General features: G+C 73.3%; 19 protein-coding genes (1 of these 19 running past the window's edge). 12 read left to right on the top strand and 7 right to left on the bottom strand.

The genetic code is table 11. The features are described 5' to 3' along the window. Window positions 1-375, top strand: partial view of a hypothetical protein gene (locus ACIP8W_RS13950; RefSeq protein WP_402203074.1) — the 3' end only. The gene continues 738 nt to the left of window position 1, outside the view; only the last 375 of its 1113 coding nucleotides appear in the window; the start codon falls outside the window, past its left edge; the stop codon is at window positions 373-375. Window position 376: 1 nt separating this feature from the next. On the opposite strand, the gene ACIP8W_RS13945 is transcribed toward ACIP8W_RS13950, so the two are convergent. Beyond that, window positions 377-3178, bottom strand: a complete 2802-nt coding sequence (locus ACIP8W_RS13945; RefSeq protein ID WP_402151525.1) for a BTAD domain-containing putative transcriptional regulator — start codon at window positions 3176-3178, stop codon at window positions 377-379. A gap of 1031 nt (window positions 3179-4209) precedes the next feature. Here ACIP8W_RS13945 and ACIP8W_RS13940 point away from each other — a divergent pair. Further along, a complete protein-coding gene (locus tag ACIP8W_RS13940) occupies window positions 4210-5055 on the top strand; it encodes a BTAD domain-containing putative transcriptional regulator (protein WP_401957458.1) in 846 nt (281 codons plus the stop codon). Between the two features lie 219 nt (window positions 5056-5274). Here the strand turns inward: ACIP8W_RS13940 and ACIP8W_RS13935 are convergent, their stop codons facing one another. Then, window positions 5275-6582, bottom strand: a complete 1308-nt coding sequence (locus ACIP8W_RS13935) for a LuxR C-terminal-related transcriptional regulator (protein ID WP_401957457.1) — start codon at window positions 6580-6582, stop codon at window positions 5275-5277. 429 nt (window positions 6583-7011) lie between these two features. On the opposite strand from ACIP8W_RS13935, the gene ACIP8W_RS13930 reads away from it, so the two are divergent. The 3 genes from ACIP8W_RS13930 to ACIP8W_RS13920 all read left to right on the top strand — a co-directional run bounded on the left by ACIP8W_RS13930 (window position 7012) and on the right by ACIP8W_RS13920 (window position 34454). After that, the gene (locus tag ACIP8W_RS13930; RefSeq protein WP_402151528.1) at window positions 7012-9477 is read left to right on the top strand and encodes a thioester reductase domain-containing protein; all 2466 of its coding nucleotides are present in this window, start codon (window positions 7012-7014) and stop codon (window positions 9475-9477) included. Continuing rightward, window positions 9474-10547 carry an alpha/beta hydrolase gene (locus ACIP8W_RS13925; protein WP_401957454.1) on the top strand — a complete coding sequence of 358 codons (1074 nt, stop codon included), beginning with the start codon at window positions 9474-9476 and terminating at the stop codon, window positions 10545-10547. Before ACIP8W_RS13930 ends, ACIP8W_RS13925 begins: the two co-directional genes overlap by 4 nt. Window positions 10548-10667: 120 nt before the next feature. Continuing rightward, on the top strand, window positions 10668-34454 hold the full coding sequence (locus ACIP8W_RS13920; protein ID WP_402203071.1) for an SDR family NAD(P)-dependent oxidoreductase: 23787 nt from the start codon (window positions 10668-10670) through the stop codon (window positions 34452-34454). Between the two features lie 164 nt (window positions 34455-34618). Here ACIP8W_RS13920 and ACIP8W_RS13915 read toward each other — a convergent pair whose 3' ends face one another. Continuing rightward, window positions 34619-35233, bottom strand: coding sequence for a TetR/AcrR family transcriptional regulator (locus tag ACIP8W_RS13915; protein WP_402203069.1), 615 nt, complete (start codon window positions 35231-35233; stop codon window positions 34619-34621). A gap of 151 nt (window positions 35234-35384) precedes the next feature. Between ACIP8W_RS13915 and ACIP8W_RS13910 the strand changes: the two genes are divergently transcribed. The 7 genes from ACIP8W_RS13910 to ACIP8W_RS13880 all read left to right on the top strand — a co-directional run bounded on the left by ACIP8W_RS13910 (window position 35385) and on the right by ACIP8W_RS13880 (window position 43156). Continuing rightward, a complete protein-coding gene (locus ACIP8W_RS13910; protein WP_401957448.1) occupies window positions 35385-36848 on the top strand; it encodes an MFS transporter in 1464 nt (487 codons plus the stop codon). A gap of 82 nt (window positions 36849-36930) precedes the next feature. Then, a complete protein-coding gene (locus ACIP8W_RS13905; protein ID WP_401957446.1) occupies window positions 36931-39171 on the top strand; it encodes a glycoside hydrolase family 3 C-terminal domain-containing protein in 2241 nt (746 codons plus the stop codon). An 88-nt stretch (window positions 39172-39259) separates the two neighbouring features. Beyond that, window positions 39260-40150: an alpha/beta hydrolase fold domain-containing protein gene (locus tag ACIP8W_RS13900; RefSeq protein WP_402154041.1), complete on the top strand. Its 891-nt coding sequence runs from the start codon at window positions 39260-39262 to the stop codon at window positions 40148-40150. A gap of 52 nt (window positions 40151-40202) precedes the next feature. Continuing rightward, a complete protein-coding gene (locus ACIP8W_RS13895; RefSeq protein WP_401957441.1) occupies window positions 40203-41411 on the top strand; it encodes a family 1 glycosylhydrolase in 1209 nt (402 codons plus the stop codon). Beyond that, window positions 41408-42373: an alpha/beta hydrolase gene (locus tag ACIP8W_RS13890; RefSeq protein WP_402203067.1), complete on the top strand. Its 966-nt coding sequence runs from the start codon at window positions 41408-41410 to the stop codon at window positions 42371-42373. Before ACIP8W_RS13895 ends, ACIP8W_RS13890 begins: the two co-directional genes overlap by 4 nt. A gap of 271 nt (window positions 42374-42644) precedes the next feature. After that, a complete protein-coding gene (locus ACIP8W_RS13885; RefSeq protein WP_402203183.1) occupies window positions 42645-42854 on the top strand; it encodes a hypothetical protein in 210 nt (69 codons plus the stop codon). 80 nt (window positions 42855-42934) lie between these two features. Further along, entirely contained in the window at window positions 42935-43156 is a 222-nt protein-coding gene (locus ACIP8W_RS13880) for a hypothetical protein (RefSeq protein WP_401957437.1), read from the top strand. 159 nt (window positions 43157-43315) lie between these two features. Here the strand turns inward: ACIP8W_RS13880 and ACIP8W_RS13875 are convergent, their stop codons facing one another. The 4 genes from ACIP8W_RS13875 to ACIP8W_RS13860 form a co-directional block, all read right to left on the bottom strand. Further along, window positions 43316-44554 (bottom strand): cytochrome P450, encoded by a 1239-nt coding sequence (locus ACIP8W_RS13875; RefSeq protein ID WP_401957434.1) that lies wholly within the window; start codon window positions 44552-44554, stop codon window positions 43316-43318. A gap of 2 nt (window positions 44555-44556) precedes the next feature. Next, window positions 44557-45876 (bottom strand): cytochrome P450, encoded by a 1320-nt coding sequence (locus ACIP8W_RS13870; protein WP_401957432.1) that lies wholly within the window; start codon window positions 45874-45876, stop codon window positions 44557-44559. A gap of 86 nt (window positions 45877-45962) precedes the next feature. Next, complete coding sequence (locus ACIP8W_RS13865) at window positions 45963-52235, bottom strand: type I polyketide synthase (RefSeq protein WP_402203065.1); 6273 nt, start codon at window positions 52233-52235, stop codon at window positions 45963-45965. A 15-nt stretch (window positions 52236-52250) separates the two neighbouring features. Beyond that, window positions 52251-57671: SDR family NAD(P)-dependent oxidoreductase (locus ACIP8W_RS13860; RefSeq protein ID WP_402203063.1), on the bottom strand; the 5421-nt coding region annotated here is incomplete at its 5' end.

The following is a 57671-nucleotide window of genomic DNA, read 5'->3' as shown; positions in this document are numbered from 1 at the left end:
ACGAGCTGCTGGGGACCCGGGCCACCGACGGCGCGGAGCTGCTCGGCCACGACGGACCGCGCCGGCATCTCGCGGAGGCACTGGCCTCGCTCAACGCCGGTGCGGGCGCCGCCCCGCGCGTCGAGCGGCTGGTGCTGGTGCTGGTGCTGGTGCTGGTGCTGGTGCTGGTGCTGGTGCTGGTGGGACGGTGGTGCCGCTGGAGGCGTGGACGCGCCGTACATCCGCCCCGAGCCGCCGAGCATCGACGACGGCGAGATCACCGACAAGGGGTACCTCAACCAGCGGAAGGTGACCGAGCGGCGCGAGGACCTGGTCGACCTGCTCTACACCGCCGGTCCGGCCCCGGGGCGGGTGGTCACCGCCCGGGGCCGGTGAGTCACCGGCCCAGTCGCTCCACGACGGAGCGCAGGCGCAGCAGTTCCGGCGCCGCCGGTGGGCGCGGCACACCGGGAGACGGGCAGCCCCCCGACCGCTCCGCCAGTGCGGCGTGTTTGGCGGCCCGCAGGTCCTGCGGGATCTGCGCGTACGCCACCTCCCGGAGCAGCGGCTGCCGGAAGCCGAACACGGTGGTGCCGTCGTCGGTGGCCACCGACGCGAGGACGCCGCGCCGGGTGAGTTCGGCGAGCGCGCCCGCCACCTCGCCGTCCCGCTGCCGCCGCAGCGCGGCGAGGGTGTCCGGCCGGATGCCCTCGCCGATCACGGCGGCGTCCTGGACGACGGCCCTGAGGTCGGCCGGCAACTCGTCCAGCCCCGCCTGTAACACCTGCTGGACCACCTGCGGAATCAGGGCCGCTCCGCCCCCGGCCGGGGGCGCGGCCGACGGGGTCCGGCGCAGCGCGAGCCGGACGAACTCCGCCGCGAACAGCGGGTTTCCGTCGGCCAGCGCGGTCACGGTCCCGATGAGTTCGACGATCAGGCCGGGTGCCACGACGGCCGGTCGGGGCCGGTCGGGGGAGGCGCTCGCCGCGATGATCGTCCGCGTCTGCTGGGCCACGGCACCGTCGGACAGGCGCGGCAGCGTCACGGTCACCATCCGGCCGGACGCCACGCCCCAGGCGGGACGGGACCGGAACAGTTCGGGACGGGTCGCGGCGACCACCTTCAGCCGGGACCGGCAGGCCGGGTCGACCAGCAGGTCGACGATCCGCAGCACGGCCTCGTCCGCCGCGTGCAGGTCGTCGATGACCACGGTCACGGGCCGCTCGGCGGCCAGCCGCTCCAGCAGGGTGAGCCATGCCGCCACCACCTCTTCCGCCATGACCGCCCGCTCGTGGTCCGGCACGTGCCCGACGGCGACCAACAGGGGTTCGAACACCCGGTACGCCTCGTCGGTGTCGGTGGTCACCCGCTCCACCGTCGTCCACAGCTTCGCCCGTGCGGTCTCGGGTGAGTCGTCGGTCCCGATACCGCAGCTCGCGCAGAGTTCGGCGGCGACGATGCCGAGCGGACTGTCGTCGACCGTGCAGGGGAAGATGTGGGCCAGCAGTGGCCGAGAGGCTGTGTCGCGCCGGGCGGCCAGCCGCTCGAACTCGACGAGCATCGAGCTCTTCCCCATGCCCGCGTCACCCACCACGAGCGCGACCCGGGGCCCCGTCCGGTCCGCGTCGAGCAGGGTCGCGAGGGCCCGCACCCCGTCCGCGCGGTCGAGCAGGGGAGGCGTGTCGTCCCGTACTCCGACGCACCGCAGTCCCCGTACCGTCCAGGTGGCCGAGACACGGGCCCGTTCGTAGTCGATCCGGTTGTCGGTCCGCTCGCGGGTGTCCTTGCCGACCCAGATCTCGTCGAGCGGTACGAGCGGCAGCAGGGACTGGGTGTGGTCCAGCGCCGCGCTGGTCACCGACGGTGTGCCCCGGTCGTCGGGAACGTACTGGACCAGGGCGTCTCCGGTGTCGACCATCGCCCTGATACGGAGCCGCTGTTCGCGGTGCCATCGCCACCGGATGCGGTGGCGGACGGCGAGCGCCATCAGCACCGCCCGCATCGGCTCGTTCCCCCGGCTGCCCCGGGCGCCGAAGACGACGAGCCAGACGGAACCGATCCGGGCCGTGACCGTGCCGCCGAACCGGTCCGCCTCGTCCCGGACGACTTCGTGCAGGGCCGCCATCACCAGGTCGATCCGCTCGGGGTCGCCGAAGTCCGGGCCCGTGGGGACGAACGCGTTGATCAGCGCGACGCTGACCTCCCGGCGTTCCCGTACAAGAGCGCCGGGGCCGCCGGGCACCGGCGGCGGGGTGTCGTCGGGTCCTGCCGGGGGGCGTGCCGGGGGCCCCGCGGACAGGTGGACGGTGCCCGGCAGCGGTGTGATGTCCAGGGCGGGGTCGTTGTCGAGGATCGCCTGCCTCAACTCCTGGAGCCTGCGGCCCGGTTCCAGTCCGAGTTCCTCCGCCAGCTCCGTGCGGATCGCGGTGTAGACGTCGAGTGCCTCGGAGTGCCGTCCGCTGCGGTGGAGTGTGAGCATGAGCTGCCCGATGAACCGTTCCCGCCGTGGCTCGGCTCTGGTGATCGTCTGGAGCTCGGGAAGCACTCCGTCGTGCCGTCCCAGGGCCAGTTCCGCGTCGAAGTACTCCTCCAGGACGTCGAGTCGGGCCGTCTCCGTCGCCTCCAGCTGCGGCCAGGTGACGCCCTCCTCGGCCAGGTCGGCCAGCATGGAGCCGCGCCACAGGGCGAGCGCCTCGCGCCAGTACAGGGACGCCGTCGCCACCTCGCCCTCCCGCATCCGGGCCCGCCCCTGCGCGGCCAGTTCGTGGAATCGGTGCAGGTCGAGCGCTTTCGGGTTCACCTCCAGCAGATAGCCGGGAGGGCGGGACCGGAGCGATACGGTATCGGCCGGGGCCCCTTCCGCATGGGCGTCCAGGAGGTTCCGCAGCCGCCACACCGCGTTCTGGACCATCTTGCGCGCCGAGGTCGGCGCGGGGCCCTGCCACAGCGCCGCCATCAGTTCGCTGGTGGCCGTCGCCTGGTTCGGGCGCAGCAGCAGATAGCCCAGGACGGCACGCTGCTTGGCCCCGCTGAGCTCCAGCCGCGTACCGCCCCGCAGCACCTCCAGCGGTCCGAGCACGTTGAACCGCAGGTTCCCCCGGTACGTTTCGGCGGTCGTCCCGGTGCTCCGGTTTCCGGCGTCGGGGCGGACGAACCGGTGTCGGGCGACCGCGGAGGTGGTCTCGGTCTGCATGGTCATGGAATATGCCTCCGGCAATTTCACGGCGGAGATCTCCGCGAGTGGGGTGAGAGGGAGAACACAGGGAGTGACGAATCGGCGGCACCGCGGTGTCACCGACGGACCGCCGTGCGGCGTGTACGGCGCCCGAACCGGCGCCATGGCCTCGCGGCGCCGGGAGGCACGGCAAGGCGCGGGTCTCGCACACTGATATACGGATGGGTTATCGCGCCGAGGCCGAGCGGCTTCCGGGCAGCGCGGACATACACGCCGGACCACATCCGCCGGCACCCACGACAATCGGCCGCGCGTCCGGCTGAAAACGTCGGCGGTATTCGTTGTCGCTCTTCCGGCCGCTCCTGGCGCGGCAGCCCGCCCCGCCAGCGCGCGGAAAGATCTCGGCGGAGCCGGTCAGGCACCCGCCGAGCTATCGAAAGCCGACTGTTCGCACCGCGGGCCGCGCTCGCCGCCGAAGATCGGGTTTCACACACGGTGGATCAGTTCTCGCGGGATACTCGTGAGATACCTGTGGGATCTTCCGGTCCGGATTCATGAACCTTTCCCCCTCGCCGTGCGGCGTGTCTGCGCATGCGACGGCGGCCCCCTTGCCATTGCGCCCGCAGAAACACGAGTAACACGGACGATCAGACATCACCGACTCACCCCACGGCAAGAGCCACCTCTTCAGCAAGGTGCGTTCGGGCACAGATCGGAGACTTTCGGGAAAGATTAAGCGGGACAAAAAGAATAATGCGTCCATTAATCCGCTTCCCGCCCTAAAGGGCGGTTTCTCCGCCGTCGCCCCGGACCGCCCGCCCGCCGGCGACAGCGGTTGCCGGGCCCGCCCGGGACGAGCAATGCGTACGTCACAACGCGCCCGGCGGAAAGTGACTCCGGCCACAACAACGCGTGGAGCGCCGTGTGGCCGGGCAGCAAACCCGGCCAACGGCTCCCCATTGATGGCAAAACGCTTCTCCGTCGAATCCTTCCGTCCCTTAAAATTCCGACGACCTCCCCACAGGCGTCAGATTTCAAGACGGGAAGTATCCGCAGTGGAATTCAATATCCTGGGCCCTCTGGAAGTACTGCACGACGGAGAGCGGCTGCCGCTCGGGGGCGTTCGCCAACGCGCCGTTCTGGGCTTTCTGCTGCTGCACGCGAACGCTCCGGTCACCGCACGACGGCTCAGCGAGGCCCTGTGGGAGGAAAACGAACCGGCCACCGCGCGGAAAATACTGCAGAACGCCGTTTACGGACTGCGTCGAGCGCTGCCGTCCGAAGGCGGTCCGGCGAGCGCGCCGCCGTACTCCCTGCCGGCCCACCAGCAGGGCTACGTTTTACACGTACCGGAAAATCACATCGATCTTTCGCGTTACGCGCACCTCGCCGAGCGCGGGCGGGACCGGCTCTCGGCCGGAGCCTGGGAACAGGCGTCCCGGCTCCTGGGGGACGCGCTCGGCCTGTGGCGGGGCCAGGCGCTGGCCGATCTGGTCGAAGCGGGTGTCACCTGGCCGGAGTTGACCGCGCTGGAGGACGACCGGTGGGAGGTGCTCTCGGACCGGATCACCGCCGATCTGATGCTGGGCCGGCACGCGGAGGTGATGGCGGAGCTGAACGTCGCGACGGCGGCGGAACCCGCCAGGGAACGGCTGTGCGCACAGCTGATGTTCGCCCTATACCAGAGCGACCGGCAGGCCGACGCGCTGGAGCTGTACCAACGCACCCGGCTCGCGCTCGCCCACGAGTTCGGCGCCCCACCCGGCCCGGAGCTGAGGGATCTCGAACAAGCCGTTCTCACCCAGTCCCCCGAGCTGAGTTCGCCCACCGCGGCGGCCCGGCGGTTCGGCCGGCCGGGGCGGTGCTTTCCGGACGCCGTGTCGGGAGGCCGGGCACGGTAGCCCGCCGGACGAAGCGGCGCGGTGGCTGCCGCGCCACCGGAGCACCACGGGCGCCATCGCCCTATGAACAATGTCTCATTCCCCGCGCCCGGCCCGGACGGCTCCCCCGGGAAACACACACCCGGGGAACAGCGGTTTCATTGGAAACTGACAGGAACCTCATCGGAATGCCCCCCGCGCAACCGGCAACAAACCCGCACGACCGGGCCACGAGGCCGTTCACGCGCTCCGCTTGTTCCATATACAGGCCAGCTCCACCCGCGAGGATACATCCAGCTTGCGGAACACCTTCCGGAGGTGGAAGGCCACGGTGTGACGTGAGAGCGAGAGCATTCTCGCCACCTGGATATTAGTCATCCCCTGGGAGACCAGTTTGGCGACCGAATATTCGGTCCCGGTCAGCTGGGTGAAGACAACCTGCGGCTTCTCTTTCCTCGGTTGATGAATACTGAATCCGCCGATTTCCCTGATTTTCGACTTCACCCGGAGACAGTCGTAGGAGGAGCCCGAGTTCATATAGTGGATACTCGCCTCGTCCAGCGCCCTGGCGGCGAATTTACGCCCGGCTCCGGCAGCCATCAGGGTGCCGACGTCCTCCAGCGCGGAGGCCTTCGCCCAGGGGTCGACATGGGCGTCGGCGGCGCGCCGGAGGCCATCGGGGTCACGCTCGACGAGGGCGCGCGCGTGCAGCACCGGCGCGGTGACCGTCGGGAAGCGGGGGTTGGCCTCCGCGAGCCCTTCGGCCGTCCGTAACGCCCGCGCGGCCAGCCCGGGTTCCTTCGCCTGGAGGGCGAACCTGACTATCCAGGGCGCGGCGCCGGGCTGGGCGAGCAGCAGCTCGCGGCCGGCCGGTCCCGGCTCGGCGAGTTCGGTGATCATCCGCAGCGCGGCCGGCAGGTTGTCCTTCGCCCGGTACGCGAGCGCCGCCACCCAGGCGGACTGGCCCGGTGTGTTCTGCGGGTGGCCGAGCAGCGCGTCCTCACCGATCCGGGTGACGTACGTCATCGCCATGGCGAGGTCGACCTTGCGCAGCGCGGCACCGGCCAGCAGGGTGTGGCCCAGCGGATGCCAGGTCCGCGTCCCGCACCGCTCGGCGGCGTTCAGCCCTTCGAGGGTCAGAGCGATGGCGCACTCGACGTCTCCGCTGGTGAACGCCAGATACGCCTGGAGCAGTTGCACCGCGTACCGGTGCCGCCGGGAACAGTCGGGGTCGGCGCCCCCGGGGTGGGAACCCTCGGGGCCGGGGGTCTCGGACGATTCCCCCTGGAGCAGTTTCCGGGCCCGGGGGAAATCCCGCAGCATGATGGCGAGTTCGGCGCTCCAGGCCAACGAGTTGGAGGGGCAGCGGCCCCGCCGCGCCGCCACCGTCTTCTCGGCTTCCGCCGCCCCGGCCAGCGCCTTCCCGATATGCCCCTCCAGCCAGTCCGTACGCGATCCGGCAATGATCCGACAGACTTCGCACCGAGATTCGCCACACCCATCCGCGAGGTCGTCTAATGACCTGTAGAAAGTATAGGAGAAAGGCATTTTCTTTTCCCGCTTCCGAGGTCAACGTGGGGGGATCGAACAGCAGGGAAAGGGTCCTTCGGAATCGACGCTGATGCCCGTGGAACCTGCCCGCGCTCCCGTCTACCTCCGGGAGAATACATTGATCTGCACACCTCCTTCATGAACGTCAGGATCGACGACTCCGAGTGGCGATAGGACGGGATCCCGGGGGGCGGCCATCCGACTGGGATTACATAGAACGCCTTCGACCTTAATGTCGGATTCCTATCCTGAATCGGGAACAACCCGGCCAATCCCGTTGAAGATAGCCATTCCCGGCCGCGGGAAACCACAGCTCGACTACCAACTTGTGTGGCTGGTTCATACAGCGCTCCCGTGGCGAGACTGACCGTTATTGATCACCGGCCATGCGGCGGGCGAAGGAACGAAGAGCATCGAGGACTCACCATGAGCGATCACGTGGGTGAGGTCGGCGAGAACCGGGGCACGCGCAGCCCGGACGCGGACCGCCGCCAGGAAGCGCAACTGATAGAAGGCGGCCGCCGAGGACGGGACGCGGTCGCGGAGCTGTTGGCCCGTGCCCGGCGCTCGGCAACCGGCGGGAAGCCGGACCGGAGCCTCGGGGGTACGCCGGACGGCCGGCCCTCCGTCGGCAAGACCACCGGTGGAACGGGCGACGCGCCCGCCGACGGCCCCTGGGACGTCGACCGGCTCGCCTCCGCCATCGCCGCCAGGGCGGCCGGTCTCATCGGCGGCGGCACCGTCGACCCGGAGACGGACCTCTTCGACGCGGGCGCCACCTCGGTCACCGCCGTGGAACTGGTCGCCACCCTCGTCCGCGAACTGAACGTCCGGCTCAGCCTGGACGATGTCTTCGCCGACGCCCGGCCCCGCCGCCTCGCCCAACGCTGGCTCGCCGAACCCGGCACCCAAGCGCCCCCGGCCGACGCCGCCGCGCCGCCCGGTCCCCGGCAGCCGGTGGCGATACGGACCGGGGCCCGGACACCGGCGCGGATCATCCTGCCGCGCCCGGCGGAGATCGCCTTGCCGGTGCACCGACTCACCCCGGCCACCGGCCCCGTCTGCACCGACGAGGACCTGAGCCAGATCCTGGCCGACCTGGGCCGCGTCGACACACTGCCCTTCGTCGGCGCGCCCGAACCGGTCGTGCCCCGCCGGATCCTGCTGACCGGCGCCACCGGCTTCCTGGGCAGCCACATCCTCTTCGACCTGCTGCGCCGGAGCGACGCCCAGGTGGTCTGTCTGGTGCGGGCCGCCGACGAACAGCTGGCCGAGAAGCGGCTCGCCGAAGCGCTCGCCGGCTACCACCTGCCCTGGTCGGCGGAGCTGCGGCGCCGGGTGACCCTGCTGCCCGGCGATGTCCGGCAGCCCCGGCTGGGGCTGACCGAGGACCGCTGGCTGGCGCTGGCGCACGAGATCGACTCGATCGTCAGCGTGGCGGCGGCGGTGGACTTCCTGCGCGGCTACCAGTCGCTGCGCCAGTCCAATGTGCTGGGCCCGCTGATACTCGCCGAACTGGCCACCACCGGGCCGGTGAAGCCGCTGCACCAGATCTCCTCGACGGCCGTCTTCAACGAGCCGGGCATCGCCGCCATCGGCGACGACACGCCGCTCGCGCACATCGACAAACTGCCCACCGGCTACGAACAGTCCAAGTGGGCCGCCGAGGTGGCCCTGCGCCGGGCCCGTGAACACGGTCTGACGGTGACCCTGTTGCGCCCCGGCGCCATCGGCGGCCACACCCAGACCGGCGCCTACAACCCGCAGGACCTGCTCACCGGCTTCCTGTCGGCGATCACCCGCTACCGGATCGTGCCGGCGCTGCGCGCCTTCAACATCGCGCCGGTGGACTGGGTGAGCCGGGTGGCGGCCTCGGTGGTCTGCGAACCGGACGGCTGGGGGAAGACGTACAACCTCACCGGGAAGCCCAACAGCCTGGAGGACCTGATCCGGGACACGCAGCTCAGCGGCATGAATCTGCGGATCGTCGACTGGGACGAGTGGCGTGAGCGGTTCTTCGCCCGTGTCGAGGAGCAGCCGGTGCCCGCGCTCGATCCGCTGGTGCGGGTGCTGAGCAGTTCCACCGGGGTGCGGCTCTGCGAGGCCAACCTCTTCAACCCGCCCGCCACCGCCGAGCGCACCGACGCCTTCGTGGAGCGGTACAAGCTGCCCGAGGCCGAGCGGTACGACAGCCAGGCCCAGCTCAAGTCGTACGAGCGGATGGCGGAGGACGGTCTGGCCGCGCTGCCGCACCGGGACGACTCGCCGTACCTGTGGTTCCCGGAGACCATGCGGGGCCGGCTCGGCCCGGTCGGCGAACCGGCCGACACCGCCTGCACGCTGAAGATGCAGTTGTCCATCGCGAGCATGTACCAGTTGGTGAAGGAGCGCCGCATCGACATTCTCGAGGGCGAGGTGCGCTGCGAGCGGCTGCACGCCGAGCCGCTGACGGTGCTGGGGGGTGATATCTGGGTCCGTCCGCACCACGGCATTCCGCGCGCCCACGGCATCCGCCATCCGCTGCTGCGGTACCGGGTGAGACTGCGCGACGCCGACGGCGGCCTGTGGTGGCTGGAGGGCCAGAAGACGGCCCGCGCCCGGCGCGACCTGATGAAGCAGGCCCGGACGCTCGCCGTGGAGCTGGGCCGGGAGGGCGAGCCGGCGAGCCTCTCCGGTGTGGTGGTGGTCCCGTCCGACAGCTACGTACGGGAACAGATCGACGGAATCAAGGTCAAGGCGGACCTGACCTCGCAGGAACGGCGGCTGGCCAAGGTCACCTGGATGGCCTGGTTCGGCTGGCAGATCGGCCAGGGGCTGATGGAGCCGATGATGCGGGCCGGGGCGGAACTGCTGGATCTGCGGCGCACGCGCCTGGAGGAACGTAAGCGATGAAACTGATACCCCTCTGTGCTCAGCCGGACAAGGCCACCATCGAGCACATTCCGATCCGGGTCTCGGACGGTACCCGGCTCGCCCTGACCCGGGTCCACCGGGGCGACGGAGACCGCCCGGCGGTGCTGCTGCTGCACGGTCACACCGCCTCCGCCGACATGTTCACACAGCCGGAGATCCGCAATCTGGTGGACGTGCTGCTCGACGCCGGCTACGAACCCTGGATGCTGGACTGGCGGGGCAGCCGCCGGCTTCCGTACAACGAGGACGGCAGCCGCTACACGTACGACGATGTGTCGCTGTACGACATCCCGGAGGCCGTCGCCCATATCCGCGAGCGGATCGGCGACCGGTCGCTCCAGGTGGTGGCCCACTGCATCGGGGCGATGACCCTCTCCATGAGCATGGCGGCCGGTCTGGTGCCGGGGCTCGCCGGGGTGGTCGCGCAGGGTGTCTTCCTCACCCCGAAGGTGTACGGCAAGGCCCGGCTGCGGATGCATGTGGGCACCGAGATCCTGCGCAACCGCAGGTTCCAGGCAGTGGACATCCGCAAGGCCGGCTTCTGGTCCAAGCACACCCCGGCCTTCGCGCTGGCCTCGATCGGCGCGGACTGCAAGGACCCGACCTGCCAGATCCTGCACAACTCGGCCTGGGGGATGGGTGCTTCGCTCTTCGTCCACGAGAACCTGCGCCCGGAGACCCATGACCGGCTCGCGGACCTCTTCGGCTCCGTGCCGCTGTGCAGCCTGCCCCATCTGCGGCAGAACGAACTGGCCCACTCCGTGACCCGCTGGAACAACAACGACAGCCGTTACGGCGCCCTGCCGGAGAACGCGCTGGACCACGCGGACCGTATCGACTGCCCGGTGCTGCTGATGTCGGGCAGCCTGAACAAGCTGTGGGCGGACTCCAACAAGGTGTGTTACGAGGTCCTCGGGGAGCGGTTCCCGCAGCTGGACGTGCGGTACACCGAGATCCCCGGCTTCGGGCACGTGGACCCGTTCATCGGGCGCAGCGCCGCCATCGACGTGTTCGGGCACATCGTCGAATTCCTCGACGAGAACAGGTAGTTCAGGCGCGGCCCGGCCGGGGAACACACCCCGGCCGGGCCGGCCGACCAAGCGACGGACAACAACACCATCACCCCCGGTGGTGTGTTTTTTGCATGGAAACCCGAGGTCACACTGCATATGGACGACTCGATGAACCCCGCCTCCGCCCCGTCCGCCACGGACTCTCCGATCGCCGTCGTCGGCATGTCCTGCCGACTGCCCGGAGCGGACAGCCCCGCCGCCTACTGGCGGCTGCTCAGCGAGGGCCGGGACGCGGTGACCGAGGCGCCGCCCGGACGCTGGCCGGACGGGGCGGCGGGCGGTCCCCGGCGGGGCGGGTTCATCGAGGACGTGGACGCCTTCGACGCGGCCTTCTTCGACATCGGCCCCTACGAGGCCGACGCGATGGACCCGCAGCAGCGACTGGTGCTGGAGCTGGCCTGGCAGGCGCTGGAGAACGCGCGGATCGTGCCCGCCGGGCTGCGCTCCACCGCCACCGGGGTCTTCATCGGGGCCATCGCCGACGACTACGCCACCCTCCAGGACCGGCTGGGCCCCGAGGCCGCCGGTTCGTACGGGCTCACCGGCACCCAGCGCGGCATCATCGCCAACCGGGTCTCCTATCTGCTCGGGCTGCGCGGCCCCAGCCTCACCGTCGACACCGGGCAGTCGTCCTCGCTGGTGGCCGTGCACGCCGCCTGCGAGAGCCTGCGCCGGGGCGAGACCCGGGTCGCGCTGGCGGGCGGTGTCAATCTGAACCTCCTGGCGGAGACCACGGACACCATCGACCGGTTCGGCGCGCTCTCCCCCGACGGCCGGTGCTACACCTTCGACAGCCGGGCCAACGGGTACGTACGCGGCGAGGGCGGCGCGGTCGTCGTCCTCAAGCCGCTGGCCGCCGCGCTCGCCGACGGCGACCCCGTGTACAGCGTCATCCTGGGCGGCGCCGTCAACAACGACGGCGGCGGGGACAGTCTGACCATGCCCAGCGAGCGGGCCCAGAGCGAGGTGGTCCGGCTCGCCGCCCGCCGCGCCGGGGTCGCCCCGGACGCCGTCCAGTACGTGGAGCTGCACGGCACCGGCACCCCCGTCGGCGACCCCGTCGAGGCGGCGGCGCTCGGAACCGCGCTGGGCGCGGGCCGGGAGGGCGACAGCCGGCTGCTCGTCGGCTCCGCCAAGACCAACATCGGCCATCTGGAGGGCGCGGCCGGTATCGCCGGTCTGCTCAAGGTCGTCCTGAGCATCACCCACCGCCGGCTCCCGGCCAGCCTCCACTTCGCCGCCGCCAACCCGGCGATCCCGCTGGACGGACTCGGTCTGCGCGTCGCCGACAGCGCCCGGGACTGGCCGTCCGCCGACCGGCGGCTGATCGCCGGTGTCAGCGCCTTCGGCATGGGCGGCACCAACTGCCATCTGCTGATCGCCGAACCGCCCGCCCCCGCGGACAGCCCGGAAGGTACCGACAGTTCGGACGGTACGGAAGGTTCGGACGGTACGGACACCACCGGCATGGCCCACGCCGTGACCGCCGCCGGCGCGCCCTGGCTGCTGAGCGGCCGTTCGGCCGGCGCGCTGCGCGGGCAGGCCGGGGCGCTGGCCCGGCGGCTCGGTTCCGGTGGCGAGGACGGGCTCGGCGCGGCGGAGGCGGCCGACACGGCGCTCTCGCTGGTGCGGACCCGTGCCGAGTTCGACCACCGGGCGGCGGTGCTGGGCGACGGCCCCGCCGCCCGGCTGGCCGCGCTGCGGGCGCTGGCCGCCGGTGAGCCCGACGAGGCGGTGGTGACGGGTACCGCGACACCGGGCCGTACCGCCTTCGTCTTCCCCGGGCAGGGCTCCGAGTGGCCCGCCATGGCCCGCGAACTGCTGGACGTATCACCGGAGTTCGCGGCCCGGATGGCGCAGTGCGCGAAGGCGCTGGCGCCGTTCACCGACTTCGCGCTGCTCGATGTGGTGCGGGGGCTGCCCGGCGCTCCCGCGCTGGAGCGGCTCGATGTCGTACAGCCCACGCTGTGGGCGGTCATGGTCTCGCTGGCCGAGGTGTGGCGCGCGTACGGTGTGGAACCGGACATGGTGATCGGGCACTCGCAGGGCGAGATCGCCGCCGCGACGGTGATCGGGGCACTCTCGACCGAGGACGCCGCCCGGGTGGTGGCGCTGCGCGCCCGTGCCGTGGCGCGGCTGGCCGGGCGGGGCGGCGGGATGATGTCGGTGGCGGCGCCCCGTGCCGTACTCGACGGGGTCCTCTCCGAGCACGCCCCCGAGGTGTCGGTGGCGGTGATCGGCGGCGAGCGGTCGACGGTGGTCTCCGGACCCGCCGAGGCACTGGTGACGGTACGGAACGTCCTGGAGGAGGCAGGTCACCGGGCCAAGATCCTCCCCATCGACTACGCCTCGCACTCGGCGGCCGTGACGGAGCTGCGCGAGGAGATCCTGCGGGAGCTGGCCCCGGTCCGTCCGGTCTCCGTCGCCGTCCCGTTCCTCTCCACCGTCACCGGTGAACCGCTGGACACCGCCGGTCTGGACGCCGAGTACTGGTACCGCAACCTCCGTCAGCCGGTGGAGTTCACCCGCGCCGTCGAGGCGGGGCTCTCTCTCGCCTGCGGTCTCTTCGTCGAGTGCAGCCCGCATCCGGTGCTGTTGGCCGGGGTGGAGGAGACCGCCGAGCGGGCGGGGCTCGCCGACGCGGTCGTGGGCACGCTGCGGCGCGGCGACGGGGGTGCGGAGCGGGTACGGCGGATGCTCGCCGAGGCGTACGTCAGGGGGGCCGCCGTCGACCGGCGGGCGCTCTGTGCCACGCCCGGCGCCCGCCTCACCGACCTGCCGACGTACGCCTTCCAGCGCGAGCGGCACTGGCTCTCCGGCGCCGGACTGCCCTCGGCGGACGGCCGGGAGGGGTACGCCCCGGCCCCGGCCGGCGGCACGGCACAGGCGGCCCCGGCGCGCTCCGCGCGGGAGCTGCTGCGCATCGTCACCGACAGCACCGCCGCCCTGGTCGGCGGGGACGCGGGCGCCCTGGATCCGGCCGACAGCTTCAAGGACCTGGGCCTGGACTCGCTGGGCACGGTCGAGCTGCGGCGCCGGCTCGGCGCGGCGACCGGGCTCCAGCTGCCCACCTCGCTGCTGTACGACTTCCCGACGCCGCGGCGGCTGACGGACCATCTGCACGACCGGCTCAAGGCGGCGGCCACCGCCCCGGCTCCGACCGCCCCCGTCCCGGCCCGGCGTACCGCGGGCTTCGAAAACGATCCCGTGGTGATCGTCGGAATGGGCTGCCGCTACCCGGGCGGGGTGGCCTCCGCCGAGGAGCTGTGGCGGCTGGTCGCCGACGAGGTGGACGCCATCACCCCGTTCCCCACCAACCGGGGCTGGGACCTGGACGCCCTCACGGGCGAGGGTTCCGGCACCAGTTACGTCCTGAGCGGCGGCTTCCTGCACGACGCCGACCAGTTCGACGCCGGGTTCTTCGGGATCAGCCCGCGCGAGGCGCTGGCCATGGACCCGCAGCAGCGGCTGCTGCTGGAGACCACCTGGGAGACCATCGAGCGGGCCGGTCTCGACCCGGCGGGGCTGCGCGGCTCCGACACGGGGGTCTTCGTCGGGGTGATGGCCGGTGACTACGGCCCCCGCTGGGACCAGCCGACCGACGGCACCGACGGCCATCTGATCACCGGCACCCATATGAGTGTCGCCTCCGGCCGGATCTCGTACACCCTCGGCTTCAACGGCCCGGCGATCTCGGTGGACACCGCCTGTTCCTCCTCGCTGGTCGCCCTGCATCTGGCCGCCCAGGCGCTGAGCCGGGGCGAGTGCTCGCTGGCGCTGGCGGGCGGGGTGACGCTGATGTCCCGGCCGGGCACCTTCGTGGAGTTCAGCCGGCAGAACGGGCTGGCCGCCGACGGCCGCTGCAAGCCGTTCTCGGCCGCCGCCAACGGCACCGCGTTCGCCGAGGGCGTCGGCATGCTGCTGCTGGAGCGGCTCTCCGACGCCCGGCGGGGCGGCCACCGCGTGCTCGCGGTTGTCCGCGGCTCCGCCGTCAACCAGGACGGCGCCTCCAACGGGCTCACCGCGCCCAACGGCCCCGCGCAGGAGCGGGTCATCCGGCAGGCCCTCGCGGTCTCCGGGCTCACGGCCGACAGTGTGGACGCCATCGAGGCGCACGGCACCGGCACCGCGCTCGGCGACCCGCTGGAGGCGGAGGCGCTGCTCGCCACCTACGGCCAGGACCGGCCCGCCGAACGGCCGCTGTGGATCGGTTCGGTGAAGTCCAACATCGGCCACACCCAGGCCGCCGCGGGGGTCGCCGGGGTCATCAAGATGGTGACGGCGATGGAGCGCGGGACGCTGCCCGCGATCCTGCACATGGACGAGCCCTCGCCCCGGGTGGACTGGGCGAGCGGCGCGGTGCGCGCGCTCGCCGAGGCGCGACCCTGGCCCGAGGTGGACCGGCCGCGCCGGGCCGCCGTCTCCTCCTTCGGCATCAGCGGCACCAACGCGCACGTCATCCTCGAACAGCCACCGGCCGCCCCGGCGCCGGCCCCCCTCCCCGAGCCCCCTGCCGACTCCCCCGCGAAGCCGCCGCGCCCCTTCGCCTGGGCGCTGAGCGCACACGGCGAGACCTCCCTCAAGGGCCAGGCCGGGCGCCTTCTCGACCTGGTCGGCGCCGACCCCGGGGCGCGCCCCGCCGATGTGGCGTACTCGCTGGCCCGGACCCGCTCCCGCTTCCCGTACGGCGCGGTGGTGCTGGGCAGGACCAGGGACGAGCTGCTGGCCGGGCTGACCGAGCTGCGCGACCGGGGCCAGGAGGCCCGGGTGGTCTCGGGGAAGGCCCGTCCGGTCACCCAGACCGCGTTCCTCTTCACCGGCCAGGGCGGCCAGCGGGCCGGTATGGGCCGTGAGCTGTACGGTGCCTTCCCGGTCTTCGCCGCCGCCTTCGACGAGGTGTGCGCCGCGCTCGACGTGCACCTGGACCGGCCGCTGCGCGAGGTCATGTGGGCCGAGGACGGCGACGACGCCGCGCGGCTCGACGAGACCCGCTACACCCAGCCCGCCCTGTTCGCCTATCAGGTCGCCGCGTTCGCCCTGCTGGAGTCGCTGGGCGTACGCCCCGACGAGCTGGCCGGTCACTCGGTGGGCGAGATCGCCGCCGCCCATGTCGCCGGGGTCTGGGACCTGCCGGACGCGGCGCGCATGGTCACCGCCCGGGGGCGGCTGATGCAGGCGCTGCCGGCCCGGGGCGCGATGGTGGCGGTCGCCGCCTCCCCGGCGGAGGTGGCGCCCACGCTGGCCGGTCTTGAGGAGCTGGCCGGGGTGGCCGCCGTCAACGGACCGCAGAGCGTGGTGATCTCGGGTGACGAGGACACCTGTCTGCGGGTCGCCGAGCACTGGGCGTCGCGGGGCCGCCGCACCCGGCGGCTGACGGTCAGCCACGCCTTCCACTCGCCGCTGATGGAGCCGATGGTGGCGGAGTTCGCCGCCGAGCTGGCCGGGCTCACCTTCCACCAGCCCCGGATCGGCCATGTCACCGCTCTGACCGGCACCGACGTGACCACCGGCTGGGCCGACCCGGAGTACTGGCTGGAACAGATCCGCCGCCCGGTGATGTTCCACCCGGCGATCGGCGAGCTGGAGTCCCGGCGGATCACCGCCTATCTGGAGGTCGGCCCGCGCGCGGTGCTGGCCGCGATGGCGCGGGACTGTCTCACCGACGACGCCACCGTCGCCGCCCTGCACACCCGGGACCGCGACGAGGCCGACGCCCTGCTGGCGGGCCTCGCCGAGTGCTCCGTGGCGGGCGTCCCGGTGGACTGGGCCGCGGCGGCGGACGACGGCACGGCGATCCCGCTGCCCACATACGCCTTCGACCGGCAGCGCAGCTGGCTGACCGGCCGGACCACCGCCGATGTGGCCTCCGCCGGGCTGCGGTCCGCAGGCCATCCGATGCTGCGGGCGCACCTGGACGTGGCCGACGGCGACGGGGCGGTGGCGACCGGACGGCTGTCGGTGGCCGAGGTCCGCTGGCTCGGCGACCACCGGATGGGCGGGGCGCTGATCGTGCCCGGCACCGCCCTGCTCGACCTGGTGACGGATGTGGCCGACCAGGTCGGCTGCGGCCGGGTCGACGAGCTGATGTTCGAGTCCCCGGTGGTCCTGCCCGAACAGGGCGACCTCCAGCTCCAGGTGGTGGTGAGCGGCACCGAACCCGCCCGTACGGTACGGGTGTTCTCCCGCCGGGACGGCGCCGCCGAGTGGGTCAGGAACGCCTCCGGCACCGTCTCCGCCGCCACGGGGACGCCCGCCGGCATCCAGGAATGGGCGGTCTCCTGGCCGCCCGCCGACGCCGTACCCGTCGACTTCTCCACCGCGTACGACCAGCTCGCCGAGATCGGCTACGCGTACGGCCCCGCCTTCCGCGCGGTGCGCGGGGTGTGGCGCCGGGACGAGGTGCTGTACGCGGAGATCGCGCTCCCCGAGGGGGTCACCACCGAGGGGTACGGGCTGCACCCGGTACTGCTCGACGCGGCGCTGCACCCGTACGTCCTGGGCACGGGCCCGGACCGGCTGCGGCTGCCGTTCGCCTTCCAGGACGTGACGCTGACCGCGACCGGCGCCACCGCGCTCCGGGTGCGGCTGACCCCCGACGGGGCCGACAGCCTCGCCATCGAGGCGGCGGACGCCACCGGCGCGCCGGTGCTCTCGGTGGGCGGGCTCCGGGTCCGGGCGGTCCCCGCGGCCTTCCTGGCGGGCCCGGCCGCGACCGACAGCCATCTGTACCGGATGGGCTGGGAGGAGCTGCCGGCCGCGACGGCCGACACCGCCACCTGGGCCACGGTCGGCGCGCCGCTGCCCGGCCTCACCCACCACGCGGATCTCGACGAGGTGGACGGCGCACCCGGCGCGGTGATCCTGCGCTGCCCGGCCGGACCGGTCGCCGAGGTCGTCGAGAAGGCGTTGTCCGCCGTCCAGCGGTGGCTGGCCGGGGAGGCGTTCGACGGCGCCCGGCTGACGCTGGTCACCTCCGGGGCGGTCACGGCGGGCCCCGCCGAGTCCGCCGACCCGGCCCAGGCCGCCGTCTGGGGCCTGGTCCGCACCGCCCAGGCCGAACACCCCGACCGGTTCCAGCTGGTCGACATCGACGGCACCGCCCGCTCGGTGGACGCCCTGCCGGGAGCGGTGGCGACCGGCGAGCCGCAGATCGCGGTACGCGAGGGCACGCTCCGGGTCCCCCGGCTGGCCCGCGCGGCCGGTGACGGCTCGCTCACCCCGCCGAAGACCCCCGGCTGGCGGCTGGAGTCCACCGGCGGCGGCTCGCTGGACGGCCTCGCGCTGGTCCCGTACGAGGAGGGGCTGCGCCCGCTGGAAGCGCACGAGGTCCGGCTCTCGGTCCGCGCGACCGGCGTCAACTTCCGGGACGTGGTGGTCGCCCTCGGCATGGTCGACAGCCGTACCGGCCTCGGCTGGGAGGCGTCCGGCGTGGTCCTGGAGGTGGGCCCGGAGGTCGTCGGGCTCGCCCCCGGCGACCGGGTGATGGGCCTGGTCTACGGCTCGTACGGGCCGCTGGCCGTCGCCGACGGGCGGCTGCTGGCCCCGGTCCCCGAGGGCTGGTCGTTCGCGCGGGCGGCCTCGGTGCCGCTGGTGTATCTGACCGCGTACTACGGGCTGGTGGAGCTGGGCGGGCTGCGGGCCGGTGAGTCCGTACTGATCCACGCCGCGACCGGCGGCGTCGGCATGGCCGCCGTACAACTCGCCCAGCATCTGGGCGCCGAGGTGTACGGAACGGCAAGCCCCGCCAAGTGGGACACCCTGCGCGCACAGGGCCTCGACGAGGCACACATCGCCTCCTCCCGCGACCTCGACTTCGAACACCGCTTCATGGACGCCACCGGCGGCCGGGGCGTGGACGTCGTCCTCGACTCCCTCGCGGGCGAGTTCGTCGACGCCTCCCTGCGCACCCTCACCACCGGCGGCCGGTTCATCGAGATGGGCAAGACCGACATCCGCGACCCCGAGGAGGTGGCCGCCCGGTATCCCGGGGTGGCGTACCACTTCTTCGATCTGCCGGAGCTGGCTCCCGAGCTGCTCGGGACGATGCTGGCAAAGGTGCTGCGGCTCTTCGGGGAGGGCGTGCTCACCCCGCTGCCGGTCACGGTCTGGGACGTACGACGGGCGCCCGAGGCGTTCCGCCACCTCAGCCAGGCCAAACACATCGGCAAGCTGGTCCTCACCGTCCCCCGGCCACTCGACCCGGAAGGCACCGTCCTGATCACCGGCGCCACCGGCACCCTCGGCCGGCTCGTCGCCCGGCATCTCCTCACCGAACATGGCGCACGCCATCTGCTGCTGACCGGCCGACGCGGCATCGCCGCCGACGGCATGCCCGAACTCACCACCGAACTGGAGGCGTTGGGCGCCACCGTCACCGTCGCCGCCTGCGATGTCTCCAACCGTCAGGCCGTCGCCACCCTGCTCGCCGACATCCCCGGCACCCGGCCACTGACCGCCGTGATCCACGCCGCCGGCGTCCTCGACGACGGCATCATCGAACAACTCACCCCCGAACGCCTGGCGACCGTGCTGCGGCCCAAGACCGATGCCGCGCTCGTCCTCGACGAACTCACCGCCGACGCCGACCTCACCCACTTCGTCCTGTTCTCCTCCATCGCGGGCATCATCGGCAACGCCGGTCAGGCCAACTACTCGGCCGCCAACGCCGCCCTGGACGCGCTCGCCGTCCAGCGCCGCGCCGCCGGACTGCCCGCCGTCGCGGTCGCCTGGGGCCTCTGGGCGCCCGAGTCCGCGATGACCGCCGACCTGTCCGCCGCAGACCTGGCCCGGCTGGCCGCCGCGGGCACCGTACCGCTGGCCGCCGACGACGGGCTGGCGCTCCTGGACGCCGCGCTGCGCGGCGCCGAACCCGCCGTGGTGGCCTCGCACTGGGAGCTGGGCGCGCTGCGCACCCGCGCCGCGCGGGGCGACGCGCTGCCCGCGCCGCTGCGCGGCCTGGTCCGCACCCAGCGGCGTACGGCGAACACCGCCGCCGCCGTGTCCGGCGCCGGCGGCGGGCTGGCCGCGCGGCTGGCCGGTCTCGACGCGGACGCGGCGCGGCGGACCGTACTGGATGTGGTCTGCGCCGATGTCGGCGCGGCGCTGGGCTACGGGCCCGGGACCGCGGTGGACGTGGAACGTTCCTTCAGCGAGCTCGGTTTCGACTCGCTGACCTCCGTCGAACTGCGCAACCGGCTCTCCGGCTCGACCGGGCTGCGGCTCGCCACGACGGTCGTCTTCGACTTCCCCACCCCCCGGGGGCTGGCCGGGCATGTCCTCGACCGGCTGGCGGGCGAGGTCGCCACGGCAGGACCGGTAGCGGCGGCCCCGGTGGTCGCCGCCGACGACGACGACCTGGTGGCGATCGTCGGCATGGGCTGCCGCTACCCGGGCGGGGCGGGCTCCCCCGAGGAGCTGTGGCGGCTGGTCGCCGAGGGCGTGGACGCCTTCGGGGAGTTCCCCACCGACCGGGGCTGGGACCTGGAAGCCCTCTTCGGCGGGGAGGGGTCCGGCACCAGCTCCGTACGGCGCGGCGGATTCCTCGACGCCATCGACGAGTTCGACGCCGGGTTCTTCGGGATCAGCCCGCGCGAGGCGCTGGCCATGGACCCGCAGCAGCGGCTGCTGCTGGAGACCTCCTGGGAGACGATCGAACGGGCCGGTCTCGACCCGTCCGTCCTGCGCGGCTCCAGCACCGGCGTCTTCGTCGGGGTCTTCGCCAGTGACTACGGTCCGCGCCTGGACCAGCCGTTCGGCGGGACCGACGGCCATCTGATGACCGGCACCCAGTCCAGTGTCGCCTCGGGCCGTATCTCGTACGCGCTCGGTTTCACCGGTCCCGCGATCACCGTGGACACCGCCTGCTCCTCCTCGCTGGTCACCCTGCACCTGGCGGCGCAGGCCCTCAACCGGGGCGAGTGCTCGCTGGCGCTGGCGGGCGGTGCCACGCTGATGTCCCGGCCCGGCGCCTTCGTCGAGTTCAGCCGGCAGAACGGGCTGGCCTCCGACGGCCGCTGCAAGCCGTTCTCGGCGGCGGCGGACGGCACCGGCTGGGGCGAGGGCGTCGGCATGCTGCTGCTGGAGCGGCTCTCCGACGCCCGGCGGGGCGGCCACCCGGTGCTCGCGATCGTCCGCGGCTCCGCCGTCAACCAGGACGGCGCCTCCAACGGCCTGACCGCGCCCAACGGTCCCGCCCAGGAACGCGTCATCCGGCAGGCGCTGTCGGTGGCGGGCCTCACCTCGGCCGGGGTCGACGCCGTCGAGGCGCACGGCACCGGCACCGCGCTCGGCGACCCGCTGGAGGCGGGGGCGCTGCTCGCCGCCTACGGCCAGGACCGGCCCGCCGAACGGCCGCTGTGGATCGGCGCGGTCAAGTCCAACATCGGCCACACCCAGGCCGCCGCCGGGGTCGCCGGGATCATCAAGATGGTCAAGGCCATGGAGCACGGTGTGCTGCCGGCCATCGTCAACCTCGACAAGCCCTCGCCCAACGTGGACTGGGCGAGCGGCGCGGTCCGCCCGCTCGCCGAGGCGCGGCCCTGGCCCGAGGTGGACCGGCCGCGCCGGGCCGCCGTCTCCTCCTTCGGCATCAGCGGCACCAACGCGCACGTCATCCTCGAACAGCCGCCGGCCGCCGACGACGCACCGCGCCCCGAGGACGGACGGCCACAACCGCCCGCGCTGGCCTGGGTGTTGTCGGGCCGTGGCGACGCGGCCCTCGCGGGTCAGGCGGCCCGGCTGCGGTCCGCGCTGACCGGCGGCGGCGAGGTCACGGACGCCGCCCCGGCCCCCGCGTCCCTGACCACCGCCGTCCTCGCCGACACCGCGCTCTCGCTCACCGGCCGGACCGTCTTCGACCGCCGCGCGGTGGTGATCGGCACAGGCCCCGAGCCGCTGCTCACCGGGCTGGCCGCCCTCGCGGACGGCGCCGGGGACACCGCGGGGGTGGTCACCGGGACCGCGGGACGGAGCCGGGACCGCAGTGTCTTCGTCTTCCCCGGCCAGGGCGCCCAGTGGGTCGGTATGGGGGTCGAACTCCTCGACGCCTCACCGGACTTCGCCGTCGCTGTCGCGGCGTGCGAGACGGCGCTCGCCCCGTACGTCGACTGGTCGCTGACCGAGGTGCTGCGGGCCGCTCCGGAGGCCGGGTGGCTGGACCGCGTCGATGTGGTGCAGCCGGTCTCCTTCGCGGTGATGGTGGCGCTGGCCCGAGTCTGGGAGGCGGCCGGGGTCACCCCGTCGGCCGTGATCGGGCACTCGCAGGGCGAGATCGCCGCCGCGCACATCGCCGGTGTGCTGTCGCTGGACCAGGCCGCCGCCGTGGTGGCGCTGCGCTCGCGGGCGCTGACCGCGCTGGCGGGCCGGGGCGGCATGGTGTCGGTGCCGCTGCCGGAGTCCGAGGTCGCGCCGCTGCTGGCGCGCTGGGACGGGCGGCTCCGGCTGGCGGCGGTCAACGGCCCCTCGCTGGTGGTCGTCAGCGGTGACGCCGAGGCGGTCGGCGAACTGCTCGACGTGTACGCGGAGCAGGAGGTGCAGGCCCGCCGGATCCCGGTGGACTACGCCTCGCACTCCCACCATGTGGCGGAGCTGGAGGACACGCTCGCCGAGCTGCTGGCCCCTACCGCCCCGGTGGCGGGCCGGATCCCGCTGTACTCCTCGGTGACCGGCGAGGCCGTCGACGGCACCGGGATGGACGGTGGCTACTGGTACCGCAACCTCCGGCAGCCGGTGCGTTTCGAGGCCGCCGTACGGGCCGCGCTGGCCGCCGGGCACGACGCGTTCGTCGAGGTAAGCCCGCATCCGGTGGTCACCGTCGGGCTCTCCCAGATCGTCGGGGAGAGCGCGGCCGACGTGGCCCTCGCCACGACCCTGCGCCGCGACCGGGGCGACTGGTCCCGGATGCTGACCAGTCTGGCCGAGGCGTTCGTGGCCGGGCTGCCGGTGGACTGGGCGGCGGTGCAGGGCGCGGCCGGCGGACGCCGGGTCGAGTTGCCCACGTACGCCTTCCAGCGCCGCAAGTACTGGCTGGAGCCCACCGCCGACACCGCCTCCAACGTGGCGGGCGCGGGGCTCCGGGCCACCGGGCACCCCCTGCTCGGCGCCGCCGTGGAGCTGGGCGGCACCGGTCAGTGGATGCTGACCGGGCGGCTGTCGCTGCTCTCGCACCCCTGGCTCACCGACCACGCGGTGGACGGCACGGTGCTCCTGCCGGGCACCGCCTTCACCGAGATGGCCGTCCGCGCCGGTGACCAGGTCGGCTGCCCCGAGGTGGCGGAACTGACCCTGCACGCCCCGCTGGTGCTCGTCCCCGGCGAGGCGGTCCGGGTGCAGCTCTGGGTGGAGGCGCCGGACGGCGCGGGCCGCCGCCCGATCACCGTCTCCTCCTGCCCCGACGACGACACCACCGGCCGCGCCTGGACCCGGCACGCCTCCGGCGTCCTCGCGGCGGCGCCGTCGGACCGGCCGCAGGAGCTGGCCGCCTGGCCGCCGCCCGGCGCGCTGCCGGTGCCCGTCGACGGCCTCTACGACCGTCTCGCCGGGGCCGGTTACGGCTACGGGCCCGCCTTCCGGGGCCTCGGCTCCGTGTGGCGGCTGGACGGCGACCTCTACGCGGAGGCCGCGCTGCCCGAGGCCCCGGCGGACCAGGCCGACCGGTTCGGCCTGCACCCGGCGCTGCTGGACGCCGCGCTGCACACCATTCGGGCCGCCGACTGGTTCGACGGCGCCGCGACCCTGCTGCCGTTCAGCTGGTCGGGGGTACGGCTGCACGCGTCCGGCGCCGCCCGGCTGCGGCTGCGGCTGCGCCGTACCGGGGACCGGGAGATCTCCCTGCTGGCCGCCGACACCACGGGCGCGCCCGTGATCACCGTCGGCTCGCTCGCCCTGCGGGAGCTGACCGGCGCCCCTGTGGCGGCCGGGCTGCGCACCGATTCGCTGTACGAGGTGGGCTGGGCCGAACTGCCGCTGCCCGCCGGGGCGCCGGCCACCGGCGCGTGGTCGGTACCGCCGGAATCCGTGGCGCTGCGCGCCGCGCTGGACGCGGCCGGGGCGCCGTTGACGGACCGCCCCGACCCCGAGGTGACCGTGCGGGTCTGCCCGGCCGGTTCCACCGTCCCCGAGGCGGCCCGCTGGGCGCTGGACGCGGTCCACTCCTGGCTCGCCACCGCCCCGGCGGCGGCCCGGCTGACGCTGGTCACCTCCGGCGCGGTCACGGCGGCCCCCGCCGAGTCCGCCGACCCGGCCCAGGCCGCCGTCTGGGGCCTGGTCCGCACCGCCCAGGCCGAACACCCCGACCGGTTCCAGCTGGTCGACATCGACCGCGCGCGGAGCGCGGGCCCGGCCCTGCTCGCCGCGGTGGCGGCCGGCGAACCGCAGACCGCCGTACGCGGCGACCGGGCGCTGGTCCCCCGGCTGGCCCCGGTCGACGGCCGCACCACGCTGACCGTGCCGGCCGACGCGCCCGACTGGCGGCTGGAGTCCACCGGCGGCGGCTCGCTGGACGGCCTCGCGCTGGTCCCGTACGAGGAGGCGCCGCGCCCGCTGGAAGCGCACGAGGTCCGGATCGGGATCCGCGCGACGGGCCTGAACTTCCGTGACGTACTGATCGCCCTCGGCATGATCGAGCACCACGCCGGGCTCGGCTGGGAGACCGCCGGGGTGGTCCTGGAGGTGGGCGCGGAGGTCGTCGGGCTCGCCCCCGGCGACCGGGTCATGGGCCTGGTGCACGGCGGCGCCTTCGGCCGTACCGCCGTGGCGGACCACCGTATGGTGGCCCGGATCCCCGAGGGCTGGTCGTTCACCCGGGCCGCCGCCGTACCCGTCGTCTATCTGACCGCGTACTACGGGCTGGTGGAGCTGGGCGGGCTGCGGGCCGGTGAGTCCGTACTGATCCACGCCGCGACCGGCGGCGTCGGCATGGCCGCCGTACAACTCGCCCAGCATCTGGGCGCCGAGGTGTACGGAACGGCGAGCCCCGCCAAGTGGGACACCCTGCGCGCACAGGGCCTCGACGCGGCACACATCGCCTCCTCCCGCGACCTCGACTTCGAACACCGCTTCATGGACGCCACCGGCGGCCGGGGCGTGGACGTCGTCCTCGACTCCCTCGCGGGCGAGTTCGTCGACGCCTCCCTGCGCACCCTCACCACCGGCGGCCGGTTCCTGGAAATGGGCAAGACCGACATCCGCGACGCGGACGAGGTCACGGCGCTCCATCCCGGTGTCGGCTACCGGGCGTTCGACCTGCGGGACGCGGGTCCTGACCGGATGGCCGAGATGCTGGCGGAGGTGCTGCGGCTCTTCGCCGAAGGGGTCTTCACCCCGCTGCCGGTCACGGTCTGGGACGTACGACGGGCACCCGAGGCGTTCCGCCACCTCAGCCAGGCCAAACACATCGGCAAGCTGGTCCTCACCGTCCCCCGGCCACTCGACCCGGAAGGCACGGTCCTGATCACCGGCGCCACCGGCACCCTCGGCCGGCTCGTCGCCCGCCACCTCACCACCCAACACGGCGCACGCCATCTGCTGCTGACCGGCCGACGCGGCATCGCCGCCGACGGCATGCCCGAACTCACCACCGAACTGGAGGCGTTGGGCGCCACCGTCACCGTCGCCGCCTGCGACGCCGCCGACCGCCGGGCCGTCACCACCCTGCTCGCCGACATCCCCGGCACCCGGCCACTGACCGCCGTGATCCACGCCGCCGGCGTCCTCGACGACGGCATCATCGAACAACTCACCCCCGAACGCCTGGAGTCGGTGCTCCGGCCCAAGACCGACGCCGCGCTCACCCTCCACGAACTCACCGCCGACGCCGACCTCACCCACTTCGTCCTGTTCTCCTCGATGGCCGGTGTCGTCGGCAACGCGGGCCAGGCCAACTACGCCGCAGCCAACGCCGCCCTCGACGCGCTCGCCGTCCAGCGCCGCGCCGCCGGACTGCCCGCCCTCTCGCTGGCCTGGGGCCTCTGGGCACCGTCCAGTGGGATGACCGGCCACCTCGGCGAGGCCGAACTGCTCCGGATGGCCAGGGACGGCATCGCCCCGCTCGCCGCCGACGAGGGGCTCGCGCTGCTCGACACCGCCCTCGCCTGCGGGCTGCCCTGTGTGGTGCCCGCCAAGCTCGACCCCGGACGGCTCAAGGAGCCCGTACCTGCGCTGCTCCGCGGCCTGCTCCGCGCCCCCGCGCGGCGGGTCGCGCGGGCCGGGGAGCCGGAGAGCGGCAACCTCGCCGAGCGGCTGGCGGCGCTCCCCGAGGCCGAACGCGCCGAGCGGCTGACCGCCCTGATCCACGAGGAGACGGCCCGGGTGCTCGGGCTCGACACCACCGACTCCATCCGCGCCGACCAGCCGCTGCGCGAACTCGGCCTGGACTCGCTGATGGCCGTGGAACTGCGCAACCGGATCAGTGCCCGCGTCGGCACCCGGCTCCAGGCCACGCTGCTCTTCGACCACCCGACGACCGAGCGGCTGGCCCGGCACCTGCTGACCGTCCTCGGCGTCCCGGAGGCCCCTGTCTCCCCGGCGCCCGCCGCCGGCCGCCGGTCGCCCGGCGCGGCCGACGAACCGGTGGCCGTGGTCTCCATGGCCTGCCGGCTGCCGGGCGGGGTCACCGACCCCGAGGGGCTGTGGTCCCTGCTCGCGGAGGGCCGCGACGCCGTCGGTCCGTTCCCCGCGCGGCGCTGGGACGTCGAGTCGCTGTACGACCCGGATCCGGAGGCCCCGGGCAAGTCCTACGCCCGCGAGGGCGGGTTCCTCCAGGACATCGACGTCTTCGACGCCGGGTTCTTCGGTATCACCGCCAAGGAGGCGGCGGCCATGGACCCGCAGCAGCGGCTGCTGCTGGAGACCGCGTGGGAGGCGCTGGAACGGGCGGGCATCGTGCCGGCCGATCTCGCGGGCTCCACCACGGGGGTCTACGTCGGCATGTTCGGCAGCGACTATCTGTCCGGCTCCCGGCTCGACGAGATGGACGGCTACCACGGCACCGGTTCGGCGCTCAGCGTCGCCTCGGGGCGGCTGGCGTACGCCCTCGGGCTGCGCGGTCCCGCGCTGACCGTGGACACCGCCTGCTCCTCCTCGCTGGTCGCGCTGCACCTGGCCGCGCAGGCGCTGCGCTCCGGTGAGTGCGACCTCGCGCTGACCGGCGGGGTGACGCTCATGGTGACCCCGCAGACCTTCGTCGAGTTCAGCCGGCTGCGCGGGCTCTCCCCCACCGGCCGCTGCCGGTCCTTCTCCGACGAGGCCGACGGCGCCGTCTGGGCCGAGGGCGTCGGCCTGGTCGTCCTCAAGCGGCTCGGCGACGCCCTGCGCGACGGCGACGAGGTGCTGGCCGTACTGCGCGGCACCGCCGTCAATCAGGACGGCCGCAGCCAGGGCCTCACCGCTCCCCACGGCCCCTCCCAGGAGCAGGTGATCCGGCGCGCCCTCGAACTGTCCGCGCTGGAACCGGCCGACGTCGACTACGTCGAGGCGCACGGCACCGGCACCACCATGGGCGACCCCATCGAGGCCAACGCCCTCTCCGAGGTCTTCCGCGCCACCCGCCCGCAGGACCGGCCGCTGCGGCTCGGCTCGCTCAAGTCCAACCTCGGCCACCTCCAGGCCGCCTCGGGCGTCGCGGGGCTGATCAAGGTCGTCCTCTCCCTCCGGCACGAGACCCTTCCCCGCACCCTCCACGCGGACCGTCCGAGCCGCCATGTCGACTGGGACGACAGCGGTCTCAGCCTTCTGCGGTCCCCGCAGTCCTGGCCCGCCGAAGGCCCCACCCGGCGTGCCGGGCTCAGCTCCTTCGGGATCAGCGGCACCAACGCCCACGTGATCGTGGAGGAGGCCCCCCGTGCACCCCGTCCGTCCGAAAGGGAATCGATGTCCGCGGCACAAGAAGTGAGCGAAGCGGTACGGGACACGGCCGGGCCCGCGCCGACCGCGGTCGGCGCCCCTGCCGGGGCCGCCGGGGCGCGGCTGTTCATGGTGTCCGCGCGCGGTGACGCCGCGCTGCGCGGCCAGGCGGTCCGGCTCTCCGGGCATGTGGCGGAGCTGGCCGGGGACGGCGCGCTGCCGGACGTGGGGTACACGCTGGCCCGGCACCGGAGCCATTTCGAGCGGCGGGCGGCCGTCGTCGCGACCGGGCGGGCCGAGTTGTCGGCCGGGCTGGACGCGCTGGCGCGCGGGGAGACCTACCCGGGCCTGGTGCTCCCCGGCCTGGTGGGGATCGGCGAGGGCAAGGTGGCGTTCGTCTACTCCGGGCACGGCGGTCAGTGGCCCGGCATGGGCCTGGAGCTGATGGCCGGGTCGCCTGCCTTCGCGCAGGCGCTGGGCGCGGCCGACACGGCGATCCGCCGGGAGGCCGGGTGGTCGGTGATCGACGTGCTGCGCGGCGTGCCCGGCGCGCCGGGCCTGGACCGGACCGAGATCCTCCAGCCCGTGCTGTTCGCGTTCAACTCCGCGCTGACCGCTGCCTGGCGGGAGCTGGGGGTCACCCCGGACGCTGTCGTGGGGCACAGCCTGGGCGAGGTCGCGGCCGCGCACAGCGCCGGACTGCTCTCGCTGGAGGACGCGGCCGCGCTGGCCGTCCGGCGGGGCGCCGCGGTGGCGCCGCTGGCGGGCGCGGGCGGGATGCTCGCGGTGCAGCTGACGCGCGAGGAGGTCGAGGAGCGGCTGACGGACTTCTCGGGACGGCTGTTCGTGTCCGCCGTCAACAGCCGTACCTCGATCGCGGTCTCCGGGGACACCGACGCGCTGGCGGAGCTGCGGGCCCGGCTGGAGGCGGAGGGGGCCCAGGTCCGGGTCCTCTCGACGGGCTTCGCCTCGCACACCCCCGAGATGGAGGTGATACGGGAAGAGCTGCTGGGGCGGCTGGCGGAGATCGGCGGCAGCTCCGGCGGGACCTCGATGTACTCGACGGTACGGGCCGAACCGGTCGGCGGGGAGGAGCTGGACGCGGGGTACTGGTTCGCCAATCTGCGGGAGCCGGTGCGGTTCGCCGACACCGTACGGCTGATGCTCGACGACGGTTACCGGTACTTCGTGGAGCTGAGCCCGCACCCCTCGCTGGGCCCGTCCATCGAGGCGGTGGCCGCCGAGGCCGGGATCGACGCGGTGGAGGTCTGCTCGCTCCGTCGCACCGACGGCGGCCAGGACGGCCTGCTGCGCCGGCTCGGCCGGCTGTACTGCGCGGGCCACACCCCCGACATGCGGGCGCTGTTCCCGGCCGGTGAGCGGGTGGCGCTGCCGACGTACGCCTTCGCCCGGGAGCGCCACTGGCTGTCGGCGTCCGCCGCCCCGGCGGCCGGTGCGGGGCACGCGCTGCCGCTGATCGGTACGGAGATCGAGTCCAGCGACGAGCCGGGCCGGTACCTCTTCCAGACCGATCTGGACCTGCGCGAGGACCGGTTCGCCTATCTGGGCGACCACCGGGTCTCGGGCGAGGTGTGGCTGCCCGGTGCCGCGTTCCTGGAGATGGCAGTCGAGGCGGTCTCCGGGCTCGGCCCGGACGGCGGGTTCGCGCTGACCGATGTCCGGTTCGAGACGGCGCTGCGGATCGAACCGGAGGTCCCGGTCCGGCTCCAGCTGCTGCTGCGGCCCGCCGACGCCCAGGGGGTACGCGGCTTCAGCATCGCCTCGAAGCCGCGGGACGACCGGCGCGCCCGCTGGGTACGCCATGTCGGCGGACGCGTCTCCCCCGTCACCGGCGCGGACTCGGCTCCGGCCGGCCCGACCCCGGCCGAGCTGCGTGAACGCTGTACGGAACCGGTCGACATCGGCTCGGTCTACACCGCGCTGGCCGCCGCCGGCATCGACTACGGGCCCGCCTTCCGAGGGCTGGCGGAGGGGCTGCGGGAGCGGTCCGCCGCGCTGGGCCGGCTGGTGGAGACACCGCGAGCCGGGCACCTGCTGCACCCCGCGGTACTGGACTCCGCGTTCCACGTCGCCGCGCTGCCGGGCGACGCCCCCGGCGGCCGGGCCTTCGTGCCGGCCGGGGTGGCACGGCTCCGGTTCACCGGGCTGCGCACCACCCCGGTCTGGACGGCCTGCCGGCTGCGCGAGCGGAACGACGACGGCTTCACCCTGGACCTGTCCCTGCTGGACGGCGAGGAGCGCCCGGTCGTGGAGATCGAGGGGTTCGAACTGTCCGCGCTCTCCCCGCTGGACCGCGCCCTGCTGGAAGTACGGTGGCAGCCCCGGCCCGAGGCCGCGGAGCCGGCCTCCCGGGGGCCCTGGCTGATCCTGGCCGACGGTTCGGGCGTGGGCGCCGAACTCGCCCGCAGGCTGGACACGGCGGCGTACGTCCTCGCCCGCAGGGGCCGGGAGTACGCCGTCGAGGGCCCGGGACGCTATGTGATCGACCCGGCCGCGCCGGGAGATCTGGCCCGGCTGCTCGACGAGGCGTTCCCCGGCGGTCAGCCCGAGCGGGTGGTCAACCTGCTCGGCCTGGACGCCCCGGCCATCGACTCGGCCGGGACCGCCGAGGAGGCCGCGCTGCTGTCCTGCCTGAGCACCCTGCACCTGGTACGGGCGATCACCGGCCGGACCGGCGGCCGGGCGCCGCGGCTCTTCCTGGTCACCCGGGGCAGCCAGGCCGCCGGGGGCAGCGCCGAGGTGACCCGGCCCCAGCAGGCGCTGGGCTGGGGCTTCGGCGCGGCCGTCGCCCAGGAGTGCCCGGAGCTGCGCACCACCCTGGTCGACCTGCCGGAGAGCGGCGGTACGGACGCGCTCTGGACACAGCTGCGGTACGCGGACGACGAGCCCCTGGTCGCGCTGCGCGACGCGGGCCGCCTGGTGCCCCGGCTGGCCCGCACCCGCCCCGACGACGCCGGGAGCACCGGGATCCGGCCGGACGGCAGCTATCTGATCACCGGTGGGCTCGGCGGCCTCGGCCGGGTCGTCGCCGAACGGCTGGCGGGCCGGGGGGCGCGCCATCTCGCCCTGCTGGGCCGCTCCGCGCCCGGCGCCGAGACCGAGGGGTGGATCGCGGCGTTGCGGGAACGCGGGGTCACGGTCCGTGCCGTACGGGCCGATGTCACCGACCGGGAGAGCCTGACGGCCGCCCTGGCCGAGGTACGGCGCGAGCTGCCGCCGATCGCCGGGATCGTGCACGCCGCCGGTGTGCTCGACGACGCCACGCTGCCCGGTCTGACCCGGGAGCGGGTGCTGCGGGTGCTGGCGCCCAAGGTGCTCGGCACGGCGCTGCTCACCGAGCTGGTGCCCGAGGCCGGTTCGCTGGTGCTGTTCTCGTCCGTCGCGGGTCTGCTGGGCTCGCCCGGCCAGAGCCCGTACTCGGCGGCCAACGCGTTCCTGGACGCCTGGGCGCACCATCTCTCCCTCGGCGGGCGGGCCGCGCTCAGCCTGGACTGGGGGGCCTGGGCGGAGACCGGTATGGCCGCCGCCTCCGGTACCCGTACCGCCTCGACCGGCCGGCAGGGGTTGATCGGCCTCAGTACGGAGGAGGGCGGCGCGCTCCTCGACCGGGTGCTGACCACGGCCCGCCGTCAGCTGGCCCCGGTGATGTTCGACTGGGCGGCGCTGGCCGCCGACCCGGACACCGCGCGGTCCCGGCCGCTGCTGCGCGACCTGGTGGCCGCCCCGGCCACCGGGTCCGGCACCGGTGAACTGGCGGATCGGGTGCTGGCCGCCGGGGACGGGGAGGAGCGCAGCGCCCTCCTGGAGTCCTATGTGAAGTCCAAGGTCGCCGAGGTCGCGGGCGGCGGCGGAGCGGACATCGGTCCGGCCACCTCCCTCAAGGAGCTGGGCCTCGACTCCCTGATGATCGTCCAGTTGCGCAACGCCTTCGTCCGCGAGATCGGGATCGAACTCCCGGCCTCGGCACTCTTCGCCGCCGCGGACATCCGCGCCATCGCCGGTGATCTGCGCGAGGCGCTGCTCGCCCGGGGCGGGGCGCCGGAGGCCGGCGTCGCCGGTCCGGCCGCCGAGAGCGGTGCCTGGGTGCCGGAGACGGAGTTCCGGCCGGTCACCCGCGATGTGGTACGGCTGCTGCGCAGCGCCCAGCCGGGTATGCCGGGCTCGGCGCACGCCATCGGGCTCGCGGTCGGGCTCACCGTACCGGCCACCCGGGAGCGGCTGGCCGAGGTCATCGGGCGGCTGGCCGCCCGGCACGCGGCGCTGCGTACCGGAATCGTCGCGGAGGCGGGGCAGGACCGGCGGCTGCGGGTGGAGCGGGAGCCCGCCGCGCCGCTGCTGCGCTGGACCGAGCTGGGCGAGGGGGACGGACCCGAGGTGGACCGGCGGCTGCGGGAGCTGCTGGAGCCGTCGTTCGATCTGGCGGCGCCGCCGCTCTGGCGGTTCGAGCTGCTGGACGGCGGCGACCGGGGGCAGACCCTGCTCTTCGGCGCGCACCACGCGGTCAGCGACCTCCAGTCGCTGCTGCTGGTGACCGCCGAGATCGACGCCGGACTCGCCGGTGGGCCGCTCGACGGCGGCGTCACCAACCGTGACATCGATCTGCTGCTGCGCTCCCAGCCCGCCGAACAGGCGCGGCCCGAGGGCGCGGCCGAGTGGCGGGAGATGTTCGCGGGCAGCGAGCGGCTGGAGCTGACGCTCGGCCAGGAGCGCCCGGCGGCCCGTTCCTTCCGGGCGGGCAGTCTGACCCTGGACATGCCGGCGGACCTGATGGCCCGGATCGCGGACCGCGCGAGCCGGCTCGCCATCACCCCGGCCGCCTTCTGCCTGGGCACCCTGACGGTGCTGCTGGCCCGCGAGCGGCAGCGCGAGCGGTTCGTGCTGGCCGTCCCGGTGGACACCCGGATCCATGTCGACGCCCCGGACGCCATCGGCTTCTTCGGCGTACCGGTGCCCTTCCCGGCGCGGGCCGGGCATCAGGAGACGGTGGACGAGGTGCTGCGCCGCACCGACAGCCGGCTGGAACGGGTGCTGGCGAAGGGCGCGATGTTCTCCGACGCGCTCTCCGAACTGGCCGCCCAGGGGCTCTACCGGCCCAACGCGCCGCTGGTGGAGGTCTACTTCAACTATGTGCGGTTCTCACCGGGCAGGCTCACCCGTCTGGAGGTGCTGCCGACCGGGACGGGCTACTCCGACCTGGACCTGATGGTCACCATGACACCGGACGCCGGACGGGTACGGCTGGACTACAGCGTCGACCTGATGGACGAGGCGGCCTGTGCCGCCCTCGGCCGGCGCTTCCTGCGCCTGCTCGGGGAGGCGGCGGACGGGACCGCCGCCACGGTCGGCGGGACCGGTACGGCCGTCGAGGCGGCCGGGGAGCGGGCGACGGTGGAGGCTCCGGCACCGGCCGGGTCCTCCCGTACGGGCCTGGCCCTGGCCGCCACCTTCGCCCTGGGCGATCTGCCCTGGCTCTGCGAAGCGGCCCTGGAGGACGACTCCGAAGCGGGCTCCGCGAAGAGCCCGGCGGTCGTGGAGGCCCCGTACCACCATGTCCTGGCGGCGCTGAAGGATCCCTCCGGGGTCTTCGCCCAGCAGGACACCGCGGTCGGCGCGGTGCTGCTGCGCGCCACCGACCTGGAGCGGTTCGGGCCGGTCGGGGACGCGCTGCTCGCCGAGTTGCGTACGGAGTTCCCGGCGGCGCTGCGGGAGCTGGCCGAACGGACCCGGCGACCGCTGATCGTCGGCTTCCCGCCCTCCTCGTGGAAGGACTCGCAGGCCGGTGAACGGCTGGCGCGCTGGGAACGGGAGGTCGCGGACGAGCTGTCCGGGCAGCCCGGCATCGCGGTGGTGCGCCCCGGCGACTGGACCGAGGAGCACACCGTCGAGGAGGTCTTCGACGCCACCACCGACGAGCTGGCCCATCTGCCGTTCACCCCGCAGTTCCAGGCGGCGGTCGCGCTGACCCTGGCGGAGCTGGTGCGCACCGTACGCCGTACCCCGCCGAAGGTGATCGCGGTGGACGGCGACGAGACGCTGTGGAGCGGGGTCGCCGGGGAGAGCGGGCCCGAGGGCGTCGGACTCGACGGGGGGCGCGCGGTGCTCGCCCGCCGGCTGCTCCAGTGGCGTGCCGCGGGCGCCCTGCTGGTGCTGGTCAGCAACAACGACGAGGTGACGGTGAAGGGCGTACTGGACCGTCCCGACAGCGTCCTGCGGCAGGAGCACTTCAGCGTGGTCTCCGCGACCTGGGGCCGCAAGGCCGACCGGCTGGCCGAGGCGGCCCGGCAGCTGAACCTGGGGCTGGACAGCTTCCTCTTCCTGGACGACAACCCCGTGGAGATCGCCTCCATGCGGGCCGCGCTGCCCGAGGTGCTCTCCGTGACCTGCCCGCCCGCCGGGGAGCTGGAGTCCTTCCTCGGCCGGCTCTGGCCGCTGGTGCCGCTGGCGGCGACGGCGGAGGACGCGCTCCGCGCGGAGTTCTACCAGCAGGAGCGGGCCAGGACCGAGGTGCGGGAACAGAGCGGCTTCGAGGAGTTCCTCGACAGCCTCCAACTGGAGGTTGACATCCGGCCGTTGACCGGCCCCGAGGTGCAGCGCTCCGCCCAGCTGATCCGCCGTACCAACCAGTTCACCCTGCGCGCGCGGTCCGCCGACGGCGGCGATCTGGACCGCTGGCGGGAGCGCGGCGAGGTGTGGACCGCCGCCGCCCGTGACCGGTTCGGCGACTACGGCCAGATCGGTCTGCTCGCGGTCCGGCAGGACGGCACCACCCTGGAGGTGCTCGGCTGGATGCTCAGCTGCCGGGCGCTCGGCCGGGGTGTGGAGGAACGCCTCCTCCAGTGGCTCGCCGGGCGCGCCGGTGAACTGGGCTGTACGCGTGTACGGCTGGCCGCCGAACACACCCCCCGTAACCTGCCGGTCCGCCGGCTGGTCGCGGCGCTCGGCGACGGAGACCCGGAGGACAGCCACCTGGAGTCGCTGGTCACCCCGGAGCGGCTGATGGCGTTCCGCTCCTGGCGCGTCTGATCCGACGGCACGGCCACGAGGGCCGGACGGTGGGCGTCTGCCCGCTGTCCGGCCCTCGCGCGTGCGCGGTACGGCGCCGATGGCGGTACTGGACACAGCACGCCCTGACCCGGCCCTCGCGCGTGCGCGGTACGGCGGCGCCGGCCGAAGCCCCGCGCTCCGGGTCACCCGTCGGCGGCGCGCCCTGCCTCGTTGGCGAGCTTCAGCAGGGTGCCGAGCGCCCGGAGACCGCGTGTCATGTCGATGCTCTTGTCGTACTCCCAGAGCAGTTGGAGCCCGTCCACCGCGGCGATCATCAGCTGGGCGAGATCGCCGGGATCCACCCCGTCGGGCAGCTCGCCGAGGTCCCTCAGATGGCCCATGGAGGCCGCGCCGAGGTCCCGGCCCCGGTCGTAGCGTTCCCGGAAGTACTCGTGAGCGGGGTGTTCGGGGGCGGTGGCGTCCGCCGCGAGGTTCGAGTACAACGTCACCAGCCCCGGAACCGCGGCGTTGTGATCGACCAGACCGGCGAGGCGCTCGATCATCGCGGCTGTTGTGTCCGGCAGTTCGTCCATCCCGTACACACCCGCGTCGATCTCGTCGCGCCGGCGGAGCACTTCGGTGAGCAAGCGCTCCTTGGTGCCGAAGTGGTGAACGAGTCCGGTGATGCTGAGGTTCGACGCGTCGGCGAGTTCGCGCAGGGTGGTTCCGCTGAACCCGTGTTCGGCGATCACTTCGAGGGCGATGGCGAGGATCTCCTCGCGCTTCGCCAGCCCCTTGGGGTACGAGCGTCGGGTCATGGCCCGAGATTACTCGACGCGCGGAATCTTGTCGGAAGAAACCGAAACGGTTACTGTTTTGTTTCCGGCGGCGAGGGCGCCCTCGTTCTTCAGTCGAGTGCCGAGCATCAGACGAACTTCATCGTTCAGTGACGAGCTCTTGGGGTACCTCATGACAACGCCTTCTCTCGCTGACACACCCGGCGGCGATCCGTCCGCCGAGCCCGCCCCCACCGCGCAGATATGCGAACCCACCGAACCCGGAACCTCCCCGAAGTACCTCCGCGGCCGCGCCCTTCGACGCTACGCGCTGTGGTACGGGCTCGCGCTCGCCGCGTTCTCCAGTGTCTGGGGAGGGGTCGGCTCGCTGCTGCTCCCCCATCAGGTGCAGGTCCTGGAGGTCGCGAGGTTCTTCACGGGCGACGACGCCGGCGCGGACCTCCAGAAACTCACGGCGCTCAAGGACGCCGTCGCCGCCGGCACGGCGACCGCGACACCCGAACAGAGCCGTCTGCTGGGGATCCTGGCCGACTTCGACGCCGGCCGGGCGCAGTCCCTGGCGCTCGTCGCGTCCATCGGCCTGATCGCGACGATGGTCGCGCAACCGCTGATCGGCGTGTTCTCCGACCGGACCCGGACCCGGCTCGGCCGTCGCACCCCGTGGATACTCCTGGGCTCGTTCATCGGCGCCGGGTTCCTCGTCTCGGTCCGCTACGCGCCGACCATGGCCGTTCTCGCGCTGTTGTGGGTCATCGCCTCGGTGGCACTGAACGCCGCGGTCTCCCCGCTGGGGGCGACGCTCGCCGACCGCATCGTCGAGACCCGGCGCGGCAGTGTGTCGGCGATCGGCGGCTTCGGCTCGTTCCTGGGCGGTGTGCTGGGAAGCGTCGGCGCGGGAATCGCCCTCGCGACCCTCGGCCTGAACAGCTACTTCCTCTTCGCCGCGCTTGTCGTGCTGTCCGTCACGCTTTTCACCTGGCGGGTGCGGGACAGCTCCTCGCTCGATCTGCGTGTCCCGGAATTCAAATGGAAGTCGTTCCTGCTCGGTTTCACCTACGCCGTGCGCGATCGGGACTTCTTCTGGGTCTGGGCGTCCCGCATACTCCTCACCTTTGGATACGGGGTATCGGGGGCCCTCGGTCTGTATATGCTCCAGAGCTATGTGAAGCCCGCCCTCAGCGCGACCGAGGCCACGGCGCTCGTCCCGCTGCTCGCCCTGACGGCGCTGCCCTCGACGGTGGTGGCGATCCTGATCGCCGGCCCGCTCTCCGACCGGCTGAAGCGCCGAAAGACCTTCGTCTTCGCCGCTTCCCTCCTCATGGGGTTGTCCATGGCCATTCCCCTGCTCTCCCCGACGGTTACCGCGCTGTTCGTCCAGGCCGTCGTCGCCGGATTCGCCTTCGGTATCTACATTCCCGTCGATCAGGCTCTGGTCGTCGACGTACTGCCGGACCCGAGCGCCGCCGGGCGCGACCTCGGCGTGGCGGGCCTCGCCACCAACCTGGGCCAGGCGCTCGGCCCGGCCCTCGCCGGAGCGGTCGTGTCGTTCACCGGCGGGTACCGGTTCGTCTGGGTGGCCGCGCTCGCGCTGGTCGCTTCCGCCGCGCTCGCCATACTGCCCGTGCGCAGACCCTGAATTCCTCCGGCATTCCTCCCGATATTCCTCCCGCCATTCCGCCCCGCCCATGGACAGCATCATGGACAGACATAAGGGAACCATGACTGAGATCGTCACCACCTCCGACGAACTGACCCTCGAGCAGGAAGCCGCTCTCGGCAGCGGGGCGGATTTCTGGACCAGCAGGGCGGCCGGCCACGTCCCGTCGATCCTGATGACGGACGGACCTCACGGCCTGCGGAAGCAAGAGGGCGCCACCGACCATCTGGCGCTCTCGGGAAGTCTCCCGGCGACCTGTTTTCCCCCGGCGGTGGCCCTGAGTCAGACCTGGGATCCCTCCCTGGTGTTCCGCGTGGGCGAGGCACTCGGCCGCGAATGCCAGGCCGCCGGAATCCAGCTTCTGCTGGGGCCGGGGGTGAATATCAAGCGGGACCCCCGGGGAGGGCGGAACTTCGAGTACTTCTCGGAGGATCCGCTCGTCGCGGGAACTCTCGGATCCGCGTGGGTGTCCGGTCTCCAGAGCATGGGGGTGGGCGCTTCACTCAAGCATTTCGCCGCCAACAACCAGGAAACCGACCGGATGCGGGTGAGCGCCGATATCGATCCGCGCCCGCTCCGTGAGATCTACCTCCGCGCGTTCCAGAAGGTGGTCGAGGAGGCCCGGCCCTGGACGGTGATGTGCGCGTACAACCGCCTCAACGGTGTGTACGCGTCCCAGAGCCGCTGGCTGCTCACCGAGGTTCTGCGCGAGCAGTGGGGATTCGAGGGGTTCGTGGTCTCCGACTGGGGTGCCGTGGCCGACCGGGTGGCGGCGGTGGAAGCCGGTCTCGACCTCCAGATGCCCGGCAACGACGGGTTCGACGACGCCCGGGTGGTCGCCGCGGTACGGGAGGGGCGGCTCGACCCCGCCGTCGTCACGGAGGCGGCCGCGCGGGTGGCCCGGGTGGCCCGCAAGGCGGCCGAGGCGCGGCGCCCGGACACCTCGTGGGACGTGGACCACCACCATGACCTCGCCCGCGAGGTCGCCTCCCGGGCGATCGTGCTGCTCCGTGACGACCAGGGGATCCTTCCCCTCACCCCCACCCAACGCCTCGCCGTCATCGGCGAGTTCGCCGCCCGGCCGCGTTATCAGGGCGGGGGCAGCTCACATGTGAACGCGATCCGGGTCGATGTGGCCCTCGACGAGATCCGCGCTCGGGCCGCCCCCGCCGGTGTGTCCTACTCCGCGGGCTTCTCGTCGGACACACCGGCGGATCCGGCGGTGCTGCGGGCGGACGCGGTGGCGGCCGCGCGGGACGCGGACGTGGCTGTTGTGTTCCTGGGCCTGTTCGACCGCCAGGAGACCGAGGGCTCCGACCGCGCCGACATCGAACTGCCGGCCGATCAGCTCGCCCTGCTCGAAGCGGTGGTCGCCGTACAGCCGCACACCGTTGTGGTGCTCTCGCACGGCGGTGTCGTACGGCTCGCGCCCATCGTCGCCGGGCCGTCGGCGATCCTCGACGGCGCGCTGCTCGGTCAGGCCGGTGGCAGCGCGCTCGCGGATGTCCTGTTCGGCACCGTCAATCCGTCCGGACGCCTCGCGGAGACCGTCCCCGACCGCCTTGAGGACGCGCCGTCCTTCACGGACTTCCCCGGCGAGCGGATGCGTGTGCGCTACGGGGAGGGAATCCATGTGGGCTACCGCTGGTACGACGCGCGCTCGATCGACGTCACCTTCCCGTTCGGGCACGGCCTGTCGTACACGACTTTCGTATACGAGTCGCTGACGCTCGATGTGGACGGCGACGCCGTCACCGCACGGGTCACCGTCCGCAACAGCGGCGCACGGGCGGGCCGGGAGATCGTCCAGTTGTACGCGTCACGGGACCGCTCCGCGGTCGTCCGCGCACCTCAGTGGCTGGTGGGTTTCGGCTCCGTCGACCTCGCGCCCGGCCGGTCCGGCGAGGTGGTCGTCACCGTACCCGGGCGCGAGTTCGAGCACTGGGACGAGGAGCTCGGGCGCTGGCTCGTCGAGGGCGGCGCGTACCGCATCGTGGTGGGCGCGTCGAGCCGGGACATCCGGCTCTCCGGCACGGCCGAACTCCGCGGGGAGACCGCGCGGTACCGGCTGGGTGCGGAATCGTCGATCGGGGAGATCCTGCGCGATCCCCTCGCCGGTCCGGCCTTCCGCGAGGTCTTCGCGGCGATGTTCGAGCGGTTCTCGGGCGCCGAGGAGACCGACTACGGACCGATGCTGGATTCGCTGCCGTTCGGGCGCTTCCTCGGCACGGCGGGCGCGGCGTTCCCCCCGGGCCTGGTGGACGACGTACTCGCGCGCGCGAACGCCGCCAACGGCTTCTAGGGACGTTGTCCAGAAGGAGCGCCGTCCGCCCCCTCGGGCCACGCGCCGGTCCCCCGGCCGGCCCGAACGACCCACCACGGAGGAAACCATGTCCGACACTCCGCCCACCCGCTCGCGCCGTGGCGCCGTGCGCACGGTCGACAGGACGGTCGAGGGCCGGGGCGGCGAGATCCCGGTCCGCGACTACCTCCCGGAGGAGGTACGGGCCGACGCCGTGCCGCTGGTGTGGATCCATGGCGGCGGCTGGATGTCCGGCGGCCTCGACCAGCGGGAGTCGCACGCGGTCGCGAAGGCCGTCGCGGGCACCGGCCGGCCGGTGCGTACGGTCGACTACCGGCTGGCACCGGCGCTCGGCTGGCGCGCCCTCGCGACCCGCTCGCCCCTCGTCCTCGAACCGTCCGAGAACCGTTACCCCGCCGCGCCGGACGACGTGGTCGGCGCCATCGTCGACCGGGCGGTGACCAGCGGTGACCGGCTGTTCATCGGCGGGGCGAGCGCCGGAGCCAACCTCGCCGTGGCGGCGGCCGTCGCCCTCCGCCGGGAAGCCGGCGTACGGCCGTGGGGGCTGGCGCTCGCGTACGGCGGGTTCCATCCCACACTGCCCCCGCTCCCCGAGTCGGTACGCTCGCGGCTGACCGGACCGGCCGGCCGGGTCGCCCTCACACCGGAGGCGTACGACCGGATGACGCTCAACTACATCGGTGACGAGCGGCTGTCACCGAGGGCCTTCCCGGCCGGGGCCGACCTCGCGGGGCTTCCGGACGCACTCGTGATGGACGCCGACCGGGACAGCCTCCGCGCCTCCGGCGGCCGGTTCGCGTCCGAGTTGCGCGCGGCCGGCTCCACGGTTGACTACACCGTCATCGGGAAGACCTTGCACGGATTCCTCAACCACCCCTACGGCCGCGGCTTCCGCCGGGGGATCCGGACGATGTGCCGGTGGCTCGACACCCATGACCGACCCGCGCACCCCGTGTGACCGGCACGACCGGCCCTGCCGGAAGCCGTCTCCCCTCGATCGACCGAAAGAGATGACCATGAACCGTGTATCGCGCGATTTCCTCTGGGGCGCGTCCACCGCACCCCACCAAATCGAAGGCAACAACATCAACAGCGACTGGTGGGCGCGGGAGCAGGTCACCCCCGGTATGGCGCTCAGCGGGGACGCGATCGACAGCTACCACCGGTACGACGAGGACATGCGGCTGCTGGCCGAAGCCGGCCTGAACGCCTACCGTTTCGGGATCGAGTGGGCGCGTATCGAACCGATACCCGGCCACTTCTCCAGGGCGGAACTCGCACACTACCGCTGCATGATCGATACGGCCCTCGGGCTGGGGCTCACCCCCGTCGTCACCCTGCATCACTTCTCCACCCCGCGGTGGTTCGCCGACGAGGGCTCGTGGATGGTCGAGAGCGCGATCGACCGCTTCGCGAACTACGTCACCGAGGCGACCTCCATCCTGGAGGGGGTGGAGTGGGTCTGCACCATCAACGAGCCGAACATGCTGGCGATGATGGGCGCGATCATGAAGGCCGCCGAGTCGGGCGACTCCGACTGGCAGAGCCCGACGGTCGAAGGCGATGTGCAGATGGTGCTGCCCGCGCCCGACCCCGAGGTCGGACGCCGTCTCGCGCGTGTCCACGACGCGGCGCGGGAAATCCTCAAGGAGCGGACCGACGCCAAGGTCGGCTGGACCATCGCCAACCAGGCCCTGACCGCGAAGCCCGAGAACGAGGCGAGGCTCGTCGAGGAGCGTTACGTCCGGGAGGACCTGTACCTCGAAGCCGCGCGGCAGGACGACTTCATCGGGGTCCAGGCCTACTCCACGCAGGAGGTCGACGAGAACGGCCCCGTGCCGCACGCGCCGCACCCCGACAACACCCTCGTCGGAACCGCGTACCGGCCGGACTCCCTGGGGATGGCGGTGCGCCACGCCTGGGACGTCACCGGCGGCGTCCCGGTCCTCGTCACCGAGAACGGCATCGCCACCGGTGACGACACACGGCGTATCGCGTACACCGGCGAGGCCCTGCGGCATCTGACCGCCGCCATGGACGACGGGGTCGATGTCCGTGGCTATCTGCACTGGACCGCGCTCGACAACTTCGAATGGGGCCACTGGGAACCGACGTTCGGGCTCATCGCGGTCGACCGCGAGACCTTCGAGCGGCAGCCGAAGCCGAGCCTGGCCTGGCTCGGTGGCGTCGCCCGGTCGGGCGAGGTGCCGGCGTCATGACCGGACGGAACACGGAGTACGGGCTGAGCCCCGAAGCCCGGTCATGGCTGGCGATGCTGGCGTCGCGCCCGGAATCCCCCTCGCCCGAGCCGGACGACATCGAGGCGTGGCGTGCCGTCGTCGCGGCCGGCTCGGTACCGGAGTACGCGGACGCCATCGCGCTCGCGACCACGGGCGCCGTGGACACGGGCGTCGCGGTCGCGGTCGATGCCGTCGAACTCGCGGACACACGCGTCCACGTCGGCACCCCGGAAGGTCTCGCCCCCGACGACCGGCGGGTCCTGCTGAGCATCCACGGCGGGGCGTTCGTCCTGGGCGGCGGCGCTGCGACGAGGGCGGCGACGCGCTTCGTCGCGGGCGCCTACGGCGTCACCGTGTGGAGCGTCGACTACCGGATGCCGCCCGACCACCCCTACCCCGCGGCGCTGGACGACTGCCTCGACGCGTACCGCACCCTCCTGAAGAGCCACGATCCGGCCTCCATCGCGATCAGCGGACTGTCCGCCGGCGGGAATCTCACCGCCGCCCTGCTGCTCCGGCTCCAGGAGGAGCGGCTGCCGATGCCCTGTGCGGCCGTACTGAACTCCCCCTCCGTCGACCTCACCCTCTCCGGTGACACCATCGTCACCAACGGCTCCGATGATCCCGGCGGGCTCTTGAACAACGTGAGGCTGTACGCGGGCGACCACGACCTCATGGATCCGTGTCTCTCGCCGCTCTTCGGACGGATCGGCGCCGACTGGCCGCCCACGATCCTGTTCAGCGGCACCAGCGACTATCTGCTCTCGGACACCGTCCGTATGCACCGGAAGCTGCTGGCCGCCGGTGTCCGGGCCCAGCTGCATGTCTTCGAGGGGGCGCCGCACGGGATGTTCGCGGGCACCGCCCCGGAGGACCGGCTCCTCGTGGCCCAGGCCCGGCAGTTCCTGGAGGCCGCGTGGAAGGGCGGGGCCACGGCGTAGGTCTCACGTCGTTCCCGGCCGGCCGGGTGGCCCGAGGCGATCTCGTGGCCACCCGGTCTCCAATTTTTTCAGGTGATAGAGATTTCCACGGACCGGTCCTCCCGCCATCCGCGCCGGCCCCGCGCCTCATGGAACACACATGATCGGGCAGCACCGGACCGGTCCGGACGGCCGGATCACCCTGGAGGGCGGCGCCGGAGCGTAATTCCCCGGTGGGGTCTTCGAGTACCGCACGGTCTTCTCCGTTCCCGAGGAGCACCGGGGCAAGCGGATCCTCGTCGGGTTCGAGGGCGTGTACCGCGACGCGACCGTGTTCGTCAACGGGGCGTACGCGGGCCAACGCCCCTTCGGTTGCTCGCGCTTCCACCTCAACGCGGACCGTTTCCTGCGCTTCGGCCAGGACAACGGGATCCGGGTCGAGGCACGCAGCCATCGGGACTCCCGCTGGTACACCGGGGCGGGCGTCTACCGGGACAGCTGACTGTTCGTGGGGGCCACCGTCCCGGATCCCAGCTCGACGGCCCCCACGTCAGCACTCCGGACATCGACCGGGCGCGGGCCATGGTCGAGGTGGCCACGACGGCGGAGAACGATTCGGTCGAGATCCGTACGGTCGACGCCGTCACCGAGATACGCGAGGAATCCGGGGCCGTCGTCGCCACGGACACCGCGAAGCCGACAGTGCTGCCCGGAGAGCCCGCGACCACCCGGCAGCGTCCCCGTGTCCGCGATCCGCCGCTGCGGGGAAACCCGGGTCGCCGACTCTGTACGGCGGCGAGGTGATCCTGAAGAACGAGGCCGGCGCGGTGGACCGTACCGCTCCTGGCCGTTCTGGAGCGGCGGCCTCGGCCGGCTCCGCGCGGGAGACGGAACCGGCCGAGTGATCCCGGGCGGTGGAGCCGGTGCGCGGGAGCCCGGGCGGAGCGCCCGACCGGCCTCCTGTCACCAGGTGACCGTCAGTGTGGTCACCCCCTGTACCGCTTCCGGGGAGCGGGGAGCGATCTCCGTCGAGGGGACCGCCAGGGACAGGTCCGGGAAGCGGCCGAAGAGCGCGTGCAGAGCGATCTCCAGTTCGTGGCGGGCCAGGTTCTGGCCCACACACTGGTGGCTGCCGTGGCCGAAGGCGAGGTGGCTGCGGGCCGGTCGGTGGAGGTCGAGGGTGTCGGGGGCCTCGTAGACGAAGGGGTCGCGGTTGGCGGCGGCGACCGGGAAGAACACACCGTCACCGGCCGCGATGGTGCGACCGCCGATCTCGATCTCCTCCCCCGCCACCCGCATGATGCCGTCGGTGACCGACAGGAAGCGCAGCAGCTCCTCCACCGCCCCCGGCAACAGGTTCTCGTCCGAGCGGAGTTCGGCCGTCTGTTCGGGGTGTTCGAGCAGGGTGAAGGTGCTCAGCGCGATCATGTTGGCGGTGGTCTCGATCCCCCCCAGCAGCAGGACGAACCCGATGCCCACCAGCTCGTGACGGTCCACCGCGCCGTTCTCCGCCTGTCCGGCGACCAGTTCGTCCAGCAGCCCCTCCCCCGGGGTCCCGGCCTTCACCGCCAGCAGTCCGTCCAGGTAGGTGAGCAACTGGAGCCGCGCGTCCTCGATGTCGTTGTGCTCCGGGCCCGTCAGCAGACGCCGCGTCTGCTCCTCGAAGAACTCCCGGTCGGTGACGGGCACCCCCAGCAGCCGGCAGATCACCATCACGGAGAGGGGCAGGGCGTACTCCGCGACCAGGTCCGCGGTCGGGCCCCGCCGCTCCATGGCGTCCAGGAGGCCGTCGGCGATCTCCTGGATCTGCGGGCGCAGCGCCTTGACCCGGCGGGCCGTGAACCCCCGCATCACCAGTCTGCGGTGCCGCGCGTGATGCGGGTCGTCGACGCCGATCAGCGGGATCTGTATCTTGCCCATGCTCTCGGTGCCCCGGGGCACCACCACGGGGAAGCCCGGGTTCTGCCAGTCGGACGAGAGCCGGTGGTCGAGCAGCAGTTCGCGGGTCTCGGCGTGGCCCGTCACACACCACACCACCCGTCCGTCGAAGAGCCGGGCCCGCGCCACGGGGCCCTGCTCCGTCAGCCGGTCGTACCCGGCGGGCGGCCGGTAGGGGCAGGTCCGCGCCATCGGGAAGGGCGGCAGCTCCTCCCCGTCCGGGGCAGGGGGGACGGGGGCCGAGGTGTCATCGTACGTACGCATGGTCACGCCTCCGGGGTTTCGGTTCCGGACGGTCCCAGCCGTACCGGCAGGCTCACCAGCCGCCACTGGCCCGGTGCTTGGATACGCGGCAGCTCGTCCGGGTCGGCCGCCGGGGCCAGCGCCGGGTAGCGGTCCACCAGCAGCCGGGTCAGGGCGGTCTCGACCTCCACCCTGGCCAGCACGGCGCCGGGGCAGAAGTGGTTGCCCCGGCCGAAGCCGATGTGCGGCTCGCCCTTGCCACCCTCCTCCCGGGTGATGTCGAAGCGGTCGGGTTCGGGGAAGGCGCGCGGGTCGCGGTTGGCGGAGCCGAAGACGGGCATCAGGGCGTCCCCCTTGCTGATCCGCTGTCCGGCGATCTCCATGTCCTCGGAGGCGTACCGCAGGACGCTGGTCAGGGACGGGCTGCACCAGCGCATCATCTCGGTGACGGCGGCGGGCCACAGCGCCGGATCGGCGCGCACCAGGTCGAACTGGTCGGGGTGGGTCAGCAGGGCGAGCGCCCCGTTGGTGATCAGGTGGGCGGTGACGTCCTGTCCGGCGTGGATGAGCAGGATGACGGTGTCCACCAGCTCCTTGTCGCTGAGGCGGTCGCCCTCCTCATGGTGGATACGGAGCAGTTCGCTGATCAGGTCGCCGGAGGGGCGGGCGCGCCGGTCGCTCACCATGTCGCGCAGATACTGGACCACCTTGGGGAAGGTCCCGGTGAGCCAGGCCGGGTCGGTGGCGGGGCCCTCGACCCACGCGTACCACTGCGGGCGCTCCTCCTCGGGGATGCCGAGGAACTCGCAGATGACCTCCATCGACACCGGGTGCGCGAAGTGCTGGACCAGGTCGACGACGCCGTCGGTGGCGTGGCCGGGCAGTTCGTCGATCAGCCGGTCGACGACCCCCTGGATGAAGGGCCGCATCCGGGTGACCTCACGGACGGTGAACGCCCGGGTGACGATCCGGCGCAGCCGGGTGTGTTCCGGCGGGTCGCTGCTGAGCAGCGCGGGCGTCATGTAGTCGACCAGTTCGTCCGGGAGCCCGAACTTGCGGGCCAGCTCCTGGCGCGGGTCGCCGCCCTGCCAGCCGGGCACCGACCGCACCACGTCATGGACGAACCGCTGGTCGCCCAGGACCTCCCGCAACTCCTCGTAGCCCGTCACCAGCCACAGGTCGTCGCCGAGGTAACTGCCCCGGCTCACCGGGCAGCGGTCCCGCAGCCGGCCGTACTCGCCGAACGGGTCGGCCAGCATCCCGGGGTCCATCACATCCGTGACGTCCGGTCCGCCCGTGGGCTCCCCGGCCACCGGGCCGGACGATGTCGAAGCAGTGGTCATCTCCGTGCACCTTTCCTTGTTGTTCTTCGCGGTGTTCGCGACTTTTTACGACGCTCTTGGGGGTTCACGACACTCTTCGGGTTCCTTCAGGAACCGGCGGTCAGCCATGCGCGGATCGCCTCGGCCGTGGTCCCGGAGCCTTCCTCCACCATGGAGAAGTGGTCTCCCGGTACGTCGACGACGGTGTCGGCCAGCTCCCAGGAGCTGCGCCAGCCGTCGTCCGTACGGCCTGGGGTGGGCCGTGAGGCCCGTAGCAGCAGTGTCGGTGTGGCGAGCGGCGCCGGCGGGCGCTCGCCGACAATGTGTACGTACCAGCGGCTCGCGGTGAGCCGGGTCCCGTCGAGCGACCCGAATGTGTCGGCGCGCTGCCACATCCCGCTGATCAGGGCCTGCTCCAGTGCGGGCCGGATGTCCCGGTCGGTGAACGTGTCCATCAGCACCACGCCCCGGGCGACCGGCCCGCCGCGTTCCTCCAGCCGCCCGGCCAGGAGGTGCGCGAGCGCGCCGCCGGAGGAGGCTCCGGCGAGGATGAAGGGGGCGCCCCCGGTATGCCGCAGGACCGAGTCGGCGAGCAGGTCGAGGACGGCGTCGAGGGTGGCGGGCAGCCGCTGTCCGGGCAGGAAGCCGGGCAGGGCGACCGCCGACACGTCCCGTTCGCCCTGGAAGCCGGCGGCGAGCCTGGCGTACTGACTCACCCCGCCCAGCGGCATGTTGGCCGGTACGCACACCAGGGCGGGCCCGCCCTCGCCGCGCGCCAGCCGCAGTGGCTCGGGCAGCGGTCCGGCCTCGGCGGCGCCCGTGAACCGGGACCGCAACCGGGCGGTGTGCAGGAGCAGTTCGTTGCCCTCGTCGCTGCGGCCGGACTCGCAGAGCTCGCGGTAGGTCCGGGTCAGGATGTCCGGGCCGGTGCCCGCGTCATCGGGGCGCGACGGCGGGCCGGTCTCCTTCGCCGGTCCGTCGTCGCGGGGCTCGGCGGCGAGGAGTGTGGAGAGATGGGCGGCGAGGGTAGTGGCGGAGGGGTGGTCGAAGACGAGGGTCGCGGGCAGCCGCAGTCCGGTGGCGGCGACCAGCCGGTTGCGCAGCTCCACCCCGGTCAGCGAGTCGAAGCCCCATTCGAGGAAGCCCCGGTCGGCCGCCAGGACGTCGGCGCGCCGGTGGCCGAGGACCACCGCCGACTCGGCCCGGACGAACTCCCCGAGCAGGGTGTCCCGTTCCTCCGGTGCCGTCCGCTCCCAGCGGCGGCGCAGCCCGGCCCCGGGGTCCCGCCCCGGCGCGCCGGACCGGCCGGCCGCGGCGGGCAGCAGCCCGCGCAGCAGCGGTGGTACGGCCGTGGGGTCGGCGGCCCGCAGGACGGCCGGGTCCAGTCCGACGGGCGCGACCAGGGGTTCCTTCAGCGCCATGGCGGCGTCGAACAGGGTCAGCCCCTCCGGGGAGGTGAGGGGGCGGATGCCCGAGCGGGCCGCTCGTTCCCGGTCGGCTGCGCCGAGCGCGGCGGTCATCCCGGCGGTGTTCTCCCACATGCCCCAGGCCAGCGAGACCGCCGGTACCCCGGCCGCCCGCCATCGGGCGGCGAGCGCGTCCAGGGCCGCGTTGGCGGCCGCGTAGCCGCCCTGTCCGGCCCCGCCGAGCAGTCCGGCGACCGACGAGAAGAGGACGAACGCGGAGAGGTCGAGGTCCGCGGTGAGTTCGCGCAGGGCGAGCGCCCCGGCGGCCTTGGGCCGCAGCACCCGCTCCAGCCGCGCGTCGTCCAGGGCGGCGACCAGCCCGTCGTCCACCACGCCCGCCGTGTGGACGATCCCGCGCAGCGGCGCGTCGTCCGGCACCCGGGCCAGGGCCCCGGCGAGCGCCGCCCGGTCGGCGACGTCACAGGCGGCCACCGTCACCCGGGCACCGGCCCCGGTCAGCTCCTCGACCAGCTCGGCGGCGCCGTCCGCGGCCGTACCGTGCCTGCTGACCAGCAGCAGCGAGCGCACACCGTGGGTGTGCACCAGATGGCGGGCGAGCAGGGCGCCCAGCCCGCCGGTGCCGCCGGTGACCAGGACGGTCCCCTCGGCGCCGAAGCCGGGCGCGGGCAGTTCCCCGGCCGTCGTACCGCCCGTGGTGGTCAGCCGGACCAGCCTGGGTCCGTACGCCCGTCCGGCGCGCACCGCCAGCTGGGGTTCGGCGGAGCCGACCAGGTTCCGCACCGCCGCCCAGGAGGCTTTCGCGCTGTCGGTGTCGACGAGTTGGAAACCGCCGGGGAACTCCGCCTGCGCGGAGCGCAGCAGGCCGAGCGCGGCGGCTCCGACGGGGTCGGCGGCGTCCCGGCCCGCCCGGCCCCGGGTGACCACGACCAGCCGGGATCCGGCGAGCCGAGGGTCGGCGGTCCAGGCGCGGACCAGGTCGCGTACGGACCGGACCGCCGCGAGGATGTCACCGAACTCGCCGTCACCGCCATCAGATGTCTCGGCGGCGGGGGCGAGCGGGGCGATCAGGACCGCGCGGGGCGGTGCGGGAAGGTCGTCGAGCGCCTGACGCAGGGCGGTCATGTCGGCGTACGGCTCGGTGAGGACACCGGCCGACTGGAGTCCGGCGGCGAGGCCGAGCCGGTCCTCGCCCACGAGCACCGCCCAGCCGTCCGTCCGGGCCCCGCCGGCCGGTCCGGCCCCGGCGAGGGGCAGTTCGGGCCACTCCACACCGAGCAGTCCGTCCCGGGGGACGGCCGTGGTGAGCGGCCCGGTGGGAGCGGGACGCAGGACCAGGCTCTCCACGTGGGCGACCGGACGGCCGAAGCCGTCGGTGATCCGCAGCGCGACGGTGTTCGGCCCGGCGGCCGTCATCCGTACCCGCAGCACGGGGGCGTCGGTGGCGGTCAGCCAGGTGTCCGCCCAGGCGAACGGCAGCCAGGCGGTGGCCGTTCCGTCGAGGAACGGGCCCAGCCCTACGGCCTGCACAGCGGCGTCCAGCACGGCCGGGTGGACGAGGAACCTCCCCCCGTCGGCCGGTGCGGCGAGCCCGTCCGGTACGGCGATCTCGGCGCACACCTCCGTCCCGTTCCGCCAGGCGGCCCGCAGCCCCTGGAAGGCCGGGCCGTAGCGGAAGCCGCCCGCCGCCGTGTCGTACAGACCGTCCAGGCCGACGGCGGCGAACCCTTCGGGCGGCCAGCTCCCGTCCGCGTCCCACTCCCGGTCGGCTTCCTCCCCTTCCGCCGGGGCGGGCGCAAGGAGCCCTTCGGCGTGCCGGGTCCACGGCTCGTCGTCCGGGGCGTTCTGCGGGACGTTCGGCAGAGTGTTCTGCGAAACGTTCTGCGGGCGGGCGTACACACGTACACTCCGCCGCCCGTCCGCGTCCGCGTCGGAGACGGAGACCTGGACCGCGACGGCGCCGCCGGGCGGGAGGACCAGGGGGGCCGCGAGGGTCAGCTCCTCGACGCGCCCGCCGCCGCACTCGGCCGCCGCCCACGAGGCGAGTTCCACGAAGGCGGTCCCGGGGAGGAGCACGGTCTCCCCCAGTGTGTGGTCGGCGAGCCACGGCTGTTCCGCCACGGACAGCCGGCCCGTGAGCAGCAGCCCGTCCCCGGAGGCCAGCCGTGTGACGGCGCCGAGCAGCGGATGCGCGGCCGGGAGCAGACCCAACGACCTTACGTCACCGCCCTGTTGCGTCTGCGTCCCCTTGAACCAGTAGCGGTCGTGCTGGAAGGCGTAGGTGGGCAGTGTGGCGAGCGGCCCGGCGCCGAGGAGAGCGGCCCAGGGCACGCGGGCCCCGGTGACATGGAGTTGGGCGAGGGCCGTCAGCACGGTGACCGTCTCGTCGCGGCCCTTCCGCAGCACCGGTACGACGGTGGCGTCCTCCCCGAGCACCTCGCGGGCGAGAGCGGAGAGTGTGCCGTCCGGCCCCAACTCGACCCATCGGCAAAGCCCTTCGGCTGCCAGCGAGGTGAGGACGTCGCCGAAGCGTACGGCCTCACGGACCTGTCGCACCCAGTAGGCGGCATCCGGGACACCGATGGCGGTACGGCCGTCGGCGGCCAGAGCCATCGGGATGCGGGGTTCGTGGTAGGAAAGCGCCTCCGCGACCTGGGCGAACTCCGCCAGCATGGGTTCCATCAGGTGGGAGTGGAACGCGTGGCTCACTCGTAGCTCACGGACCGACTCCGGCGGGAACCGGGCGGTGAGGCCCTCGACGGCTTCCGCCGTACCCGACACCACGACGGCGCGGGGGCCGTTGACCGCCGCGATCTCCACACCGTCCACGCCTTCGAGCGCCTCGGTCACCGCGGCTTCGCCCGCCCGTACGGAGGCCATGGCGCCGCCGCCGGGCAGCGCGTCCATCAGGCGGGCGCGGGCCGATACCAGTGTGCAGGCGTCCGCGAGGGAGAGCACCCCGGCGATATACGCCGCCGCGATCTCCCCCACCGAGTGTCCTGCCACCGCCTCCGGCGCGATGCCCCAGGAGCCGAGCAACCTGGCCAGGGAGACCTCCAGGGCGAAGATCCCCGGCTGGGCGCAGCGCGTACGCTCCAGTTCCGCGGCGTCCTCGCCCCACACCATGGTCCTCGTCCCCGGCCCGAGGAGCCCGCACACCTCGTCCCACGCCCGCGCGAACTCCGGGAACGCCGCGTACAACTCCCTTCCCATCCCGAGCCGTTGCGATCCCTGACCGGTGAAGAGCCAGCCCGCACCGCCCGTCCCGGCACTCGCCGCACCGGTCACCACGGCAGGGCTCCGCCCGCCCGTCGCCAACTCGGCGAGTCCGGCGAGGAGTTCGCCCCGGTCCCGGCCGACCACCACGGCCCGCTGCTCCAGTGTCGCCCGCGTACCGACGAGCGAGCGGGCCACGGCCACCGGGTCCAGCTCGGGGTGCTCGGTGACGTACGACCGCAGCCGCTCCGCCTGGCCGCGCAGGCCCTCCGCACCCCGGCCCGACAGTACCCACGGCACCACGGCGGGCGCGACGCTCTCGGGCCCGGCCACCGGTCCCGGCGGCGCCTGCTCCAGGATGATGTGCGCGTTGGTGCCGCTGAGGCCGAAGGAGGAGACGCCCGCCCTGCGCGGGCGGTCGGTCTCGGGCCAGGGGCACTGTTCGGTCAGCAGCTCCACCGCGCCGGTCGACCAGTCCACCTCGGGGGTGGGCTCGGTGACATGCAGGGTCTTCGGCAGGATGCCGTGTTCCAGGGCCAGCACCATCTTGATGATGCCCGCCACCCCGGCGGCGGCCTGGGTGTGGCCGATGTTGGACTTGAGCGAGCCGAGCCGGAGCGGCCGGTCCGCGGGGCGGTCCTGGCCGTACGCGGCGAGCAGCGCCTGTGCCTCGATCGGGTCGCCGAGCCGGGTGCCCGTACCGTGTGCCTCCACCGCGTCGACGTCGGCCGGGGAGAGCCGGGCCGCCGCGAGCGCCTGACTGATGACACGTTCCTGGGAGGGGCCGTTGGGGGCGGTGAGGCCGTTGGACGCGCCGTCCTGGTTCACGGCGGAGGACCGCACGACCGCCAGCACCCGGTGACCGTTGCGTTCCGCGTCGGAGAGCCGCTCCACCAGGAGCATCCCGACTCCTTCGCCCCAACCGGTACCGTCCGCGTCCGCCGAGAACGACTTGCAGCGGCCGTCGGAGGCCAGACCGCCCTGCCGGGAGAACTCGACGAAGGTGCCGGGACCGCACATCACGCAGACCCCGCCGACCAGCGCGAGCGAGCACTCGCCCGCCCTCAGCGCCTGGACCGCCGCGTGGAGCGCGACCAGGGAGGAGGAACAGGCCGTGTCCACAGTCATCGCGGGGCCTTCGAGGCCGTACACATACGACAGCCGACCGGAGAGCACACTGCTCGCACCACCGGAGAGCAGGTGGCCCGCCAGCTCCTCGGGCACCTGGGACCAGCCGACGCCGTACCCGGAGGCCGCCGCGCCGACGAAGACCCCGGTCCGGCTGCCCTTCAGCCCGGCCGGGTCGATGCCCGCGCGTTCGAAGGTCTCCCAGGCGGTCTCCAACAGCAGCCGCTGCTGCGGGTCCATCGCCAGCGCCTCGCGCGGGGAGATCCCGAAGAAGCCCGCGTCGAAGTCGGCGACGTCGTACAGGAATCCGCCCACGGCGCTGTCAACAGCCCTCGGGGGCCCGGCCTCACCGTCTCCGCCGTCTCCGCCGAGGAGGGCATCGGTGTCCCAGCCCCGGTCGTCGGGGAACCCCGTCAGCACGTCCCGGCCCTGGCGTACGACGTCCCACAGGTCCTCGGGCGACCGGACACCGCCGGGGAACCGGCACGCCATGCCGACGACGGCGATCGGTTCCCGGTCGGCGGACCGGGCCTCCTGGAGCTGCTGCCGAGTCTTCTGGAGATCGGCGATGACACGCTGGAGATAACTCCGGAGTTTCTCTTCCTCAGCCATTCCGTGCCTCACCGTTCAGGAGATTCCGAGGTCGTTGTCGACCAGGTCGAAGAGTTCGTCGTTGGTGGCCGACTCCAGGGCGGTGGCGGCGGCATCCCGCGCTCCGCCCGTCCGCTCCTGCCACTTGCCCAGCAGGGTCTGGAGCCGTACGGCGATCCGCAGGCCCTCGCCGCCCTCCGGGTCGAGGGTGTCGAGCGCTGCCTCCAGCCGGGCCAGTTCCTGACCCGCCGTACGCGCCGCCGGCATCCCGTCCGCCGACAGTTCGCCGTCGATCCACTGGGCCAGCGCGGCGGGTGCCGGGTGGTCGAAGACAAGGGTGGTGGGGAAGCGGCAGCCGGTGGCCTCGTTGAGACGGTTACGGAACTCCACCGCCGTCAGCGAGTCGAAGCCCAGTTCCTTGAAGGCGCGGTCCGGGTCGACGGCCGCCGCCGACCCGTGGCCGAGCACCCGGGCCGCCTGGGTACGTACCAGCTCCAGCAGCCGGTCGTAGCGCTCGGCCGCCGACAGCACGGCCAGGGTGCGCCGGAACTCCTCGCCGTCCGCGCCCGGCACCGCCCGGTCCGCGGCTTCGGGGGCCAGGGCCCGGCGTACCTCCGCCAGCTCGTCCAGCAGAGGGCTGGGCCGGGTCACGGTGAAGGTCTGCGCGAACCGGGTCCAGTCGATGTCCGCGACAGTGACCGTCGTGTCGTCCAGGTCCAGCGCCCGCCGCAGCTCCTCGATGCCCCGCCCCGGCGGCATCGCGGTGACGCCCCGGCGGCGCAGCCGGCCGGCGACCTCGGGGTCGGCCGCCATACCGTCCGCGTCCCAGGCGCCCCAGGCGATGGCGGTGGCCGTCAGGCCCTGGGCGCGGCGGTGTTCGGCGAGGGCGTCGAGGAAGGCGTTGGCCGCCGCGTAACCGGCCTGGCCCGCGCTGCCCCAGATGCCCGCGCCGGAGGAGAACAGCACGAACGCGGAGAGTTCCTGATGGATCGTCAATTCATGTAGATGGACCGCCGCGTCGGCCTTCGGCGCGAAGAGCGCGTCGATCCGGCCCGGGGTCAGTTCGGTGATCGGGCTGTTGTCCAGGATGCCCGCCGTGTGGAACACACTGCTCAACGGGTACTCCGCCGGGATGCCGCCCAGGAGGCCGGCGACTGCCTGCCGGTCGGCGACATCACATGCCGTGATCGTCACCCTGGCACCCAACTCCTGTAGCTCACAGCGGAGTTCGTCGGCTCCGGGGGCGTCGGGGCCGCGCCGGGAGACCAGGAGCAGATGTCCGGCGCCCTGTGCGGCGAGCCAGCGGGCCACATGGGCGCCGAGACCGCCGGTGCCGCCGGTGATCAGGGCCGTGCCCGCCGTCTCCGGCCGCCACTCCCCGGGCGTTCCGGTGGCCGGGGCGGGAGCGGGGGCGGGGATCATGCGGCGTCCGTAGCGGCCCGCCGTGCGGACAGCGGTCTGGTCCTCACCGGTCGCCCCGGCCAGGGTCGCGGCCACTCGGGGGATGGTCCTGGCATCCCAAACCCGCGGGATGTCGAGCAAACCGCCCCAGCGGCTGGGGTGTTCGAGCGCGGCGACCCGGCCCCAGCCCCAGATCGCGGCGGCGGCCGGATCCACGCTCTCGGCGCCGGACACCCGGACGGCCTCCCGGGTCAGCGCCCAGATCCGGGCGGTGCCGAGACCGGCCGAGGCCAGGCCCTGGAACACGGCCGTCGCCTCGGTGACGTTCCCGGGCAGACAGACCACGCCCGTCACACCGTCGAGCGGCGCCGCCCCGGCCGTCACGTCCTGGACACTCGCCAGGACCGTACGCGCGCCGTGTGCTTCCAGTGCTTCCGGCAGTTCGGCGGGTATCCCGTCGCCGACCAGCAGCCAGCTGCCGGTGAGCGCGGGGGCGGGTACGGCCGGTTCGGGGAGCGGCTTCCACACCACCCGGTAGCGCCGGCCGTCCGGGCCCCCGGTCCGGGGTGAGGCGGGCGCGTCGAGCCAGTAGCGGCGCCGCTGGAAGGCGTAGGTCGGCAGTTCCACCGCCGGGGCGCCGCCCGGGAACAGGCCCGCCCAGGAGACCGGGACACCCTTGACGTACGCCTCGGCCAACGAGGTCAGGAACCGGCGCGGGCCGCCCTCGGAGCGGCGCAGGGTGCCGGTGACCAGGCAGGGCTGCCGGGTCACCGCCTCCAGGGTGTCCTGGACGCTCATGGTCAGCACCGGGTGGGCGCTGACCTCCACGAAGGCCCGGTAGCCCTGGTCCACCAGCGCCCGTACGCCCTCCTCGAACCGTACCCGCTGCCGCAGATTGCGGTACCAGTAGGCGCCGGTCAGCTGCGTGGTGTCCGCCCAGGTGTTGTCGACGGTGGAGTAGAACGGGATCCGCGAGACGCGCGGGTCCAGGCCCGCGAGCTCCGTCGCCAGGGTCTCCCCGACCCGCTCCACCTGGGCGGAGTGGGAAGCGTAGTCGACAGCGATGCGCCGGGCCCGTACCCCCTGTCGTTCCACCTGGGCGAGCAGGAGGTCCAGTGCCGCCGGCACACCGCTCAGCACCACGGCGTCGGGTCCGTTGACAGCGGCGACCTCGATGTGTCCGGCCCACTCGGGACGGTCCTCCCCGATCCGGGCGACCAGGGTCTCGACGGTGGCGAGCGGGGCGGCGACGGAGAGCATTCCGCCGGCACCGGAGAGTTCCCGGGCGATGGCCCGGCTGCGCAGCGCGACCACCCGGGCCGCGTCCTCCAGGGAGAGCGCCCCGGCCACACAGGCCGCCGCGATCTCGCCCTGGGAGTGTCCGATCACCGCGTCCGGGACCACACCATGAGCGGCCCACAGCTCGGCGAGGGAGACCATCACGGCCCAGGAGACCGGCTGGACGACATCGGCCCGGTCCAGCTCCGGGGCGCCCTCCTCCTGTCGTACCACAGCGAGCAGGGACCAGCCGGTGAGCGGGTCGAGGGCGGCGGCGCAGGCCGCCATACGTTCGGCGAAGTCCGGTGCCGTACGCAGGAGTTCGGCACCCATACCGGCCCACTGCGTGCCCTGCCCGGGGAAGACGAAGGCGAGCGGCCCGTCGACCGAGGCGGTGCCCGTCACCAGGGTGGGCGCCTCCTCCCCCGCCGCGAGGGCACGCAGCGCGGGCAGCGCCTCCACCCGGTCGGCGGCGAGGAGTACAGCCCGCTCGGGGAGCGCGGTACGAGTGGTGGCCAGGGCGTGACCGACCTGCTCGTGGGTCGCCTCGGGGTCGCCCGCCAGATGGCCGAGCAGCCGCTCCGCCTGGGCCCGCAGCCCGTCGCGGGACTTCGCGGAGACCGCCCAGGGCAGGACGGGAGCGCCCAGGGGATGCGCAGCCCCGGTGGGAGCGGGGGCCGTGGGCGCCGTCTCCGGGTACTGTTCGAGGATCACATGGGCGTTGGTGCCACTGATACCGAACGCGGAGACCGCCGCCCGGCGCGGCCGCCCGGTCCGGGGCCAGTCGCGCCGTTCGGTGAGGAGTTCCACCGCGCCCGTCGACCAGTCGGCCTCGGACGTGGGCTCGGTGACATGGAGCGTCCTGGGCAGGACCCCCGCCCGCAGGGCCTGCACGGTCTTGATGATGCCCGCGACACCGGCCGCCGCCTGCGTGTGGCCGATGTTGGACTTGACCGAACCGAGCAGGAGCGGCCGATCCTCGGGCCGCCCTTGGCCGTAGGTCTCCAGCAGGGCGTTGGCCTCGATCGGGTCACCGAGCCGGGTGCCCGTGCCGTGGCCCTCGACCAGATCCACATCGCCCGTGGCCAGCCCGGCATCGGCCAGGGCCTGTCCGATGACCCGCCCCTGGGAGAGGCCGTTGGGGGCGGTGAGCCCGTTGGAAGCACCATCCTGGTTGACAGCCGAGCCACGGACGACCGCGAGGATCCGGTGCCCGTTGCGTACCGCGTCCGAGAGCCGCTCCACCAGCAGCAGACCGGCCCCCTCCGACATCGCCGTACCGTCCGCGTCGGCGGAGAACGCCTTGCAGCGCCCATTGCCGGCAAGACCGCTCTGCCGGGAGAACTCGGCCAGCAGCATCGGGCTGCACATGACGGACACACCGCCCGCGAGCGCGAGACCGCACTCACCGGACCGCAGCGCCCGCACCGCCCAGTGGAGGGCGACCAGGGAGGAGGAACAGGCGGTATCGAGGGTCACCGCAGGCCCCTCGAAGCCGAAGGTGTACGACAGGCGCCCGCTGAGCACACTGGTCGCGCTGCCGGTCAGCAAGTGCCCCTCGATCTCCTCCGGGATCTCTCCGAGCCCCGAGCCGTACCCACTGCCGGTCGCGCCGACGAACACACCGGTCCGGCTGCCGCGCAACGCCGCCGGGTCGATGCCCGCCCGCTCGAAGGTCTCCCACGCCGTTTCGAGGAGGAGCCGCTGCTGCGGGTCCATCGCCAGCGCCTCGCGCGGGGAGATGCCGAAGAAGTCGGCGTCGAACTCCCCTGCGTCGTAAAGGAATCCACCACCGGCCGCGCCGCCCGCCGCCGCCGTGTCCCAGCCCCGGTCCAACGGAAGAGTGCCGACCGCGTCGCCGCCGCCGAGCACCAACTCCCAGAGATCTTTCGGGGAGTTGATCCCACCGGGGAAGCGACAGGCCATGCCGACGATTGCCACCGGATCGTCCGCTGTTCGGTGGGCGCTGTCCGTACGGTCGGTGCTGCCTGCACGGTCGGTGTCATCTGTCCGGTCCGTGCTGCCTGTACGGTCGGCGGGGAGGAGGCGTTCGGCGAGGTGCCCTGCGAGTGCGGCCGGGGTCGCGTGGTCGAAGACCAGGGTCGCGGGCAGCCGCAGGCCGGTCACCTGAACGAGACGGTTACGGAGTTCCACCGCGATGAGCGAGTCGAAACCCAGGCTCTTGAAAGGCTGTTGAGCCTCCACTTCCTCGTTGTCGCCGTCGTGGCCGAGGACGGCCGCCGCGTGCCCGCGCACCAACGTCAACAGCTCGCGCTCCCGCACCGCAGGCGGAAGCGTGGCGAGACGTCGGCGCAGCTCCTGTTCGCCGGTGGCTGCATCGGCAGCGGCGGCTGCCGTCCGGCGCCGTACACCCGCCGACGCCGGGACCAGGGTGCGGATCAGCTCCGGTACGCCGTCACCGGCACCGCGCAGCGCGGGCAGGTCCCAGCGGGCCGGGACCAGGAGCGCCGCGTCCGCTTCGAGTGCGCGGTCGAACAGTTCCAGGCCGCGTTCGGCGGTCATCGGAAGCAGGCCACCACGTTCCGCCCGCCGTACATCGGCCTCGGTGAGGCGGCTGAACATACCGCCGGCCTCACTCTCCCAGGGGCCCCAGGCCAGCGAGAGGCCGGGGAGTCCCTGGGAGCGACGGGTGTGGGCGAGCGCGTCGAGGAAGGTGTTGCCTGCCGCGTAGCTGCCCTGCCCCGGACCGCCCACAACACCCGCGAGGGAGGAATAGAGCACGAACGCCGACAGATCCAGTCCCGCCGTCAGTTCGTG

Origin of the sequence: Streptomyces sp. NPDC088554 (genome assembly GCF_044752945.1) — a bacterium.
Taxonomy (GTDB): domain Bacteria; phylum Actinomycetota; class Actinomycetes; order Streptomycetales; family Streptomycetaceae; genus Streptomyces.
Note: the sequence above shows the minus strand (reverse complement) of the source record. Positions and strands in the feature narration are given on the sequence as shown.

Coding starts and splice junctions, on each gene's coding strand:
- ACIP8W_RS13920 (WP_402203071.1), top strand. CDS start 10,668: ATGGACGACTCGATGAACCCCGCCTCCGCCCCGTCCGCCACGGACTCT.
- ACIP8W_RS13930 (WP_402151528.1), top strand. CDS start 7,012: ATGAGCGATCACGTGGGTGAGGTCGGCGAGAACCGGGGCACGCGCAGC.
- ACIP8W_RS13865 (WP_402203065.1), bottom strand. CDS start 52,235: ATGGCTGAGGAAGAGAAACTCCGGAGTTATCTCCAGCGTGTCATCGCC.
- ACIP8W_RS13925 (WP_401957454.1), top strand. CDS start 9,474: ATGAAACTGATACCCCTCTGTGCTCAGCCGGACAAGGCCACCATCGAG.
- ACIP8W_RS13905 (WP_401957446.1), top strand. CDS start 36,931: ATGACTGAGATCGTCACCACCTCCGACGAACTGACCCTCGAGCAGGAA.
- ACIP8W_RS13915 (WP_402203069.1), bottom strand. CDS start 35,233: ATGACCCGACGCTCGTACCCCAAGGGGCTGGCGAAGCGCGAGGAGATC.
- ACIP8W_RS13880 (WP_401957437.1), top strand. CDS start 42,935: ATGGTCGAGGTGGCCACGACGGCGGAGAACGATTCGGTCGAGATCCGT.
- ACIP8W_RS13945 (WP_402151525.1), bottom strand. CDS start 3,178: ATGACCATGCAGACCGAGACCACCTCCGCGGTCGCCCGACACCGGTTC.
- ACIP8W_RS13900 (WP_402154041.1), top strand. CDS start 39,260: ATGTCCGACACTCCGCCCACCCGCTCGCGCCGTGGCGCCGTGCGCACG.
- ACIP8W_RS13895 (WP_401957441.1), top strand. CDS start 40,203: ATGACCATGAACCGTGTATCGCGCGATTTCCTCTGGGGCGCGTCCACC.
- ACIP8W_RS13935 (WP_401957457.1), bottom strand. CDS start 6,582: ATGCCTTTCTCCTATACTTTCTACAGGTCATTAGACGACCTCGCGGAT.
- ACIP8W_RS13890 (WP_402203067.1), top strand. CDS start 41,408: ATGACCGGACGGAACACGGAGTACGGGCTGAGCCCCGAAGCCCGGTCA.
- ACIP8W_RS13870 (WP_401957432.1), bottom strand. CDS start 45,876: ATGACCACTGCTTCGACATCGTCCGGCCCGGTGGCCGGGGAGCCCACG.
- ACIP8W_RS13875 (WP_401957434.1), bottom strand. CDS start 44,554: ATGCGTACGTACGATGACACCTCGGCCCCCGTCCCCCCTGCCCCGGAC.
- ACIP8W_RS13910 (WP_401957448.1), top strand. CDS start 35,385: ATGACAACGCCTTCTCTCGCTGACACACCCGGCGGCGATCCGTCCGCC.